Source organism: Mesotoga sp. H07pep.5.4 (assembly GCF_003664935.1).
Lineage (GTDB): Bacteria > Thermotogota > Thermotogae > Petrotogales > Kosmotogaceae > Mesotoga > Mesotoga prima.
Genome location: NZ_JFHM01000007.1, coordinates 115,343 through 173,013 on the forward strand (window position 1 = coordinate 115,343; position 57,671 = coordinate 173,013).

The window sequence follows — 57,671 nt, forward strand, 5'->3', positions numbered from 1 at the left end:
GGAACACGACATATTCGAGTTCATGGATTCTGCTCTTGCCAGTGGAAGGATCAGACACATAGGGTTTTCCTTTCATGATACTCTTGATGTCTTTAAGGAAATCATCGATTCTTACGGCTGGGAGTTCTGCCAGATTCAGTACAATTTCGTAGATACGGAGCACCAGGCCGGTCTAGAGGGTTTGAAATACGCTGCCGGTAAGGGAATCGGAGTAGCTGTTATGGAACCTCTTCGGGGTGGAAAGCTTGCCACGAATGTAAGAGATGACATTCTTTCGATTTGGAACTCCTCGGGAATCGATCGGACGCCGGCCGCCTGGGCGTTGAGATGGGTGTGGAACGACCCGGATGTAGGTGTTGTTCTGAGCGGGATGTCGACTATGGACCAGGTAAGGGAAAACATTGAGACAGCAAGAGAGGCAAGTCCGTATTCCATGAGCTCTTCTGAACTGACTATTGTTGATAAAGTCAGGGAGGAGTACAAAAAGAGGATAAAAGTGAGCTGTACGGGTTGCAGCTACTGCATGCCTTGTCCCACTGGAGTAGCGATCCCAACTTGTTTTGATTTCTTCAATGATGCGTACATGTTTGACAGCATAGAGGATCATAAAAAAGCTTACTTGAGATCTGTCAAGAAAGAGAACAGAGCTTCACTTTGTGTCGAGTGTGGACGGTGTGAAGAGCTTTGCCCCCAGAACATTCCTATAATTGAACAACTTAAGGAAGTCTCTTCACTATTTGAATAACTGCAAAAGGATCAGTGTTGTGTTTGTGTCTGTACTCTGCCTTTTTCAGCTCGAGTGCTATATAATAATGCCGTGAACGAAATGAAAAAAACCTGTCGGGGAGGTTGTACTGGATGACTGGAATAGTGCTGGCCGCTGGCCAGGGAAAGAGAATGAAATCAAGATTCCCGAAAGTGGTTCACAAGATTCTTGATCGGCCAATGGTAAACTGGGTCATTTCAGCGCTCAGACAGGCCGGTTCAGACAAAATCGTTGTGGTCACCGGTTTCGAGGCTGCTATGGTTGAAGCCGTTCTTGACAAGGATATCATTTCTGTTAGGCAGACCCCTCAACTCGGCACGGGGCACGCCGTAATGACGGCGCTCGATTATCTCGACGATGAAGACATCATTGTCATTGCTGGAGATGAGCCGCTTGTCCTACCATCGACATTGAAAAAGCTTGTTTCAAGAAGGATTGAAGGGGATTTCGATGTTGTCTTTCTTACTATGAAGCCTGCCGATCCGACGGGATATGGAAGAGTCGTTAAAGACGGCAAAAAGATAAAAATAGTGGAACACAGGGATGCCGATTCGGAAACAAGAATGATTAATGAAGTAAATTCCGCTATATATGCTTTTAAGGGGAGTTTTCTGAGTTCAGCAATCAAGAGTTTGTCCAACAATAACGATCAGAACGAGTACTATCTCACGGATACGATTTCGCTTGCCGGTAAAGCGGATACTATAGTTGTTGAAGATGCTCAGGAAGTTCTTGGTGTTAATGACAGAATTCAGCTGGCCCAGATAAATAAGATTGCTCAGAAGAGAATCAATGAAGAACATATGAGAAACGGGGTCACGATAGTCGATCCTGACACCTGTTACATTGGCCCAGAAGTTGAGATCGGTGCTGACACTGTTATTGAACCCATGGTTTTTCTTTCAGGAAAGACGCGAATCGGAAACTGCTGTTCTATTGGGCCGTTAACAAGAATTGATAGCTCAGTTATCGGAGACGATGTTGAGATATTGCGTTCTGAAGTATCGAATGCAGAGGTTCATTCTGGCGCAAGAGTCGGGCCTCTTTCTAGGTTAAGACCCGGAGCTGTAGTAATGAATGAAGCACATGTTGGCAACTTTGTGGAGCTGAAGAAGACGATTCTTGGCAGGGGATCAAAAGCACAGCATCTTACATATCTTGGTGATACTGATGTAGGTGAGGGTGTAAATATCGGTGCCGGAACGATAACGTGTAATTATGATGGGAAGAGGAAACACAGGACGGAGATCGGAGATGGGGCATTTATTGGCAGCAATACTTCGCTTGTCGCCCCGGTAAGAATTGGAAAAAACTCTGTGACTGCTGCCGGTTCAGCGATAACCGAGGATGTTCCGCCCGACTCACTCGCATTCGGTAGAGCGAGGCAAGTCGTCAAAGAGGGGAAGTATTCAAAAAATAGAGAGCAGGAGGAGAACAGCTGATGCCGTATCAGACTAACGAGATGAAAGTATTCGCTGGCTCTGCGAGTCTACCGCTGGCAGAGAAAATCTCAAATTACTTGGGAATCAGACTCGGAGACTGCAGGACAAAGAGATTTGCGGACGGAGAGATCAATCTGAAAATCGATGAGACTGTAAGGGGCCATGATGTATACATAATTCAATCCACATGCAGTCCTGCGAACGAGAATCTGATGGAGCTCCTAATAATGATAGATGCCTTCAGGAGAGCTTCCGCTCATTCTATTTCGGCCGTAATCCCCTACTATGGATATGCGAGACAAGATAGAAAGGCTAGAGGTCGGGATCCTATAACTGCTAAACTTGTGGCAAATCTTCTCACGACTTCAGGAGCAAGCCGTTTAATAACTATCGATTTGCATGCAGAACAGATACAGGGGTTCTTCGATATTCCCGTAGACAACCTCTGGTCTTTTCCTGCATTTCTGAAGTTCTTCAGTCAGAGTGCCTTTGATCGAAATGAGATGGCGGTGATTTCACCGGACATTGGTGGAGTAAAACGCGCAAGCAAATTTGCTGCAAAGCTGGGTGTACCGCTGGCAATTTTGGACAAGAGGAGACCCAAAGACAACGTTGCGGAAATGGTTCACATAATCGGCGATGTTGAGGGAAAGACAGCAATAATCTTTGATGATATAATTGACACCGGTCGTTCACTAGTCGAAGCGGCGAAGATGCTAAAATCCAACGGCGCCGATAAGATATTTGCGTGTGCGACTCATGGAGTTTTTTCCGGTGATGCTAAAAAGATCATTGCCGAGTCAACGATTGAGAAGGTCTTCATAACAGACACGATTTACCATGATGACCTTCCCGACAACATAATGATGTTATCCATCGCGCCGCTTCTGGCGGAGGCATTGACTCGTGTAAGAAAAAATCTTTCGGTGAGTATTTTGTTCAGATAGAGGAGGGAAACAAATGCACGAAATAAATCTCGTTGCTGAACTTCGCAACGGTGAAATGAAAGCAAGGAGCCTGCTGAACCAAGGGAAGATTCCCGCGGTAGTTTATGGTCCTGAACTGGAGACAGTTCCTGTTAGTCTGGATAGGGTAGAGATCTTGAGAATCATGAACAGGATTGCCGAGACTACCTCGGTGGTTATTTCTATCGATGGAAAGGAATATCATACCTTTCTCAAGGGTGTTCAGAGAGATAAAGTAACCGACTCGGTCATTCATCTAGACTTCTACGTTCCTTCCAGCGGTCACAAGATGGAACTCCGAATTCCGATAAGATTGAAGGGTACCCCGATAGGCGTTGAAAAAGGTGGAATAGTTGATCATATCATCAATGAACTACCCGTTTCGGTTCTCCCAAAGGATATTGTGGAAGAGATCATTGTTGATGTAAGTTCCTTTGATGTAGGCCATGTTCTGCGAGTTGGAGATCTTGAGATTCCCGAAGGAATAAAACCTTTGCTTGACGATGAAGACGCGATCATGCTCATAGCCCTTCCGAGAGCGGCAAAGGAAGTCGAAGAGGAAGAAGCCGAAGAGATTGAAGAAGGTGTTGAGCCCGAGGTAATAAACAAGGGTAAGAAGGAAGAGGAAGAAGAGGAGTAAGAGTGTTTCTCTTCGTTGGACTGGGAAATCCTGGCCCACGTTATGCGCTAACAAGACATAACGTGGGCTTTCTCTTCATAGATCAGATGGCTAAGCTTGGCCTAAGGAAGACAGTGCAAAAGAGACTGTATGAAGCACATCTTCTTGAGGGAGAAGGGAAAGTCTATATTGCAAAGCCACTTACTTTCATGAATTTGAGCGGAGTGGCCGTAAGACTTCTCATGAAAGACCTCAATTTCGAAAAGAAAGATACGCTGGTTCTAGTGTATGATGATGTATGGATACCTCTTGGTAGGATGAGGATAAGAGAAAGCGGTTCAGATGGCGGGCACAATGGTCTGAAATCAGTGATTTCGGAGATAGGAACTCAGAGCTTCCCCCGAATCAGAATCGGTGTGGGACCCCTTCCAGAGAACGGAGATATGGTAGATTATGTTCTCGGTAAATTTAGTGGTGATGAATACCAGAAAGTCAGCAAGGTAATCGGCTTAGCTGTCTCCGCTGCAAAGGAGCTTATCTCCGGTGATATTCGAAAGGTCATGACAGCTTACAATGGAACTGAAGTAGATTGATTTTCATCTGAAGCCTTCCAAAACTCCTTAAGTCGTTTTTTAGTCTAGGTTTAAGCGATACCCTTCCAAAGTCTTTAGCTTCAAAGGAATTATGACACTGAATTCATTTCTCGATCTGGGAGAAGTACGTTGAAGTTTGTCCTTCAAGATTTGCGAGATGAAAGAGCTTTGCAGATGAATAACCGCTTTATAAAACAGAAGCCCGCAAGCTTACAGTTGAATCCATACGGTTTTGAAGGGAGTAAATTGGAAGTGACTCAGTAGAGTGACAACTAAATGTTGGCTGATTTTCCAGGCGTTGCCTGTGTGAAAGAGATTCCTGATTCAGAAACATGAGTCAAATGAGATGCCCGAAATTCCCCAAATCGTCAAGGTGAGTCTGCACCACTTCCTTTGTGCGATATGAGATTATCAAGAACTCACCGCTACATTTGCAGGAGATGCGACAATTATAAAACTGAATCTGTTCAGCTGCGACTTATGGGTTGTCACCATTGAACTGTGGCAATCGGGATGCTTGTACCTGAGTTAAGAGCAGAACGAAGAAAGAGAGATACGCACAGCTAAAGGCAGAAAGATTAGATATTCTGTTTGCTCTTCTTGAGGCTGTACATTTCATCTCGCAGGATTGCAGCGTCTTCAAACCTCAACTCTCCGGCAGCTCTTATCATCTCTTCGTTGAGTAAGGCGATGTAATCCTCATAGTCTAGAGACTCTTTCAACGCCATCACTCCTTCAAGATAAGTGGCTCTTGCCTTATCTTCCCTCTCTTTGTCAAGATTCTCGCCAGCAAACTCCTCGAAGATGTTTCTATACAGAGGTTTAACGATGCTCTCGGGTGTTATATTGTGTTCTTTGTTAAATATCAGTTGTTTCAGCCTTCTCCTGTTTGTCTCATCAATTGCTCTTTTCATTGAACCGGTCATGGTGTCGGCATAAAGGATAACCTGACCGTTGACATTCCTCGCGGCTCTACCGATTGTCTGGATCAGTGTTGTCTCAGAACGAAGGAAACCCTCCTTGTCGGCATCCATTATTGCTACAAGTGAAACTTCTGGTAGGTCAAGACCTTCTCTGAGGAGGTTTACGCCAACGACAACTTCCACGGTTCCATCCCTGAGTTTTCTCAGTACTTCCACTCTCTCGATTGCGTCGAGTTCAGAGTGTAGATACTCCGATCTGATCCCCACTTCATTCAAGTAGTCGGAAAGCATTTCTGCAGCCTTCTTTGTAAGAACAGTTACCAATGCTCTTTCATTTCTCTTCTTTACTTCTCGCATCCTTTCAATGAAGTCATCTACCTGGCTTTCGGTTGGATGAACAATAACCTCGGGATCTACAAGACCGGTAGGCCTTATAACCTGATCTATAATTCTAGTCGAATGCTCAGCTTCGAAATTTCCCGGGGTTGCAGAGACGAAGACAATCTGGCCGACCGTGCTTAGAAATTCTTCGAATTTCAGCGGGCGATTGTCAAATGCCGCAGGCAGTCTGAATCCGTAATCCACAAGGTTTTTCTTCCTGGAATAATCTCCTCTGTACATCGCTCCCAGTTGTGGAACCCCAATGTGAGACTCATCGATAAACGTAATAAACTTTTCTCTGTCAAAGTAATCAAGCAATGTATATGGTTTCTCTCCAGGCATTCTCCCATCGAAGAATCTAGAGTAATTCTCTATTCCTGAGCAGTAACCGACACTGGAAAGCATTTCCATGTCGTAAGTAGTTCGCTGTCTAAGTCTTTGCGCCTCCAGGTACTTTCCTTCCCGTTCTAGCTGCTTTACCCTTTCTTCAAGCTCATTCTCAATGTTCCGCATAGCACCAAGAATCTTATCCTGAGTTGTGACGAATTCTTTAGCAGGGTAAACCGTTACCATGTCTAGCTCTTCAATCGTCTTTCTGTTGATAGGATCGAAGGACACAATCCGTTCTATTTCGTCATCAAAGAAGTACAGCCTAATCCCAAAGTCTTCGTATGGGGGGAAGATTTCAAAAATCTCTCCCTTCACATGAAAAACTCCACCTGCCGATACATCTTCGGAACGATTATACTGAATGTTAGCCAGCTTGAGCGCAAGCTCCTTGCGATTGATACTCTTCCCGCGTTCGAGGAAAATATTCATTGTTGCAAAATCCTTGGGATCGCCGCTGGCATATATCGCGGAGACGCTCGCAAGTACAACCGTATCGTTTCTGGTCAAAACGGACTTCAAAGCCGAAATTCTCATTCTCTCCAGTGTCTCATTGATCTCTGCCTCTTTTTCTATGAATAGGTCCTTTGAAGGTATATAAGACTCAGGCATATAATAATCGTAATAACTTATGAAAAGCTCGACTTTGTTCTTGGGAAAGAAGGTCTTGAATTCTCTGTACAACTGAGCCACGAGGGTCTTATTGGGTGAAATGACTATTGCAGGTCTCTGGAGAGTGCTTATAACGTTCGCCATTGTAAAAGTCTTCCCAGAACCAGTAACACCTAGAAGAGTCTGAAACCTATCCCCACTCTTGAGTCCGTCAATAAGCTTTTCGATTGCTTGCGGCTGATCGCCTTGCGGACTGTACGAGGAATCCATTTCGAAGAGCAAAAGATCAACTCCTTTCAATCTTACCGGCAAACAATTTTACACCATCAAAACCCATTGCTTCAATGATGCGATGACTTCTTGCCTGTCAACAAAAGGTCCCCCGTTCAAAAAACTGCTGGCGAATCATCCGGTAGAAATGGTTTTGGATTGTGTGGGCAACAAGAAAAATATAAGCAAATCTCCGGAGGGATATCTTCGATCATTCTTTTCTCTTTTGCTGTTGCAGTCTTTCAGTTTGATTGGCAAGGGGCAAATTTGTGTTTTCAAGAAGCATGTAAATGCTCGACTACTTACGGATCTCCTTCAGTGCTTTCTTTATAAGATCGTGAGTATCGATTTCCCTTTCAGCCTTCAGAATCTCTATAACTACTTTCCTCGACTGGTTTTCGTCGAAACCAAGGGATGTAAGTGCCGCAACAGCTTCTTCACCGTGCGACCTCTCAACACCCGGAATGGTTTGTTCGTCTGTAATTCCAGAAGTGTCTACCAACGAGGCGAGCTCAACGATCATTCTTTCCGCAGTTTTCTTTCCAATGCCGGGAAGGGAAGACAGCTCTGCCGCATTCTTGGTGGAAATAATATGCTTAATCCTTGAAGGAGAGGCCGAAGAGAGAATCTTCATGGCGGACTTAGGTCCTATCTTGCTTGCCCTCAACAGTATATTGAACAACTCTTTCTCTTCTTGATCGTAGAAGCCATACAGCTCAGGCGGCCTATCCTGTGAGTAGGCCATGAACGTAAGAAGATAAACGTCCTTTTCGACCGGAAGCTTGCTGATTGTGTTCGGTGTGCAGTTAACTTTAAAAAACAGACCTCCGACCTGTATGACAATTTCGGTCTCTCTTATTTCTCTTACGCGACCCTCAATACCTTCCAGCATGCTCACTCACTCCAGTTAAGAGATTTCTTATCTCGCTTACTAGATATAGAGACCCGCAAACAAGAAGCGAATCGGAGATTTCAAGCGCCTTGTTCATGGCAATCTCATGTTCTTCCACGAATTGAACAGATGAACAATACTTGCGCCAGACATCGGCGACCTTCTCGGGATGTATACTTCGATGGTTTGGAACCCTGCACACAACAACACTGTCGGCAATTTCTGAAAGCACTTTGATATTGGTTTCGTAGTCTTTGTCGTCTAGACTTCCGAAGAGAAGCGTAAGCCTTTCACCTGGAAAGTACTTCTCGACAGTCCTCCTGAGAACTCTGGCTGCATCGGGGTTATGCGCGCCGTCAAGTATAACTGACTTGGAATCTTGAGAAAAGACTTCAAATCTTCCCGGCCATGAGACAGATTTCAGCGCCATCCGCAGTTTCTCTTCATTCAAACCGCTTCGAATCTCTCCCATTGCAATCTCTGACGTCTTGATTGCCAAAGCTGCGTTTACAGTCTGATGTTCACCATTTAGATTGATCTGTAGGTTTTCAAAGTTATTACTTCCAGTGTAGTCAAATATATTGCGATTTAGCGCATACTCTCTTCCAGTCGCGTCGAAATCCCTTTTGTAGAAGAAGTATGGTGAATTCATGCTTCTTGCCTTTTCAGAAACAACTCTTCTTATTGCGGGTCTTGTTATACCTGAAACGACTGGACATTCGAGCTTGATAATGCCTGATTTCTCGATAGCAATTTTTTCTTCAGTATCCCCAAGAATTCCCGTATGGTCCAAACCTACGCTTGTAACAACAGATACGAGAGAAGAATCAATTACGTTGCTAGCATCAAATCTTCCACCAAGGCCGACTTCGAGAACGACTACATCGCAACTCTCTTCCTTGAAGTACTGAAATGCAATTGCCGTTACCACTTCGAAAAAACTCGGCGCGTATTCTTCGCCTTTTCTGTCCATCTTTTCTAGAGCCGGTTCTATGTTCTTCAGGATTCTACAGACATCACCTTCCGATATGTACTCGCCATCGACTTGAATCCTCTCCCTGAAAGTTGTAATGTGCGGAGAAATGTTCAGCCCCGTCTTCAGCCCATGAGAAGACATTATTGACCTCGTGATTGCCGCAACACTTCCCTTGCCATTTGTACCTGTAATATGAATGATCGGATACAACTTCTGAGGATTGCCAAGCCGTTCAAGCAGTTCTCTGATCCTGAACAGGCCATACTTGATCTTTCCATAGGGCCTTGAGTTGTAAAGATACTGAATTGCTTCCGAGTATGTTTTCATTTGAGATCTTCTATTATTTTCTCAATTCTGCGAATATTATCCTTGCTTGTCGCGAGCCTTTCTCTGTTTTCAGTAATCACCTCTTCGGGTGCATTTCGAATGAAGTCACCGTTTTCGAGCTTCGACAAAGTTCGGGCAAGATCGACCCTTTCCTTCTCTAACTTTCCCGTTAACCTCTCGATCTCAGCATCGGTATCGATCTCTCCCAGGACTACATACAACGTGTTCTCTGCATCTCCCCAGGCCGAGACGCTTCCGGAGGTCTTTTCTGCCCTTCTATCTATTTCGTTTGAATTGGAAAGATGTGAAACAAGTTCAACGACTTCCTGATTCAGGACTTCACCGATGTAGTAGACAGCGGTTTTCGAAGAGGGGGGTATGTTCATCTCTGCCTTGATGTTTCTTACTCCCCTAACCATGTCCATGATTCTCGAGTACTCCACTTCGGAAGGATTGTCAAAGCTTGATTCATCAAACTCTGGCCACCGAGCAGTTATCAACAATCCATCGGAACCGGGAAGGTTCTGCCAGAGCTCTTCAGTAATGTAAGGCATGAAGGGGTGGAGCATTCTTAGAGAAGCGTCAAGAGTTCTGACCAGAACATTCTGAGCAACGATTCTACTCCTGCCTTCTCTGTTCAATCTTGGCTTAGTACTCTCTATATACCAGTCACAGAATTCATTCCAGAAAAACGAGTAGATCATTTTTGAAGCACTGGGAAAATCATAGCCATCAATCGATTCTTCAACCGCTTTTACAGACTTCGCCAGTCTTGACAGAATCCAGCGGTCCTCAATGGCGAGCTCTTCCTCATCGAGATTAACCTTTTCAAAACCTTCCATATTAAGCAATGCAAACCTTGCAGCGTTCCAAATCTTGTTTGCGAATTTCTTGTAAATGTCGAAAAACCTAACGTCCAGTTTTATGTCGTGATTTTGAGCAGCCAGAATCGCAAGTGTGAATCGCATTGCGTCTGTCCCGTGCTCTCTGATAACGTCAAGTGGATCTATACCGTTACCCAGCGACTTCGACATTTTTCTGCCATTCTTGTCTCTTATTAAGCGTGTTATGTAGACATGATTGAAGGGTTTTTCTCCCATGAAGTGATATCCGGCCATTATCATCCGGGCAACCCAGAAAAATATTATGTCAAACGCGGTTACAAGAACACTTGTGGGATAAAAGCTCTCCAAATCTTCAGTTTTTTCCGGCCAACCTAGGGTAGTGAATGGCCAGAGCTGAGAAGAGAACCAGGTATCGAGAACGTCTTCGTCCTGTCTGATATTCTTTGAACCACATTTTGGACAGACCGACGGATCTTGCTCTTCAACGATTACTTCATTACAATCATCACAATACCAGACGGGAACTCTGTGGCCCCACCACAATTGACGAGAAATGCACCAGTCACGAATCTCGTTCATCCAGTTCAAGTACACTTTTTTCCAGGTTTCCGGAAAGAAGGTTACACTACCCTCTTCCACGGCTTCTATGGCTTTCTCTGCAAGCGGTCCAACTTTTACGTACCACTGGTCGGAAAGACAGGGTTCTACTACGGTCTCGCATCTATAACATCTGCCGACGGCGTGGACCATGGGTTCCACCTTGATCAAGAATCCCTGCTCTTCAAGGTCTTTAACTATCTGTTTTCTTGCTTCATATCTGTCAAGACCCTTGTACTTACCGCCATTTTCATTGATTCTTGCATCTTTGTCGAGGACTTCGATTACTTCAAGTCCATGCCTCAATCCAATCTGAAAATCATTTGGATCGTGTGCTGGGGTAACTTTTAGTGCACCGGTCCCAAACGACGGATCGACATATCTATCCTGAATAATGGGAATCTCCCTGTTCATTAGAGGTAGTATTACTGTTTTTCCGACTAAGCCTTCGTACCTATCATCTGAAGGGTAAACGGCCACAGCGGTATCTGCGAGCATAGTCTCAGGTCTTGTAGTTGCTATAATTACGTACTCATCGCTGTCTTTTATTGGGTATTTTATGTGGTAGAAGGCGCCTTTTTCGTCTTCATGTTCAACTTCCTCATCGGAGAGGACCGTTGAACACCTCGGACACCAATTTACAATATACTTCCCCCGATAAATCAGCCCTTCCTTGTATAGCATTACAAAAGCCTTCCTTACGGCTTCACTCAGGCCTTCGTCCATAGTGAACCTCTCTCTAGACCAGTCAACTGAGCAGCCCATGGCTTCTATCTGTTCGCGGATTCTCTGCCTATATTCCTTTGCCCAATTCCAGGTAGTCTCAAGAAATCTCTCGCGTCCGAGTTCTTTGCGGTTTGTTCCTTTTTTCGCCAGATCCTTTTCGACGGCATTTTGAGTTGCAATGCCTGCATGATCTTCGCCGGGAACCCACAGCGCCCTGTATCCTTTCATTCTCTTGAATCGAATTATTATGTCTTGAATAACCAGATTGAGTGCATGCCCCATATGAAGAGGGGCAGTGATGTTTGGCGGAGGAATCATTATTGTGAACGGCTCACCCGATCCCTTCGGTTCGAAAAAACCGCCTTCTTTCCAGCAGGAATACCACTTTTCTTCAAGATCAGAAGGATTGTACCTGGTGCTCAATTCCTTCATCTAAACTACCTCCTTACGGGTCTCAGGCATTTAAATCGAATTATATCACGAAGTAAAACCGCTTAATGGGAGATGGCGTTAAGATGTGGATTAGGAGTTAATGTAGTAGAATGATACTGGTGAGTTAGATGGTTGAAGAGGATCTGTCGGCCTATAAGAAAATATACAAAATGGTCAGGATGATTCCTGTTGGAAGAGTGGCGACCTATGGCCAAATTGCTTCCCTCGTGGGCAAGTGCTCTGCTAGAATGGTCGGCTACGCCATGGCGGGTATTTCAGACGAGACAATCCCGTGGCAGAGAGTTATCAACTCAAGAGGGAGAATAAGCATTAGGGATCCTAACGGGTACACACTGCAGAAGGCTATCCTTGAGAGAGAGGGTGTTCATTTCGACGAAAGCGATACGATCGACCTTTCTGTATTTGGTTGGGAAGGCCCCGAAGCCGAATCTGCGAAAGACTGGTGATTCTTTGCGAGTCTCATCCCCGCCAACTGTCTGCACCTAATAGCACAATGTAAGAAGTCTATGGTGGCCCCTGGTGCTTGCACTGCGTTATCTAGGAATCCTTCCCCGTAACGTGAACTGTCAGGGTGTGATACTTCTCTACCTCCTTTCCTTCAAACTCACCGAAAAACCTGAAGATGATCGGATAATCTCCAGTCTCGATCGGTGTCCACGTAAAGATGCAGTGGTCGTTTTTTACTTCGAGCGATCCCTGTGGAGATAGGAGCTCAACAGTACTTTCTGACTTCCAGATCCACGCATGGTCACCGAAAGACCACTTGTCAAAGCCTACATATGTCCACTCTGCAACTAAAGAGTTGATCCTGAATTCTACCTTGTCACCAACCATGGAGGTGATTTCTGGTACGGGAATGGTTCTCGAGAATTGCTCAAAGGAGTTTAGATAAAACATATCTTCCCAGAAGGGAACGATGTTTCTTCCGGCACTTTCATATGCCTTTTCAACTACACCGACGCACGAATAAAGATCTCTGTCGGTGAAGGGAAGATCCCAAAATCCCGACCAGGCAAAACCAACCGACCACAGAGCTCCTTTCTCTGCAGTCTCGTACATGAACCTCGAAATCTTCCTTCGGTCTTGCGGTGAAATTTCTCCCGGGAACCTTCTGGCTCCAGAAAAACTCGTTGCCCAGTATCTTAGCCAACGAGACTCATAAGTATCGTAGTTGAAAAGGTTGACATAAGAGTGATTTTCAATATCATTTGGAAAGATAAAAACCCCCTCCTCCACCAAATTGTACCCATGACTAAGAAAGGGATAAGATTCTCCGAAGGTCACCTCATTGTTGAAGCCAAGTTTCTCGTCGGTCATAGCCGTTTCATAATCAACTCCAAGATATACGGCAGAGTGAGATGGGATCCAGTTAGGCCCTATATGGTATAGGAGATCTCCTTCAAGTAGGAACTTGCCGGGAAGATGTTGGGCCGTGTAGAGTGCATCTGCCCTAGATATAAGAAGGCAATAAGGTAGTTTGGTGAACCTTACTACAGTCGAAAGAGAATCCTTAATGAATTGCGCTTCGTATCTCTCTTCGGTCGGTACATAAGAGGTTTGATTCAGGATTGGCTGTACTATCAAGACCTGATCTGCTTCAATTCCGAGAGCTTCGTGAGAGAGATGAAAGATCGGTCCTGGAGCGCTTGCGGTTCCTTCACGAAAGAGAACTAGCAAGGTTCTCTCCGATATGCGCTCTATTTCATAGGGAATTGAGACCTCTTTCTGGACGTTGCTGAAAGAAATCTTGACACCTCTTGTTAGCTCAAAACAATTCTCACCTGGGATAAGCTCGAGGTGTGAGTGTTCTGTTTCAAACCGGATCAGACCGGTACATCCCGAAATACTCAGGATGATGAAAATAATCAATACGGTAAACGAAATGCGGCTAAGCATCTTTATTCTTTAGTTTACCATTAAGAGAGCGAATGGGAGATCAAAGGTGTGGTAAATTATACTGTGAAGAACAGGAGGCGCGATGAAGAGACTACCTAGATCAACATCTGTTGCAGCGGGCACTATAGCGATTCTTACCTTTTCGATCATATCGAAGGGGATGGGTTTCTTCAGGGAGATGCTGGTTGCCGGACTATTCGGTACTTCAGCAAATCTGGATGCCGTTTTCGTTGCCATGACTCCGGCGACCACGCTTTCAGGTATAATCGCGGGTGCACTTGCCGCAATCTTTGTCCCCGTCTACCATTCCATAAGGAATGAAGACACTGAGAGATCAAAAAGATATGCAGGCGCGGTCCTTATCTCCGGTTCGCTGGTTTTTTTATCAATGGGGATAGTCTTTCTATTGATTCCCGATCTTGTGATTCGGCTCTTTGCTCCTGGTTTTTCGAGCGAGATAGTAGCATATGCTTCAAGGAAGCTAAGATACTTATCGATATATCCTCTTATAGGCGGACTTGAAAGCATATTGGGGGCAGTTCTTAAGTCAAATAGAAGGTTTGTGCAATACGGTTTGTCACAGCTCTTCTTCAACGTGATTGCAATTCCCGTAATACTATTGACTTCTCCCTTTCTTTCTGAAGCATCGTATATACTGGCTTGGTTGCTGGGTAATGCGATCACCGTACTGGTATATCTCATACAATCGAGAGATCTTTTTACCCTAAGGGTCGGCAAGGGAACGTCAATTGTCGAGACGCTTTATCTCAGTCTTCCGCTGATCTTTTCGGGAAGTCTTGGAGTGATAAACAACATGGTTGACAAAGCCTTCGTATCTCTTCTTCCACCCGGTCGGGTTGCCTCTTTACAGTACGCGCATACACTTCTCGGACTGATTACCTTTACGATTTCTGCCTTTCAGATGACGGCATATACAGAGCTATCGGAACTTATAGTATCAGGTGAAAGAAAGAGAGTTGAAGAGCGCCTGAGAAAGACCGTTACAACTTCTCTGAATATTTCCTTGCCGCTTACAGCGTGGATTATTATGATGGCCGAACCTCTTGTGAGAGTGATTTATCAACGTGGGGAATTCGATGCCGGTTCAACTAATCTCGTTAGCATGGCACTTATCGGTTACGGCGCACTAATAGTTCTATCACCTATAGCGCATACATGCTCCAGTTATTTCACGGCAAGAAAGAAACTGAAGTCCATCACATTAGTGGCGGTCTTCTCGATTTTCTTGAACGCACTCTTCGACTGGCTTATGCTAGAACCGTTTGGTCATGCTGGAATCGCGGCTAGTACTTCATTAGTGGTTTTGAATGCTACGTTGATATATGTTCTGCTGATTGCAAGGGAAGGCCTGAGATTCATGCCTTTGAAACGGATAGTGAGACTTCTCGGGTCGTCAGTTGCAATGTACCTGATTGTTCTGTTTCTCAGGAACAACGTAAGTACTTGGATTTGGCTTCTTGTAGGCAACGGACTTTTCTTATGCCTGTTCTTGGTTAGTGCAAAGAGCGAAATGAAAGCGATGATGTCAAGAATCTCTTTGTTCTTCAAGAGAGTATAGCCAAAAAGAACTATGCTCTGTTGTGTTCATATGTTTTCCATAGGTTTTCTAAGTGTGCGGAGGAATTATCATGAGAGAAGTGGTGATACTTGGAGCCGGACCAGCCGGCATCTTTGCAGCGATAAATTGCACAACAGAAGGAAGAAATGTGACGATCATTGAAAAGACGAGTTCCGCCGGAAAAAAACTGTTGATTTCTGGAGGCGGACAGTGTAACTTGACAAATGCGGAATCGCCATCTCTTATGCTGAAAAGATACTTTGGTGCTGGACGATTTCTTAAGCCTTCATTGATGGCTTTTGATTCTCAAAAGCTGATGGATTTCTTTGAGCATCGTGGACTCAGGCTTCACACAAGAGAAGACGGGAAAGTCTTCCCAGTTACCTATTCTGCGAGAGATGCACTTGAAGTGCTGCTCAAGGAATGTGACAGGCAGGGAATAAAAATAGTCTATAACTGCAGAGCCAAGGACGTTATTCAATTCCCCTCTGGCGGGTTCTTGGTAAAGACGGAATCAGATTCGATTAATGCAGATTATCTTCTTATTGCTACGGGAGGAAAGAGTTATCCGGAAACTGGGTCAACTGGTGACGGATTTGCTCTTGCTAAGAAACTTGGACACAGTCTATCAGAGCAGCGGCCGGCGTTGACTTCAGTCACAATTAGGAATTTTGGTTTCGGTGATCTGTCGGGAATCTCCCTCAGAAATGTTGAAGTATCTTTATGGAGAAATTTGAAGAAGGTTACGACCCGGGTTGAAGATCTGCTGTTTACTCATGACGGGTTTTCTGGACCTGTTATCTTACATCTCTCAAGAGAAGCCTCGCCTGGTGACATAATCAGATTGAACTTGAGCGGTCAGTTACGCGAGAAACTTGAAGCCAATCTCATCTCCCTCCTTTCAAAAGAAGGAAAGAAACTCGTGAAGAATGTCTTGGACGAGTATGGTCTACCTGAAAGATTGCTGTCGAAGATCATTGATCTTGCCGGAGTTGGTGAAAGAATATGCTCCGAAGTCAGAAAGGATGAAAGAAAATCGTTGGTTACTGGATTATGCGAGCTTGACTTCGAAATAGAACGGGTCGGAGACTTCACTAATGCTATGGTAACAAGAGGAGGAGTTTCGTTGTCTGAGGTCAATCCAAAGACAATGGAATCTAGAATTGTGAACAACCTCTTTTTTGCAGGTGAAGTTCTCGATTTTGATGGAGAGACGGGAGGTTACAACCTTCAAGCAGCCTTTTCAACCGGATATGTTGCCGGGAGGACAATAAACGCAAGAACATCTCGGGTAGAAAACAGATGAAATAGAGCATGCAATTTTCTACTCGAAGAAGAAAACGATATGTTAGTATGATGTCAGGTTGTTGGTTATGCTGTTAGGGCTTTTGTCTGGAGTTGTCTAGAAGACTTGAATTCTCGAAACGTAGTTCTCGTAATTCGAATTAGAGATTTGTTTACGTTCTCAATGTCTCGCTTTCGGAGGTGCATTTTGGAAGTAAAAAAGCCAAAATGGTTTGACAGCTGGATAGAGATCGATGAGAGTTATTTGAAAGTCGCGGGAACAAGCTGGAGACTGAAAGCTAATGCTCCAAAAAAAGTGAAGAGAGAATATCAGAGACTTTTGAAGCAAATTACTGGAAATAATGATTATCCTTATTCATGGAAACATGAGCGCTGAATCTTTAGAATCCGTAAGCTTTATTAACCGGATTTATGGCTCATTAGACAGATGGGAGGGTGTGATTTGAGCATTACTACTGGCACAGGAGATAAAGGTGAAACGAGTCTTTGGAGCGGGGAGAGAGTGAACAAAGACAGCTTACGTGTTGAAGCATACGGGACAGTGGATGAATTGAGCTCTTTTCTTGGTGAAGCCAAGCATTTCGTGTCGGAGGAAATCGGCCGCCACATCGTGTCTATCCAGCGATTTCTCTTTAAACTAGCCGGTCAACTTGCGTCGAGAGACATGCAATACGTCGAACCGATAGTCGAAAACGATATTGTTGCGATCACTGAACTTGTGCACGAGTTCGAGTCGGTGGTCAAACTTGACGGATTTGTTATTCCTGGAAGCACTATAGGTTCTTCAAAGATAGACATTTGCAGAACAGTCGCCAGAAGGGCTGAAAGACGCATCGTTGCGCTTTCTAGAGTAGAAACAATCGATACCACGCTGCTTAAGTACATTAACAGGCTCTCTGATCTTCTCTTCATCTTTGCGAGGTATGAAGAATACAAGGCGGGGAAGATTGTTTATAAGAAAGACATAAAGTGAGTTTATCGATAGCTTACCCTGGCAATACCATCCTTCATGCATGAACCAAAACCGTAGGCCACTGAGCTGGTGTCCATTCCAGGAAGATAAAAAACCGTTATCATTTCGTCAACGTCCTGACCGGAGGTCTCCCACAGTTTGCGGGTAATTTTCTGGAGCTCGGCTTCGCTTACAACTGATTTCTTCAGTTGAATTCTTGCGGTGCGCCTTCTCCAGGCCTTTCCAAAATCCCTCACGGTTACGACTGAATAAGCGTCTTCCAGATTAGACTTCAACTTTAAAGTCTCCCTCCGAATACGATGGAAATATTATACAACATGTTACAAAACAATTCCAACTAGTACAAATAATCTGGTCGGTAATTACTTCTATACAATTCGCATACTAAACTATTCGGCATCGCTTCACTGAACGATGGAAGAGAGGAGTAGCATTCCGAACGAGCTTCATTGCGTAATCGTAAGTAATGCTCTTAGGAACTCCACCAAAACAGCAGCCTTTGTAACAAAAAAAGATTGATGCTATATGGCGCTGAAGGTTCAAGCTTTCTTTGACATTAACAAGAGCTTCGGGAGCTCCCTAGCCGATATTGCTTCTTCAGACGCCGAGAACTTTCTTACAAACGGGGCAGAAATATACCACATTTTTGCTGAACTAAAAGCCTGGTCCCTTTGTTTTGTAGTAAAGCTCTGTGAGCTCTCCCTCGCAATATGGGCACTTCGGCGTCAGGTCGTCTCTTCTTAGCAGATTCATTTCTTTCAGCTCCTTTCAATTCGATCTAACTATCGCATGGCAACTGCAATTCCCAAAACAGTTACCTGGTCTGTAACACTAATCGATTATGAGTTTGAGATAGCCCTTTGTTCTGACGAGAATCTCTTGAACGATTTCTCTGAAGAGAATACCACTCGTAAGCGTTTCGGTCTTTACCAGTTTGCAAAGGGATATTTCGATTTCTCTGCATAGTTTAGTAGTTTCCGAAAGTTCCTCATAGCTCACGGAGCTTGAAAACATTAGATCTCTCATCGCCAAAATCCCAGTTGTTTTCGTCAGAGCGTCTCCCCAAAGAGAGAACTCAAATATCCAGGGTTCGATCTCACGGATCAGATCAGCGGGTAGCCTTTCGTTTAGCGCTTTTTCCGATTCTGAGATCTTTGTTGCTTCGCCCAAAAGGATTTCATAGACCTCAGGCCATCTGTTTTTCGATAAGAGTTTGCTCAAGTTACTTGTGAGTCCTGTAAGTCTCTCGGAGTGGGTAGTGTGTATGGTACTTCGAAGATTGTATTCACAGAAATGGATCATCTCTTCTTCACAACCCGGTGCAATCTCGGAGATTGCTCTCCTCCAGGATGAGTCAGAATCATAGTGATAAGGGTCTAGAAGGAATTCTGATGCCGAGAAAATTGCGATTTTCGAAGCTAAAGGTTGAATCATGGGGTTTAAAACTATACCCTCCGCGTGATTGACAATGTTCGGGTCTCTGCCTTCATAAGGACCTACATGAAGCTCTGGTACCATAGAAGCATCGTTGACAGGATAATTATCCCACAACAGGATCTTCCTTTGGAAGGCATTCTCGGCCAACTCTGCGTTATCTGGACTGAGAACATTAGAGCAAACGTCGGGCCCGGTCCAGAGGATTGAGATACTCCTGTCAAGTTCTCTTCCAAGTGTCTTCATATACTCGGTTGCTTCGCGACCGCAGTACTGAGTGGGACAGATCATAAACCGGGAAAGAGTCTTGAGCTTCTCGTTAATGCTTTTGAAAACTGAATTTGTGAAATATGCCTGTGCCGATGAGAGGGAAGAGAAAGTGTTCCGATCTTTTTCATAAATTAAGGTTTCCGGAATATCATCATAAAAAAGTCCAAAGGAACGGACACCCGCATCTGCCAACCTCATTAGCTTTTCTACCATGGTATTTACATCTGAATTGCTGGAATACGTTATATTCAACCCGGGACTCACCGCAAATACTATCGATATTCCACGGGATTCCGCTTCTTGAACCAGTATAGAGAACTCTTTGAAGAAGTTTTCGTCATATTGCTCACGCCAGCGCTTTCTGTGTAGCTCATCGTCCTTTGGAGCATAGATATACGTGTTGAAACCGTGATCTCCAAGATACTGAATAACTTCTCTTCTCATATCCATTGTCCACGGTTTGCCATAAAAGCCTTCAACTACTCCCCTGATCTCAAAAGCCATAATTGTTTTAGCTCCTCTCGTTCAAACTGCTTTGGCAACCCTTTCTACATTATCATTATTCCCTACCATTGGGGATAGCATCATCAATGTAACGCAAGAATATCCTTTGCGACATCTCGATTTCCACTGGATTTTGTATCTAATGGCAATAATTGTAGAATAGTTTAATGAAGGGGGTGGGTAGAATGAAAATAGGTTTGGTAACTGACAATACATGTAATCTGACTGCCGAAGAGATAAAGGAATACGATGTACGAATCGTTTCTCTGTACATAAACCGAAACGGTAACTATACTAAAGCTACAGAGCTTAATCTCGATGAATACTACGAAGAACTCGCCGCGGCTGCGGAATTGCCCAGGACGTCTCAGCCTTCACCTCAAGATTTCATTCCTGTCTTCAAGGAAGCCTTGGAGACATACGATGCGCTGATTGTGCCGGTGCTGTCTGGAAAGCTGAGCGGAACCAATGTTTCTGCCAACATTGCCGCCAAAGCCTTTGAGAAGCCCATCCATGTCATAGACTCACAGCTTATCGCCGATGGGACGGGAATGCTGGTGAAGAACCTTGGCGACATGATAAACTCTGGTGCCAACCTTGATGAACTAGTGGAATACGGAACGAATTTTCACGAAAAGACTAGAACGTTTTGTTCGACAGATGACTTGAGCTACCTTCAGAAGGGCGGAAGAATTGGAAAGGCGAAGGCACTAATGGGAAATCTTCTCAAGATGAAACCCGTGATTATTGTTGACGAAGGTGAGCTCAAACCCGTGGAAAATGTTAGAGGAAACAAGAAGCTTCTGGATGTTCTTGTGAGCCATGTGCTCAGTGAAATTCCACCTGAGAGATTGCGTAGAGCTAGGGTTCTGACTATATGGAGGAAGGAAGACGGCAAAACTTTAGAAAGGATGCTTCGCGAGAAAGCTCCCGGAGCTGAAGTAGAACTGAGAGTTATCGAAGCAATTATCGGGACTCATCTCGGTCCTCAAGGCATAGGAGTAATCAGTGAAATGAAGTGATAACGGCAGCTGAAGTTCACGATGACAAAATAAGGATACTGCAGAGGGATTTCTAAAGAGATCGGAGTGACTGGAGGAAAAAGAGTTTTGGATGCGCTGGAAAGAATAGAGACAAGGTATGGAAAAGTCTTTGACTTTCTACAAAGCATGTACAGGCTTACAAATGAAGAGAGGCTTACAAAACGGTTCTCTGAGCTTTCCCCGGGTTACGCTCCTGTAGGGAAAATCGTTGAATGGGTAAAGAGTAGCCGTGCAAATCGAAGAATAGGGATAATACTTTCAATAGATTTCTGAGTGTCAAATGGAACTAGCACTCTATTGGGATTGTCGAGAAAACAAAAAGCCCGGAAGATGTCCGGGCAGGGTGGTAGTAGAAGAAGCTTTTCACGATTTATATGACTTAAGGCTACTGAACTTTGTTCATCTATTGAATTCAAATGCGGAAAGCGCTTTGCAGGAATTTCGGCAGTTATTGATTTTACAATGCGTTTCTTTCGAAGTTAAAAGAGAAAGTTTACATCCCGCATACTACCTAGCAAGATTCTCACCGGGGGGTGAAGATATGGAATATCGCAGACTTGGGAAGACTGATCTTGAGGTATCTCTTCTGGGCTTGGGAGGGTTTCATCTTCTCGAGATAGAGCTTGAGACTGTGAAGGAGATCGTCGAAAGATACCTCGAAGCGGGCGGGAATTATTTTGAGACCGCAAGGTCTTACGGTGATGGAGTATCCGAGAGAAAACTCTCTCTAGTTCTACCTAAAGAAGGAATAATAGTTGCTTCAAAGACTGGAGGAAGAGACAGAAAGTCTTCCGAAAGAGATCTTTTGGCCACCTTGAAAGCTCTTGGGAGAGAGCACATAGACATACTCTTTCTCCACGCCGTTACAAAGAATAGCGACTGGGAAGAGATATCCTCCTCAGATGGTGCACTGAGGACTATAGAATGGGCCAAGAGGGAAGGACTTATTAGTTACGTGGGAATAACCAGTCATGGTTATGGTGGAACACTCTTGAGAGCGCTCAAGGAATATCCTTTCGATCTCTTCATGACACAGATGAACTACTATGACAGATTCAATTTCCCTGAGATAGAAACAAAGGTGATACCCTTTGCAGTCTCTAACAACATAGGGATAGTTGCGATGAAACCACTTGCCGACGGCTATTTATGGAAGAGCACTGAAAACGCTTTCAGGTATACTTTGACAGTTCCCGTCTCGTGTATCGTAAGTGGGATAAATTCTATTGAGCAGCTTGAAGAAGATCTTCGCCTCATTGAGAAGGAACCATTTTCTTCTGAAGAACTTGACGAATTGCTTCTAACCGCTCCTGAACTCGGTAACTATGTTTGCAGGCAGTGCATGAAGTGTCTCCCATGTCCACAAGGGATAAATATTCCCGGATTCTTTCTCGCAGAAGGTCGCTATGACAGGCAGATGCTCGACGGAAAAGTAAGGGATGCTGCAGATTATGCCTTGAGGGACAGACTGGCTCACTGGTTTGGAAGTGAAGAGCAGGGTCTTTCAGAGTACAGTACCATGTCTCCCGGCGTAGATAGTTGCTATGATTGCGGTGTATGTAATGAACGGTGCCCGTACGAAATCGACATTCCCAGAAAATTGAGAATCGTCAAATCGAAGTTCACGGAAGGATATATTTGGTAGTGTGTGGAGATGTCGGTGAGAAAGACCAGTTTTCTTAGTTGTGAAGTAGTAGGCTTCTCTTTCGTATTTATTGTCGGTACCTTGCTTCACATGGCCTATGACTGGAGCGGGGACAATACTATAGCAGGTATTTTTACACCAGTAAATGGAACTGTCTGGAAGCACTTGAAAATGGTTTTTACGCCGGGACTGATACACCTTTTTCTAGAACCGCTGTTTTGCAGAGAGGTGCCAACCGCTTCTTTTCTCTTTGGAAAGGCAGTTGGAATCTAGGTATGTGCGTAACAATTCATGGAGGTTTGTATTCCTATTTTCTTGTCATTCACCACGGTCTCATTCTTGATGTACTTCTCATGGTAATGGCAGTTGCGCTGGGGCAGCTAGTGGCGCTCAAGATCTCATCCAGGATTGCTGCAGAGAAGACTGCAGGCATTACTTGTAATGTTGGTCTTGCTTGATGTCACCTTCGTAGTGTTCACCTTTCTGCCGCCCCATTGGGAGCCCTTTAGAGAATCAATAGCGGGAGCTTTCGGGATCTAGCATAGTCGAAAGCAGCTGGTCTTTTGATTACAGGAATAATGACTCATCAGAATAAAAGGAGGTAATGTCTTGCTTTCTTCAGAAGAGATTTTCAAATCTATGGAAATCAAGCTGGAAGATACTTTGCCACCGGATCCAGAATTCAAGCCGGGAATCCGGAGAGCACCGAAGAGAGAACTAAATCTCTCTAAAAAGGAGATAGAGCTTGCTCTAGTGAATGCACTGCGTTACATACCTGTAAGGCTTCATGATAAACTTGCCCCAGAATTCCTAGATGAACTTCTAACGATGGGCAGGATCTACGGATATAGATATAGGCCTCGGGGTGAAATAAAGGGCAGGCCTATCGAAATGTATAAAGGGAAGTGCATTGAAGGTAAAGCATTTCAAGTAATGATAGATAACAATCTTGACTTCGATGTTGCTCTTTACCCTTATGAACTCGTCACTTACGGTGAGACGGGACAGGTCTGTCAGAACTGGATGCAGTACAGGCTTATCAAAAGGTACCTTGAGGAACTGACTGATGATCAAACTCTGGTTGTAATGTCTGGACACCCGCTCGGATTATTCAGTTCAAACAAATCTAGTCCAAGAGTAATCATAACGAACGCCCTTATGGTAGGAATGTTTGATAATCAGGAACAGTGGATAAGGGCACAGGCGCTTGGAGTTGCTAATTATGGCCAGATGACCGCGGGTGGCTGGATGTACATAGGGCCTCAAGGAATTGTCCATGGAACCTTCAACACGATTCTCAATGCAGGAAGACTGAAACTCGGCATTGGTGACGAAGGCGATCTTGCTGGCCATCTCTTTGTCTCATCGGGACTGGGAGGAATGAGCGGAGCTCAGGGAAAGGCTGTAAAGATAGCGGGCGGTGTCGGCATAATTGCCGAAGTTGACCGATCAAGAATCGAGACGCGACTCGAACAGGGATGGGTTGACGAGGTGATCGAAGATCCTTCTGAAGCATTCGCTCTCGCGGTCAAGAAGATGGAAAAAAGAGAAAGCCAAGCTATTGCCTTTCACGGGAACATAGTGGATCTTCTGGAATATGCCGTCGGCAATGATGTTCACATTGAGTTGTTGTCGGATCAAACGTCCTGTCATGCTCCCTATGATGGAGGTTACTGTCCTCAGGGTTTGACTTTCGATGAGAGAACCGAGCTACTGAGAAGTGACAGGAAAAGATTTATAGAACTGGTAGATAAATCACTCGTGAGGCATTTCAGCCTGATTAGAATGCTTGTTGACAAGGGAACCTATTTCTTCGACTACGGTAATTCCTTCATGAAAGCGGTCTTCGATGCCGGTGCAAAAGAAATTGCGAAGAATGGAACGGATACTTCGGAAGGATTCATTTTTCCCTCTTATGTAGAAGATATAATGGGTCCAATGCTTTTCGATTTCGGGTACGGACCGTTCAGATGGGTGTGCCTGAGCGGCAAAAAGGAGGACTTGTTGAAAACCGATGCCGCAGCAATGAGTCTTATTGATCCAGATCGACGAGGCCAGGACAGGGACAATTACATCTGGATTAGGGACGCCGATAAGAACCGGCTTGTAGTTGGCACGCAGGCGAGAATACTTTATCAGGATGCTGCTGGAAGACGCGATATCGCTCTGAAATTCAACGAGATGGTGAGATGCGGAGAGATAGGGCCGGTAATGATTGGGAGAGATCATCACGACACCGGCGGTACCGATTCGCCTTTCAGGGAGACATCGAATATAAAAGATGGAAGCAATATTATGGCAGACATGGCAACCCAGTGCTTCGCTGGCAATGCTGGAAGAGGCATGAGCATGGTCTCGCTCCACAACGGTGGAGGCGTTGGAATAGGCAAGGCAATAAACGGTGGCTTTGGTCTTGTACTGGATGGAAGCGAGAGAGTGGATGCGATTATCAGAACATCAATATCTTGGGACGTCATGAGTGGTGTGGCCAGAAGAGCCTGGGCGAGAAACGAAAACGCCCTGTCCGTTGCATCTGAATTCAACAGGCAAAAGAGGGGGAGCGAGCAGATAACGCTTCCTTATCTGGTGGATGAAGGAATCATCAGCAAAGCGATTAAAGAAGCTGAAATCGAAAAGGAGAAATGAAGCAATGACGATATACTTTTCAAAGAGTGACGAAGAAACAACTAAAACACTCCTTGAGAGAATATTTGAAAGGGCCGAGGAGAAGAAGATCGATAAAGTGATCTTGCCTTCTACGAGTGGTGCAGTTGCAAGAATGGCTTTTGATCTTGTCCCTGATTCAGTCCGGTTGATAATCGTCACTCATAGTGTTGGCTTTCGAGAACCAGATGAAGATGAATTCGACCCTAAAGTTAGGAAGCTCTATTCTGGAAGTCGACATTCACTACTTACAGTGACCCATCTCTTCAGAGGAATAGAAGTAGCTTTTGCCAAAGCGAATGGCGGCATGTATCCTTTACAGATTTTCGCGACAGCCCTGCGCCTCTTTGGCCAGGGAACGAAAGTAGCCGTTGAGATAGCCATAATGGCAGCCGATGCAGGAATTGTAAGAACTGATCAGTGGGTGATTTCGGCAGGCGGAACAAACCACGGGATAGATACTGCTTTTGTCCTAAAGCCATGTCATTCAACTGATTTGAGTATCTTCAAATTCGGGGAGCTAATAGGTATTCCGTCTAGTCTCTAATCTGCATATGATTGAATTCCTTGTTGATTCAGGCTATAATCAATTTTATGTGGGGCCGTAGCACAGCTGGGAGCGCGCCGCCTTCGCAAGGCGGAGGCCGGGGGTTCGAATCCCCTCGGCTCCACCAGGGGGAGTTATCTCCCCTTTTTTGTTTCTGTTTGGATCAATTACTCTCTATTTTTTTGCTTCAACTGTTTTAAATGCCTTCAAAGGATGAATTATCATGTGAGAAAACTCTACTTATCGGGAAAGATTGATTCATCAAATATTCTTTGTCTCCCCTCGATCTTCTAAAGATCCTTTACCAGTTGTTGCACAGCATGAAAGTAATTTGAAAAGATTGCTGCTGGCCGATTTCTATAGTAAGCGTGCTCTATAATCACAATGCACTGCGGACTAGACTGTTTTTAGAGACTGGATTAGAGTGTATCTTCACTTCAGTGGAAGAGACTCTAACTGATATCATCGTTGTTGAGGTGAGAAGGTGCAAGATAAAGAATCGAGACTGTTCGAAAATGTCCGGAACATCGCAGATAGGGTGGAGAAATCTGTACTTGCCTTCGAAGACGCCTGTGAGAAAGTTCGTGACGGTGTTGTCATTAACGATGATTTCTCGGCTTCTCAGCACTTGATCTCTCAGCTTAACGAACCCAAGAAGCTTGAGAAATTATCTCTTCGTCAAAGCAATCTAGTAAGAATTCTTTCTGCAATCAGGATGGGTGAGGTTCTTAGCTATGAGGCATTAGAAGCAAAGCTTAGGGGGTGGGAGAATGACATTCTTTTGTCCACATCGTTGTTCAGAGGAGTACAACGTAGTGGAAGAAAACTTGCATTTAAAGATTTGCTGACTGTTATTGGAAAGTCCGAAGAGATCGATTCACTTCTCTCAAGAGTAATCCGCTATGATTCTTCCGATCTAGTTGCTGCAAAAAAGCATGCTTCAGTCCTTCTCGAGTCAGCGGTACTTGACGGAAGAGATGGCTTCGATCCGGAAACCCTGCTAGATCTATGGAAAGAGAATGAAAAGGTCCGCCCTCTTCTGCTCTTGCTATCAGGTGAGAGAAGACCGTTAATTAGGGAAATGATAGGTAAGTCTTTCGGAGATGATCTTTCACTTCACCTCGGTATTATCTTGAAAGCGGTGAGGTATGGAATCAATCTTCCCGATAATCACCCGGTCTTAACTGCTGATCCTTGTTTAAGAAAGATTTACTCTTTGCTTATAGATCTGAGAGATCAGATTCGTGTGAACTCAGTTCTTGTTCAGTTCAGTTTCTATGGTGATCCTCTGAAGACAGGAAAGGGTTCCAGTGGTGGAATGGGAACGTTTCTCAGAACACTCGGAAATGAACTGACTCAGAACTTACCGGGTGTTGTTACAATCGTTCCACTCGAAATGAGGGAAATATCGAGAATCGACCGATTGTGGAGAACGGAAAGAGAACATCACTACTTCATGTACGTTCCTTTTCTAGATTTCGAAAAGATGATTACGAACAACTTTCTTAAAGATAGAACTACTGTAATTTCGAACGTTACAGACGTACTTTCAATTGCGGGAATTAGCCCGGGACAATTTCATTTGAGGTTTTCGGATTTCGCTTCTCAAGCGATGCTCGATCTATCGAAAAAGACTGGGGTCCGGTCCTTTTTTACGGTAACACCCGATCCCCAGCGGCGCTTCGTAGATCAGAAAGGGTCTCTTATCAAACTGGATGCTGTTGATGCACTAAGAGAGACTTCAAAAGTCGAAGTATCGTGGAAGATGCTTAGGGACTGCGACAGGCTTTTCGGAATAGGAAGTGAGGAGAGCAGGAATCAGCTACTTGCATACTATCCGCCACTTCTCGACGAAAGTATCTCAAAGAAACTCACGATGATGCCGGAAGGTATATCATTACGGAATGAGTGCCCGATTTTTGTGAATGGGCCTCTCTATTCGATGCTATTCGAGAAAGATAAGGAATTCTACCTCGAAAGATCTTTCAGAAGCAATCCTCTGCTTCTTACGGTTGGAAGACTTGATCCTGCAAAGGGCCAGGTGAAACTACTAAAGGCCTGGGGAAACTCTGGTCTCTGGAATTCGTTTAATTTAGTTATAGTCGGGGGAGATCTGGATCATCCAAATAGAATCGAAGCAAACGAACTTGAGGAGATCAGAAAATACGTGAGACAAAACAAAGAACTCCACGGGAGATTCTGCCACTTACCTGCGATGAACAACGATGAGATTAGATGTCTTGAAAATAGTATTTCGCGAGTAAAAGCCACTCCGTGGCCTCCGACGTATGTTGCTCCTTCCTTCAAAGAGGAGTTTGGAATAGCCATACTTGAAGCCATGGCTGCAGGCTTTGTGGCTATCGCGCCAAAGCGCGGGGGAGTGAAGAGTTATATACGTGACGGATACAATGGTTTTCTCATTGATACAACCGACGAGGCTTCGATCGAAAAGGAGCTAAGGAGACTGCTGATAGATGCAAGACCCTCCGCAAGAAGAATGAAGATGATTGCCGAGAACGGGAGCAAAACTATTTATAGGAGGTACTCCATCTCCGTAGTGGCAAAGCAGTTTTCATCTTATTATTCTTCTTGAAGGGGTTTTCCAACTGGTTTGTGTAAGAAGGTAATTGATGTATAAGAGTAACTTCATTTTCAAGTAAACAGACACTGTCTTCAGTGGTAGGTAACTTTATCAGAAGATCTTGAGTCTAGTTGAGAAGACCTTGTGTTGGCAAGACAGGATGGACCGATGGACTTTTAAGATTGGCGCTGTGTGATAGAATTATTTATGAAGGACTGCGGGATAAACCAGGTTTCGGTCACCAACAGATTACTACTCTTTCCAACGTTAGCAAATCTTTGTCTTAGAAAGACGTTTAGTGAACGAAGCCGGTTAACTCAGCAGAAAAAAAATCAGCGACTCGTTGGGCGATAATTTTTCCTGCAGGAATCGATTTACAAAGAAATAATTTTCAGAGTGTTGAGCATCGTTAGAGAAAGGAAGTGGAGATATGAGAGTTTTGATGGTTTATCCAGAGTATCCAGAGACGTTCTGGAGTTTCAAACATGCCTTGAAATTCGTCTCCAAAAAGGCTGCATATCCACCGCTGGGGCTCATGACCGTTGCCGCTATGTTGCCTAAAGAATGGGAGAAGAAACTTATCGATATGAACACAGATACTCTATGCGATGAAGATATAGAGAAATCGGATTACGTAATGATTAGCTCAATGGATATTCAGTTCGACTCGGCAAAGAAGGTTATTCAGAAGTGTAAAGATTTAGGCGTCAAGACTATAGCGGGCGGGCCGCTTTTTACAACAAGACCCGAGGAGTTCAGTGAGGTCGATCACCTTGTCCTCGGCGAAGCAGAGAAGACTTTGGAGCCATTTCTCCTTGATTTGGAGAAACGGCAGGCCAAGCACATCTACAAATCCGATGATTTTCCGGATATTGAAAGTAGTCCCATTCCAGACTGGAGTCTTTTGGACATGAGAAAGTACTCTTCAATGAACATCCAGTACTCTAGAGGCTGCCCTTACAACTGTGAGTTCTGTGACATCGTTCTGCTCAACGGGCACATTCCCAGGACAAAGAGCGCTGAAAAGCTTGTCGCTGAAATGGAAGCTTTATATAAAGCCGGCTGGCGTGGAGGAGTATTCATAGTTGACGATAACTTCATCGGCAATAAGGTAAAACTGAAGAGAGAGATTCTTCCAGCCATTGCAGAATGGATGAAAAAAAGGAACTATCCGTTCGTGCTGAATACAGAAACCTCAATCGATCTTTCAGATGACGACGAACTCATGAGACTCATGGTAGATGCAAGTTTTGGAACCGTATTCGTTGGGATAGAGACTACCGAAGAGGAAAGTCTAGTTGAGTGCGGTAAGTTCCAGAATCGAAACAGGGACTTGCTTTCATCTGTGAGAAAGATGCAGGAGTTCGGACTTCAGGTTCAGGGAGGATTCATTGTGGGTTTCGATCATGACAAACCCTCGGTATTTAGCAACATGATCGATTTCATTCAGAAGAGCGGTATAGTGACGGCGATGGTCGGTGTTCTTACTGCACCAACGGGAACGAGACTTTTCCAGAGACTGAAAAAAGAAAACAGGATCGTATCGGAGTTCTCCGGCAACAACACCAGCACTATGACTAACATAGTTCCCAAGATGGGAATGAAGAATCTGGTAGACGGATACTACAGAATTCTCAAGAGCATCTACGCGCCGAAGCCTTACACCCAGAGAGTAATTACCTTTCTTAAGAACTACAAACCTAATTCAGTTAAACACGTTAGGCCTTTCACCGATAGTATCAAGGCTTTTTTGAAGTCCCTATGGGTACTTGGAATTAAGGATAAAGGCAGAATGAACTACTGGTCGTTGCTCTTGTGGACGATTTTCTTCAAGCCGTCGCTTTTCCCTTTGTCAGTCGAATTTGCAATATACGGCTATCACTTCAGAAAGTCCCTTTCATTTGGGTTGCAAGCGGAAAACGAAGCTCAACCGCCGAGCAGTTAGAAGGGATTCTTGTCAGGCTGGTACTGGCAGCGGAAAGAGTAATTATGATGAACGATAAACTCTCTGTTCTCAAGAGGTTATAATTGAATCTCTTCTAACATTCCTGACTAAATAAGGATAATGGTGGTGTCAGCGATTTTCGATGGCGGGAGTGAGGGCATAGTTAATGTCAAGAAAGAGTGTTAGATTCGGGAGCTTTCTCAGAAATCACATAGATGACAGAGATAGGTTCAAGAAATGGCTTCAGCTCGGCATGGCATTTGAGAACTTCAGAAGAAAGCATTTTCCAGACAGAGATCGACCGCGATTTGTCAATACGGTCAATCATTTGGCTCTGGAAGAGGTCTATCATGCAGTGAAGGGTGAGAAGACCGCGTGGGTAAATCTGATGAACCCTTCAGAACTACTTCTTTCGGGGGGGCTTAGACCCGTTTCGGCCGAAGGCATTTCAGGCGCACTTTCGTCTATGCATCTTGAGGACACGGCAATCTCTGTTTCTTCGCAGGCTGGAATAAGCGACTCTCTGTGCACTTTTCATAGGGCTTCTCTCGGTGTTTCTTTGAGAAAGCTACTTCCTCCGCCGAAACTGGTGATGACCACAAGCATTCTATGCGACGGAAACCTCCCGACCTTCAAAAGAATAGCTGGAGAGTATGACGTGCCTTTTATTTTGATCGATGTGCCCAGAGGTCGGAAGCAGGAAGCGGTAGGGTACGTCGTGTCTCAACTGAAAGATGTAATTGTCACAATTCAAGAGATCACCGGGAAGCCTTTCAAGATGGATGAGTTGTCGTTGAGATTATCTTATGAAAGAGAACTGATAAATAACCTCGAAAAGGCTAGGCTCAGAGCGCACGGCTCGTATCTTCCTCAGCATCTCTACGAACATATGAACTCGCTGTATGTCCTTCATACTCTTGCCGGTGATCCTCGAATTGCATTGGGCTCCAGAAACATCGCGGAGAGCCTTAAAGTAATCCCCGAAAACGCAAAGAGGATACTATGGCTACACATACCACCTTATTACGACAATGAGTTATTCGAGTTATTTTCACCTAATAGTGAAAATCTAGTTGTAGGTAACGAACTTATGTGGGACTGGATATATCCAGTAGATCCCGACCGACCGCTAGAAAGCCTTGCAAAAAAGCTTGTTTTCAATCCGCTTTGCGGTAGCGTCGTTGATCGGGGCGAGTTCTGTTTGGGCCTCGCCAGAGATTTCAATGTCGATGGGGTTATTCACTTCTCTCATTGGGGTTGCAGGCAGTCTTCCGGAGGCGTGCCTTTCCTCAAGAGGTTGTTTGAAAGTGAGAAGATTCCATTTCTAGAGTTAACGGGAGACTGTGTCGATCATTCATCACAAGGTGCGGGGCAGCTTCGAACAAGAGTGGAAGCCTTCCTCGAAATACTGGAGAACAGAAGATGATCTACTACACATGTAGCTATTTACCTTTGGAAGTACTTATGGGTAGTGATATTGCTTTCCAGAGGCTGATGACATCTTCTCCGACCTTAAGTCATGAACTGGGATGCAACCTTTGCGGATATGCAAAGACAGTCTATCAGAAGGGCATGGAGCTTGACTCGAATGATTGTCTCTTGATAGTCGATTCCTGCGATGCAATGCGTAGAGTTGGAGACCTTCTCGATGAACTCTCCTTGGCAAACGTATTCATCCTCAGATTACCCTGGAAAAGGGATAGAGAAGCAGTAAGATTCTTGGCAGCCGAGATTCAAAGGTTAGTTTACTTCCTCGAGAGCTCAGGTATTTCCACCGATCTTCGAGAAGGCATTCGTAGATTCAACGAACTTGTCGATTTTGTGCAAGCGAATGAAAAGAGATTGGCAGCAGAAGACCTTACGAACCTATATTTTCAGGCACTTAATGGCATGCAGGCAACTTACACTTCGAAATACGGAGCAACTGCAGGCAAGAGCCGGCTTGCAATAACCGGCGGGATGACTGACATTGGAGCTTTAGATGCAGCAGTTGAAAAGACGGGAGGCATGATCGTTGCTAACGACACCTGTTTGGGAGGTAGACCATTTTCAGAGAGAACTCAAGAGAAACCCGATCCGCTTCATGCAGTTGCAGAGAGACTTCTTAAGTGGAGATCGCCGTGCGCTCGATTCTCGGAAGGAGAATTTCTTTCAAATGGGGAAGTTGATGCGACGGTCTTTGTGGCTCCGAAGTTCTGTGATTTCTATGATTTTGTGCGTCCTACGGATGACAAAAGTGTCTACAGAATAGAACTTGATTATCCTATCAATTCCCAAGGGCAGTTGTCAACGAGAATAGGAGCATTAATGGAGAAGAATAGCGTAAGATCAGTGTCACCTTCCAAGGAGGGAATGAAGATGCTTTTTGCCGGGGTTGATTCCGGTTCTACCACGACTAACGGAGTTCTGATAGACAAAGAAGGAAGAATCATTTTCTCGAAGACATTGAAGACCGGTGTAAGAGCTTCAAATACGGCCGAAGCTCTAATTGCGGAGATGACTGAAGTGGCTTCGAAGGAAGGCAAACGCATAGGAAAATGTGTTTCCACTGGTTACGGAAGGTTGCTGGTTTCATCTGCAAGTGACAGGATTACGGAAATCTCATGCCACGCCAGGGGAGTCTTCGCACTCTTTCCAGAGGCAAGGGGGATAATCGACATCGGTGGTCAGGACAGCAAGGTAATTCGACTATCCCCGGATGGTAATGTCGATGACTTCGCCATGAATGACAAATGCGCAGCTGGAACGGGAAGGTTTCTGGAAGTTACGGCGTCTGCACTTGAACTTGAAATAGATGAGATGGCCCTTATGGCTAGGAAACGGAATAAAGATGTTTCTATAAGTTCTGTCTGCACAGTTTTCGCAGAGTCCGAAGTCGTTTCCTTGATCGGAATGGGAGAGAGGATAGAGAACATCTCGTCTGGTCTGTTTAGGGCCATTGCCAAGAGAGTTGGAGCAATGTATTCGAGACTTGGATCTCCCGTTCCCCTTGTTTTCACCGGGGGCGTCGCGAGAAACTCTGGAGTTGTTGATGCTTTGAAGGAACTTTTCGGAACAGAGATCATAGTTCCTGAAGCTCCGGAGATAGTAGGGGCCTTTGGAGCTGCGCTGATCGCAAGAGACTCGGTTGTTGAAGATTAGCTTTGATGAGCTTGTGAGCTTCACTCAATACTGCTTCTTCATAAAACTTGGGAAGTGTGTTAATGGATTTTGATGATTGACTGAAGAAAGTTCCAGAGATCAGAGAAGGTTTATTGAGGATATTTCTCATGTGAAACCCCACGAGGACAAATGGCTAGTCGACCATGAAAGTGAAGCGAAGGTGATTCGTTTGTTCGAAGAGAAGGTCGATGCAGTTAAGGCGGCCTCAGAGATGGCCAGGAACACCCCGATAGAAGACTTGTGATTCAAGAATCAAATGGAAACGTGGAAAAACAAAACCGTGTGAATTGATAAGTCTCTTCAAGAATGCTTTGGGGCTACGAGAGCGTTTATTCCTGTGGCACTTCATAATAGATTGTCCAGACACTGAAAGATTTCGTAACATCTGTTGTTTTGGAAGAAAGAAGTAAACTGCGCTATGAGGCCACGCTATCTTGTCAAAGCAAAGTTCAATCTATTTGAAAAACGAGTATGGAAGTCCAGGAGTCAACAGAACCAAGCAGTCTCAAGATGCCAGGCGTTAATCTTAGAACACCAAAACATTACCTGAACAACTAAACAAGATCATATCTTGCCTGGTTGGAATTACAAATGCGTCTCAGAGGAAAATAGACCCGTGGGTGGAAGCGATGAGTAAAAACGAGATAAGAGTAGTCGTTTTATACTCCATGAGATCTCTTAAACAAAGCGGTTTTCACTTCTGCCCTAATAGGTTTCAATGGAACATTTGCAACTGAGTCACCTTTTATCTATTTTGAATACCCACTGTGCAAAGACTCCTGATTCAACGATCACAGTATGTGCTACGCCGGCTGGAATGAGAAGAGATTCGCCAATTTGAAGCGTATGTTCTTCATCCACTATCATTTCGTCGCTTCTGTACTCTCCTTCAGAAATCTCATCCGCCTTGCCTGTGAGTTCACCGGTCTTGACCTTTGCCTTTCCCGAGATTACAACATAAAGATCGTGCTGATTCCTGTGTGCTTCTGGTCTTCCTGAAAACGGAGCTTTGATTTCTACTGCCTTTGCCGAGAAGCCAGCCACTCTTTGCGCGAAATCAAGACTGTTTGCCGAGTATTTGATCGCCTTTTCTGCCATCTTAGTCCTCCTTTTAATATCAAACATAATTATGGTCGTTGAACACTATTGGTTATTAATTTCCAAACTGTCCTGCTACAGACGTCGAAAGATAGTTTCCCTCTCAGATAAGTGGGATGAACGAGTTGCTCTCTTAAGGCTGGACGTTCAAATTGCCGCCGAGCAAGCTCTGAAGTTTTTCAACCTGCTCATGCTCACCAAGTACCATGAGACTGTCTCCTGGCTTTACAATAGTTGACGCGCTTGGGTTGAATTTGTTCACACCGTCGCAGACCGTTGCGATCACAATCAACCCAATCCTTTGAGGAATTTTCAAAGCTTCCAGCGTCATGCCCTCTGCTCTGAAATTGCCTGGCACTTTCACTTCTTCGAAGCGAAGCTGAAGCGAACCCGACTGAGATATACTGTCAAGAAAGCCGATTACAGTTGGATTAAGCATCATCGTAACCATTCGATGCGCACCGATTTCTTGAATGGGAATCACTTTATCGGCCCCGGCATAGTTCAGCTTGTTGATGTTCTCGCGATGGGCAACTTTTGAGATTATCTTCATGCTCTTGTTCATTCCCCTGGCGGTGAGAACAACAAAAATGTTGTCCACGTCGTCCGGTAAACATGACATCAAACCTTGAGCCTTCTCTACTCCCGCGCTTTTTAGCGTTTCTTCTTCAGTGGCGTCTCCAGAAACATAGATCAGCTTTCCTCCCTCTCTTGCAGTCAAATCTTTGAGCCTCTCTTCGCTCTTCTCAACAATCACCACATCGTTATTTCTCTTTGACATCTCTTGAGCGATAGTCGACCCCAGATCACCACCGCCGATTACTATAAAATGATTCTCAAGCTTCTCTATGGTTTTCAAAATTCTTCTCCTCCTGATCATTTTGTTTACCCTACCTTCAACGAGAAAGGCAGTTATGTTGGATACAGCGTAAACAACTATGGTGATGCTGGCAAGAACCGCTAAGCTCGTAAAGATTTTTCCTGCCTGAGAAAGTTCGGTAATCGTCCCATAACCGACAGTAGAGATCGTTATCATTATCATAAATATTGAATCGATCGGACTGTACCCTTCGATTATCGAGTACCCGATAATTCCAATCAGAAACACTGCTGCCAGTAGAATGAGAGAGACTACGATCTGTTTTGCACCGCCGGTTTCGTTCGTCATGATTTCCTCCAGGTGGAAAGAGTCAAAGTGAAGCCACTTCGCCCTTATGGTAAAATCTTATCAGAAGGGGGCCGCTGTCGTCGATGAAGAAATATACTCTCAAAAGTTCAGAAATTCCCGGATTTTTAACTGAAGGACTTGACGAAGAGCAGTTGAAGGCTGTCATTGAATCAAGCGGCCGTTCTTTAATAGTTGCGGGACCGGGTTCTGGAAAGACAAGAGTGATAACTTACAAAATCGCTCATCTTGTCTCAAATTCAATAAACCCGCAAAACATTCTTCTGGTGACTTTTACCAGGGCGGCTTCCAGAGAAATGATCGATCGCGCAAGACGTGTTAGTGGATCGAATCTTAAGGGAATGCTTTCGGGTACTTTTCACCATGTCTGCAATTATTTCTTGAGAAAGTATGCTAAGGCCGCTGGCTTGGCGGAAAACTTCACGATTCTTGACAGAGAAGATGCCAAAGACCTCATAAAACACTGTAGAACAGAATTACTGGAAGAGAGAAAGGGTATCAACAGTTCGACTCTTCCCTCAGCGGGCGTGCTGCAGAGCATCTACTCGTATTCGGTTAACGTTCTTTCATCTCTCAGAGAGTCTACGGTGAGAAAGAACAGGAAGTTTCTCGGTTCTTATGATGAGATTGAAGAGATCTGGAAACGGTACGTTCAGGAGAAGACTGTACAGAACTGTGTCGACTACGACGATCTTCTCCTCAAAGCACTCAAGCTCTTCAACGACAATCCATCGATCTTGAACAAAGAGGCCGAGAGGTTCAGATGGGTTCTAGTCGATGAGTTTCAAGATACGAACGTTCTTCAGTTCAGACTCGTTGAAATGCTTTCCTCGGTCCATGGGAACCTTATTGTCGTAGGTGATGACGCTCAGTCCATCTACTCTTTCCGTGGAGCAAGGTTTGAGAATGTCTATGATTTTCTTTCGGCTAAAGATGCCAGGATCTACAAGATACAGACGAACTACCGTTCAACTCCTCAAATAGTCGAACTGATAAATTCGATAGTTCCTCAGGATTCAATTGAAAAACAGCTGAGAGCCGTTCGTATGAATGGGCCGATCCCGGTTGTTGCCGAGACCTGGGACAATCTTGAGGAGGCATCTTTCGTTGCCCAGAGAATTCAAGAACATATAGATGACGGGGTAGATCCCGAAAACATCGCCGTCCTGTATCGTTCGCACTATCACTCCCTTGAGCTACAGATGGAGATGGACAAGCGAAAAATGAATTTCACTCTCTACTCGGGTCCCAGATTTACAGAGACGGCCCACGTGAAGGATATTCTCGCGTTGCTCAAAGTAATAGAGAATCCTCTTGATCAAGTTTCCTGGGGTAGGATTTTGAGGCTATTTCCCGGCGTGGGAAATGCGACCTCCCTCAGGATAATTCAGGGTATCTCAGCAGCTGCCAACGACGGTCACAGAGCTGAGGAGGTAGTAAACTCCCATGTGAGCAAACGAATAAAACTCGATAAACTCGTGAGTATTTTGGGTGCAACGAATGAAGAGGAGCCTCCAACGGAAATCGTTAGAAGGTTTTATGCCGATTTTTACGGTGACTATCTCGACGAGAAGTTTCCGGATGCTAGAGAGAGAAGAATGGATGTTGAAAGACTTATAGAGATCGCGGGCCGCTACATTTCCATATCCGATCTGCTTGAGGATCTGGCTGTCAGCGAAAAGATAGACATTGAGCGCGAGTCGGCTGAAAAACAGCCGTCGGTTGTACTTTCCACTGTGCATCAGGCGAAGGGTCTTGAATGGGAGGTCGTGTTTATTCTAGCGGCCAATCCCGGCGATTTCCCAAATTCAATGGCAATATTAGAAGGTTCTCTCAGCGAAGAAGAACGAATATTCTATGTTGCCGTTACTAGGGCGAAAGATTATCTTTACATACTCAGGCAGAAGGGCGGGAGATCGAGACCTATGATAGGGAACAGATACGTCTTTAGAAGCGGGCATGATTTCGTAGAGAAGCTCCCTAAAAACTGCTTCGAAAGATGGGATGTCAGCTGGGATTCCTAATGGAGACAATTGTTCCAATATAGTAGCAAAGTAGGAGGGAGAAGAAATGAACTCACTGTACTTACCACTTTTAGCAGGGATCATATCTACCATCTTTGCTTTCGTCATGTTGCGGAGAACTCTTGGGTTTTCGCAGGGTAACGACAGGATGAAAGAGCTATCTAAGTACGTTCAAGAAGGTGCCTCTGCTTTTTTGGAGGAAGAAGCAAAAAAGATATTCCTTGTTGCGGTAATTCTTGCAGCCGTTCTGGGAATAATCTTTCAGTCTTTCAAGTACCCGATTGTCCTTCTCTTTGGAGCCCTTGTTTCTGAGGCCGCAGGAGTAATCGGAATGTATGCGGCCACGAGAGCGAATGCAAGGGTAGCAGCCGGGGCAGAGAGCGGATTGTCAAGTGCTTTCAAAGTTGCTTTTTCAAGCGGATCCGTTATGGGGCTCGCCGTCGCCGGTTTCTCCTTAACGGGTTTGGCAGTTGTAATGCTGGTTTTTAAGAGCTCCTTTGTTTTTGAAGGCATTACCGATCTTTCGAAAGCCTTCGGAAGGATCTCTTACATAGACGGTGTAATGATACTCAGCTCTTATTCACTCGGAGCCAGTCTCATTGCGCTGTTCGACAGGGTAGGCGGAGGTATGTACACTAAGGCGGCTGACATGAGTGCCGACCTTGTGGGAAAGATCGAAGAGCATATCGAAGAGGACGACCCAAGAAATCCCGCAACAATAGCCGATAACGTAGGTGACAACGTTGGCGACGTTGCAGGTTTGGGGGCGGACATTCTCGAGTCTTATGTGGCTTCGATCGTCTCTGCAATAGTTCTTGCTATTTTCATGAAGTTTGCTGATCATGGAACTATGACCGAGTCCCAATATTATGGGCTGATATTGCTTCCGGTCCTGATAGCCGGCGCCGGTGTTCTTTCTTCACTGATTGGTGTTCTTGTAGTTGCAAGCTTGAAGTCTAAGGATGCCCGCAAGAGTCTCAGTTTTGGGAATCTATTTACCGGCGGTCTTGTCCTGGCATCGGTAGCGATAGTTATAGGGATCGCAGCGCCCGATTATCCATTCAAAGATGCATTCTTAATCAATCCCGAATTCGTTTCACGGTGGAGACTTTTCTTTGCAATTGCTTCCGGCTTGATTGCAGGAATAATCATCTCAAAGCTCAGCGAGTATTACACGTCCGATGACTACAAACCTACAAGAAAACTCGCGAAAGACACTCAAAGTGGAGTCGCGATAAACATCACCGGCGGTCTCGCTCTTGGAATGGGCAGCACTCTATGGCCAGTGATAACCTTAGCTATTGCCATACTTGCGGCATATTTGTCTGCAGGGGTCTACGGAATAGCCATAGCGGCCCTTGGAATGCTTTCCTTTGTCGGATATATCGTTTCTGTTGACTCTTACGGCCCAGTTGCGGACAACGCGGGCGGTATTGCTCAGATGGCAAATCTGGATCCGAAGGTAAGGAAGCTCACAGACCGACTAGATTCTGTAGGCAACACTACTGCAGCCATAGGGAAGGGCTTTGCAATAGGCTCTGCAGCTTTTGCTGCTCTTTCACTAATAGTATCTTACATATGGGGTTCGGCTGGGACAGCGGAAGAAATCATAAACAATCCAGTAATTAATCTGGTAGAGCCCTATACACTTATCGGAATTCTTTTAGGAGGAATGCTTCCCTTCTTCTTCACGTCACTTTTGATCAAGGGAGTGGCCGATACAGCAAATCTAATGATAGTTGAGATTAGAAGGCAGTTCAAGGAAACTCCTGGGATCAGGACTGGAGAAGCTGTGCCTGACTACAGGAGATGCATTGAAATTACGACAAAGGGTGCGGTTAGCAGAATGCTTACTCCCGGAGTTGTGGCGATCGCCTCACCGTTCATTGTTGGATTCCTTTTTGGTAGGTCGGCAGTTGCCGGTTTGCTGGTTGGCGGACTCTCCAGCGCAATCATGATAGCTATATTCAGTGCAAACTCCGGAGGAGCCTGGGACAATGCGAAGAAATTCATTGAAACCGGTGAGTATGGAGGAAAGGGTACGCCGACTCACGAAGCTGCAGTCGTAGGAGATACAGTGGGAGATCCGCTGAAGGACACCGTTGGTCCTTCTATGGATATTCTTATCAAGTTGATGTCTGTAGTTTCTCTGGTCTTTGGCTCTCTCTTCCCGGTAACACCATTCTTTATGTAAAATAGTTATATGGTTGGCGCGGTCTTCAAGACCGCGCTTTTTTCTTCTTGAAGTACCTCTGTCAAAGTTGCAATACCTCGTGTTAGAATTCTCTCATGGACACAAAGAAAGCTTTTAGCCTGATTTCATCTTATGGTTTCTTTCTCTTTGGGTTTACATCAATAATACTTGGAAGCGCATTGCCGGCTATCGAGAAGAGCTTTGGCTTAGACCATCAGATCGCAGGCGTTTTGCTTTCGCTTCCTACGCTTGCCTTTATGGCTTCGGCTATTGTCGTTAGTTCTCTCTCTAATCGATTTGGACCCTTTAATTTGCTTGCCGCAGGCATTGTGTGCATTGCTGCAGGATTGACCGTCCTCTCTGTTGGTCGGTCATTCTGGCTTTTGTTAGTAGGAAGCATGACAGTGAGCTTCGGGACGGGAAGTATGGAAACTTCAATTGGAATAGCAGTCTCAGGACTGAACTACAAAAAGCCAGGGGGAGCTTTGAACCTCATGCATTCTTTCTTTGCGATAGGTTCAATTATCTCGCCTCTTATCGTGGCGGCCTTTCTTGTTGACTACACGTCATGGTGGAAGCCGTTTCTCATAGCTCTCTTTGTATCGCTTCTGCTGTTATCATTCATTCCGTTTCTTTACGGAATACCCTTTGTAGGAAGTGATGAGAAGGCTACTCACTTCAGAAAGGAGATTTTTTCCAAGAAGATCTTCTGGCTTATTATGGTGGGTGTTCTTCTTTATGTGGGCTACGAGATTGGTTTCACTTCATGGCTTTCGAGCTTCATGTTTGAATCGAAGGGTATTGAGATGAGATACGCGAGCATCTTTCCGGCGCTTCTCTGGGCAGGGATATTCGTCGGGAGATTACTGGCCGGGATCTTCGTCGATAAACTTGGATACGAGCTGTCGCTTTTGATGATGGTGATAATAGCTTTTGTTTCGTTTGGAGCAGCGTTGCTTCTCCAATCCGCTATTGCGATTGCGTTAGCGGTAGTATTTGCTGGTTTTGGCTTTTCTGGAACTTTTCCCACGCTTCAAGCCATCCTCATATCCTCCATGAAAAATGGAATCGGGTTCGCAATTGGAATGTTCACAGTTGCTGCATCAATTGGCGGCGCAATGTCTAATTTCCTCGTAGGGCTTCTTGGCCATCACTTCGGTATGATGGCCGGTGTTATCTTCATCTTGTTTCTCATCTTTCTTGAGATGGTCGTTGTGCTTTTAATAATGAGAGTCAGGAAGGTGAGAGTCGATGCACAGTAAGGTAATAGTTGTTGGAGCCGGTCCCGCTGGACTCGCCGCCTCAAGAATCTTTGCCCGTGACGGAATAGATTTCCTTCTTCTTGATTCTAAAAGCTTCCCACGAGAAAAGGGCTGCGGAGGGGGTTTGACGCCAAGATCTTTGAAGAGGGTCCACGAGATATTTCCCGAAGTGGATATCGAGGGCTTCGACTGTCACGAGTTAAGCATAAACAGGTTAATCGACGGACAGATGAAGCATCTTACTACTCTGATGTCAAAGAAGACAATATTCAAAACTGTTGACAGGAAGGAATTTGATAATGCTCTTCTCAAATCCATAGTTGAGAGAGGCGGTAGATTCCTTTCTTCAAGAGTGAGAGAGATCGTGAAAGAGGAACAAGGTTTTGTCGTTAAGACAGATGAAAGAGAGTTGACCTCTGACTATGTAATCGTTTCGGCCGGCGTTTTTGGGGCAAAACTCCTTGGACATGAACCACCCTCTTTTGGAGTTGCATATTATGGTTACAGCTCTCCCACGGGAAGTGCTTCCGTCACCTTTATCCCCAATGGTTACCTTTGGAGTTTCCCTGGTGAGTCTTTCAACTCTGTTGGAGGTGGGATTTACCCCGATTCGGAGAAGACTCCCTCTTATGAAGAGATGAGTACCTTGATAAAGAGATCTTTCGGTGAAGAGATTGATTTGCGGGGGACACCAATCCCTACTTTCAATACCGATGTAGTTCTTAGTTTGAACAACATATACACGAATTTGCTGGTTGCAGGAGACAGCGCGGGACTTGTTGATAACTGGACGGGCGCCGGTATCGATTTCGCTCTCGATTCTGGCAGACAGGCTGCACTTTCGATCATTGAGGATGGTTACAAAGGCAAGACTGTTAACGAAAGATATCTTGAAAGGCTCTTCCCGGCCGCCAGGCATCTGCAAATCGCAGACGCCTTCAGAAAAAGGTTCAACAGAAATTTAGAAGAACATTTAGATCTTCTCAAGGGAAGAATGACTGGAAAACTTCTTTCTAACTATCTGAGCTACTATGTTAAGGGTCCTTACAGACTCGCATTCAAAAGCCTGTTCACTCGCGGAATTTCAAATCGCCAACTACACTGCTGAAGTCACCCGAGGAACGATATTTCTCATCCCGTCATTAACCACTTCACCTTCTATCAGTCTCATCAGCCTTTCTCCATAAGAATTAGCGATATCCATATTGTGTGTGATCATGATTATCGTAATGTCATATTCTCTGTTTATTCTTTCAGTCAACTCCATGACTCTGGAAGCGCTGTCAGGGTCTAGAGAAGCAGTGTGTTCGTCGAGAAGGAGAAGCCGCGGTTTCGACAAGATCGCCATCACCATGGCCAGAGACTGTTTCTGCCCACCTGAAAGCTCGCCTGCCTTGGTATTCAGTCTGTCTTCGAGCCCCAGTCCCAGATCCCTTAGCAACGATATTGCCTCTTCTTTGACGGAACTGAACTTGAAAGGCCTATTTCCCTTCTTTGAAGCTATTATCAGATTTTCGGCAATGGTGAGGGCCGGAAATATGCCTGTGTTCGGATCCTGGTAAACCCTACCGATGAACTCCGCAAGTTTGTGTGGCTTCATGTAATTCATTGTCTTACCGTCGATCATGTAGAGACCGGATGTCGGCTGAACCTCACCGAGTATCACCTTAAGAAGGGTGGATTTTCCCGCACCGTTTGGCCCCACGATTGTCACGAACTGCCCCTCTAGAACTGTGAGACTCACATTTTTCAGTGCCACCCTTTCGTTTTCCATCCCTGGATTGTATGTAACAGTCAGATCTTTGAATTCGACCATAACCTCTTCACCTCCTGCTTCACCTTTCGTTTACCTCCACTTGAAGAAAGCTGACGCAATCCAATAACCGTAATAATAAAAACTGCTGTGAGTAGTTTCATGTCGCTTGCAAGAAAGCCGATCCTATATCCGTATCTCATCGCTAGGGAGAGAAGTGCCTGATATATCACTCCACCCACTATTGGAGAAAGCAGGCCGTAGAAAAGCTTTACTCTCCCGAGAAGTATCTCGCCCATTATTACCGAAGCCAGTCCCGTTACAACCATTCCCTGCCCAATCGTTGCGTCAGAGAACCCACTGTAGAGGGCGAAAAGTCCGCCACTCAACCCTATAACGCAGTTGGCAATGGTAAGCCCCGCAATGGCAAGAACATCCTGGGATATTCCGAAAGACACCACCCCCGAGGGATTACTGCCAAATGCTCTCAGTGTCATTCCCGGGTCAGATTTCAATGCAACCGATAGAACTACAACCACAGCAGAAATTAAGACAACTATTAGTAACAAGTCAGAACCATCGAGCTGGTTATTAAAGATATTCTTGGCAACTACCGTTGTTCTTGATTGGCGCTTCTCAGTGTTGATCTCAAGCTCTTCGAAAAGGTTATCTAGACCAGTACCGCCGCTCATCTCCTCGAAGCTTTGAGTTGTCCCCTCTGGAACGACTCTTGGAACTGGGAGATTGGGGCCGCCCATTACCCTGAGATTGACTGAGTAAAGCATTGTCATGACCAAAATTCCGGCAAGAAGAACGTTGATCTTGAGCTTTCTATGAATAGTCCCCGTAATGCTTCCGGCAATGGCTCCCGTTAAGGCGGCTAGCATTATCGCAATCCAGGCGGGAAGACCGGAGACAAGTGCTTTTACGGCAACGGCTGCTCCGAGGGCAAAGGAACCGTCCGTCGTAAGATCGGGAAGATCAACAATTCTGAATGATATGTAGACTCCCAGGGCCATCAGGCCGATTATCAATCCCTGTTCCAGAATCGCCATGAACTTACCTTTCCGTCTCTACACCATCGGTTACTATCAGATTAGCCAGATCTAGGACCGATTGTGGAATCTCTACGCCGATTTCTTCTGCGATGTCTGTGTTGACGAAAAGAATCAAGGAATCCTGTCCCAGTATCTTAGTTTCGAGTTCCGAAGGAGGAGTACCCTTAAGAATTTCAACAACCAGTTCTCCGGTGGCTCTACCGACCTGATAGTAATTAAATCCAAAACCGATCAGACCGCCAGATCTTGCAATATCTATATCTCCCGCGACAATTGCGACCTTTTCTCTCAAGGCAACCGTAGAAATCGATTCTATGCTTGAGGCAGCAGTGTTATCTGTACCGATGTAGATTGCGTCTACATCTTTTATCTGGGCATTTAGAGAGGCGACCATTTCGGCGGTCGTAGAACCTGTGATATCTATTAGTTCTAGTCCAAGAGCGTCACAGGCTTCTTTGGCAAACTCCCTTATTGTCACGGAGTTGGCCTCTCCGGAATTGTAAATCACTCCCACCCTTTCGACATCCGGAAGAGTAAGTTTCAGCAGCTGAAGCTGGGTTTTTACAGGTGTCATGTCGCTTATCCCAACCACGTTTCCGGGGTTCTTTCCAAATGCCGGTACAAGGCTTGCGCTGACCGGATCGGTTACTGCGCTGAAAACCACGGGAATTGTCTTTGAAGCATTTACAAGCGCCTGAGCCGACGGGGTTGCTATTCCGACCATTACAGCTGCTTTTAATGATACGAACTGCTTTGCAATGGCTACCGCAGTGGAAACCGATCCCTGAGCATTCTGGAAGTCAATAACAATGTTGTCCCCATCCTTGAAGCCACTCTCTTCAAGAACATCGATAATTCCTTCCCTCACTGCATCAAGAGCCGGGTGCTCTACTATCGCTGTAATCCCAACTGTTTGAACAGACAAACCAAGAATCCCTACCAGTAGTAATAGACACACAAGAACCTGCTTCATTCTACATCCCTCCTGATATAAAAAAAGAGAGAGGACGCTTCTCAACGTCCTCTCTCTTTTCACTCTCTAGTGTATTTTAACTCAAGCACACACTGGAGGAGTCCGAAGAAAGGACGTTCCTCCTAAACCAATAAGCGTATGCAAAGCTTATGAATGTTGCTCGAGTCATCACATTTACCTCCGAATTTCTTTGATAAGAAGTTTATACCACAAATAAATGTTACGGATCAACGGTAAAGACGAACGTTTTGTTTCCTTTATGTTCTCTCTTCCCTCGAGTAAGGCACACCCGATGAAGCGGGAGCCCCAACCTTGCGCTTCAAAGTGTCTGTTGAAGTAAAGAAGAGAACGACAATCGTCAGCAAATAAGGAAGCATCTTCAGAAAGTCGGGCGAAATATGAGCGCCGACGGCCTGCAATCGTAGTCCTAGGGCGGTTATCCCCCCAAAGAGATACGCACCGATCAAAGCTTTAACGGGATCCCAGGTGGCGAACAGAACCAAGGCTATCGCTATCCACCCTCTGCCCGCAGTCATGTTTTCTATCCACATGGAGTTGTAGGCAAGCGAGAGATAGGCGCCTCCAATGGCCGTTATCGATCCGCCGAGAACCGTGTAAAAATACCTCACCGCGAAGACATTTATTCCTTTAGCATCGGCAGCCTCGGGGGATTCTCCCACCGCTCTGAGAGTAAGACCTGGCTTTGTTTTATAAATGAAGAACCACATAATCGGGACAAGCACAAAACTAATATAAACGAGTACGTCATGATTGAAAAGAACCTGACCGATGTAAGGAATGTCCGAGAGGAAGGGAATCTTAATTGGCTCGAAACGCCTTGCAATTACACCGATATAGTCTTTCCCCCAGAGGCCGCTTATGCCGGTACCGAGCATAGTAATGGCCAGACCGCTGACAATCTGGTTGACTCTCAGTGTAACTGTGAAGAAGGCATGAACAAGACCAAGGATTGCACCTGCAAGCATTGCCAAAAGTAAAGCCGCGAGAAGGTTCGATGTTTGATATGAGGCGACGAACCCACCAATGGCACCGACAAGCATAAGACCTTCCAGTCCAAGATTCATAACTCCAGATCGCTCGGTGAATATTGTGCCTAGAACGGCAAAGAGCAGTGGTGTTCCAGCCCTAATGGTGGCGTTGAGAGTCGACAGAATAAACGATTCGATATTATTCAATGTGAGCCGCCTCCTCTTTGACGATTCTCAGCCTGTATCTGGAGATTGTTTCTCCTCCGAGAAGAGAGAAGAGAACCAGCCCTTGAAAAACCGAGATCAGAGCCATGGGAAGCTTATAAAACATCTGAAGCTGATCGTTGCCCACCAGCAACCCGCCGAAGAGAAAGGAAACGAGTAGAATCGCAATCGGATTGAGTTTGGCCAGCCATGCCACTATGATCGCCGTGTAGCCGTATCCGGGAGAAAAGCCATGCTGAAGTCTATGCTGAACGCCCATCATCTGTACAGCCCCTCCGAGTCCGGCGATCGCTCCACTTACTACGAGAGCAATAATCGTGTACCTGACAATGCTTATTCCAGAATATCTTGCGGCCTGTGCGTTATCCCCGACGATTTTGGAATTCATTCCCCAACTCGTCTTCCTATAGACGTAAAACAGAACAACTGCAATAGCAACAGCGATGAAGAAGCCAACGTGAAACTCACCTTTGAAGAGAGTTGGAAGCCTAGCTTGATCCGGAAACGGAGCCGTTCCTGGGAATCCATAACCTTTCGGGTCTTTCCAGGGGCCATAGACAAGATAATCCACCCAGAAGATCGCGACGTAGTTGAGCATCAGAGTGACCACAATCTCATCTGTCTTTGCGAGGGCTTTCATCAGGGCGGGAATCAAGGCCCACAGGCCACCGGCAACTGCACCCGTGATTGATAGAAGCAGTATCATTGCCAGAGGAGAGGAGACATCTTTGAAAAGAAAGAGAGCTCCCCACGTCGCGGCCAGGGCACCCATATAGAGCTGACCCTCTCCGCCAATGTTCCAGATCTTCATCCTGTATGCAAATGACAGTCCCAACCCCACGAAGGCTAGCGGTACCATTCTCATCAGCGTGCTGAAGATCCCATACTTATTTGCAAAAGGCCATGTAAGCATTTCCTTGTATGCATCAAACGTCTCACGAAAGGCAAGTGAAAAAGACCCTAGTCTTCCGTAGAAAAACACCATCAAGATTATCCCCATTAAGACCAGTGCGGCTACCACAGAAAGAATTGGCACGAGAATCGACGAATACTTCGGAATAACCAGCCTCTTCTCTATCTTCACTCTCATGATATCTCGCCCCGCTTTGAGCCGGCCATCATAAACCCTATTTCCTCTGTGAAAGACGGGTCGGGAGGTGTATATCCCATAATTTCGCCCTCGTAAATCACCGCTACTCTGTCTGAAAGTCTGAAGATTTCATATAGCTCTCCTGCAAGAAGAAGAATAGCAGCTCCCCTTTCTTTGTGAGCCAAGAGAGTTTTGTAGACGAATTCCATGGCTCCAATGTCAAGCCCTCTTGTAGGATGCTCCGCGATTATGAGACAGGGCTTTGTTGAAAGTTCCCTGGCGAGAACGAGCTTCTGCAGATTTCCCCCCGAAAGAAACCTAGCCTGGGTTTTCGTTGAAGGAGTCGATATTGAATAATCTGAGATCAACTCTTTGGTTGCTCTCTGCATTGCCCTCGTGTTCAGATTAAAGGGCGATTGAGGGAGATACATGGAGTACGAGTTCTTCATGAACACGTTTTCTGTAATAGATAATGAAGGGCAAGTTGCAACGGCTCTCCTGTCCTGAGGAATGAAAGCTACACCACCCTTTATTCTTTGGGCGACGTCAGTGTGACGAAGTACCTTGTCGTTTAACACCACTTTGCCCTGGACAGGCTTTCTAAGACCGTAAATTGCCTCTGCAAGTTCTCTCTGACCGTTTCCGGCGACCCCTGCAATACCCAATATTTCGCCAGATTTTATGCTCAGACTGAGATTTTTTACTGCTTCAAGATTCTTGTCATTCTTAACGGTGAGATTCTCTACCTGAAGTACTGTTTTTCCAGGTTCGGTCTTGGGTTTGTCGAAATCTAGCAACACATCTCTTCCCACCATCATTCTGACTAGGGAGCGTCTGTCTACTGAATCCCTTACCTCTGTTCCAACAACTTTTCCGCCCCTCAGAACGGTGACTCTGTCGCTAATCTCAAGAACCTCGTCCAGCTTGTGACTTATAAAAATCACCGATGAGCCCTCACTCACTAGCTTCCTCATAGCCTTGAACAGTATCTCCGTTTCCTGGGGAGTTAAGACGGCAGTCGGCTCATCAAGGATTATCACTTTAGCTCCAGTGTAAAGAAGTTTAAGAATTTCTATTCTCTGTTTCTCTCCCACCGAAAGAGTCCAGACCCGTGCCCTGGGATTGACTGGAAGATCATAGCTTTTGCCCAACTTTTCGATGCTTGATTCGACCGTTTTGGTTTTTATAAAGAAGCCCATTCCCTTAAGACCAAGTACAATGTTTTCGGCGACCGTGAACGACGGTACTACCGTGAAGTGCTGCTGAACCATACCTATCCCGTATTTCAGAGCATTGTGAGGAGAAGAGATGGAAATCTGCTTGCCCTCCATGAATATCTCTCCCTCATCGGCCTTGTATATACCGAACAGAATATTCATGAGTGTGGTCTTTCCGGCTCCATTTTCTCCAAGAAGAGCATGAACTTCGCCTTTTTTTAGGTCAAGAGAGATATTTTCATTTGCTATTACACCGGGAAAGGCTTTGGTGATGTTTCTCATTTCTAGGATCGGAAGATCGGCCAAGTAATATCACTCCAAAGAAAGAAATCGAGGGGCCTGGCGGCCCCCCAAAACTATCACTGAATCTTTCCAACTACATTGTTTACGAACCAGTCCATGCTAAGAAGCTCTGCGTCAGTTGGTCTTTCGCCTTCAGCATACCTTAGAGCTCCTGACTGATCGTAGACTGGACCGTCAAACGGGTGGAACAGACCCTGAACTATTGCTTCTCTCATGGTCATCACGAGTTTTGCCACACCATATGGAACAAGATCGGATACGAAGATGTCGACAACACCTTCTTTGATCCCTCCCCAGTACTGTTCATTGGTCCAGGTTCCGTCCATGACATTTCTGACTACATATTCATAAAATGGACCCCAGTCCCAAACGGGGGCTGCGAGGAAAGCATTTGGCGCGAAGGCACTCATGTCACTGTTGTATCCTATTGAAAAGACACCTCTATCTTCTGCTGCCTGCTGGGGAGCCGGTGAATCCTGATGCTGTGTTATCAAGTCTGCACCAATATCCAGAAGTGATTCCGCTGCCTCTTTCTCTCTTGCCGGATCAAACCAGGTGTTGGACCAGACTACATGGACCTTTGCCTCGGGGTTAACGTACTGGACACCCATCGCAAAGGCGTTAATTCCACGTATTACCTCAGGTATTGGATAGGCGGCGACGTAACCAATAATGTTGGTTTTCGTCATTGCTCCTGCGATCAGACCGCTAAGGAATCTCGGCTCATACATTCTTCCAAAATAGGTGCCGAGATTATCGGTGGTCATGTAACCGGAACAATGCATAAACGTTGAATTCGGGAAGGCCTGTGATACCTTTACCATACTGTCCATGTAGCCGAAGCTGGTCCCGAAGATGAGGTCGTATCCTCTTTGGGCATAACCTCTAAATACAACTTCCGCCTCAGCTCCTTCAGGTACGCTCTCAATGAAATCAGTAACGATTTGATCGCCGAAGACTCTTTCCAGGTGTAGTCTACCCTCGTTATGCATTGTGCTCCAGCCACCATCGCCCACCGGTGCAACGTAAACGAAGGCTACTTTTAGTGGTGCTGCCAGAAGAGCTGCAGCAATCAGAATCATTGAGAAAAACAGGAAGATCTTCCTCACTGTCATTACCCCCTTTGTAGTGGAATAGGTTATCCTGACGTAGAAATTATACATTTATGAGCTTGCCAATCCAAATTGAAAGAGACGACCAAACTAGAAAACGACTGGGTGTATAAACTCATTAGAACAGCTTTTGGCAACATTTGAGCCATCCTTCTTATTAAGTTAATTTTAGAGTTCGCTGCATAGTGGTAAAATATCATGAAAGAAGTGTTGATATTGATACAGCTGAAGGAGGGTAACTATGATTACAGCTAGAATGGAAAAGGAAATCAATAACCAGATAAAGGCGGAATTCGAATCTGCATTTATCTACATGAGCATGGCTGCCTGGTCTCACAAGAATGGATACTTTGGGGCCGAGAACTTCATGTGGAAGCAGGCAAAAGAGGAAGAAGAGCACGCGATGAAGTTTATACAGTATCTTAAAGACGTCGATGCAACTGCGGAGATCCCGGGCATTGAAAAACCAAACGGAGAATACGAGTCTTTGCTGGACGTTTTTGAAAAGGGGTTGGAGCATGAGAAGTACATTACTTCCAGGATCCACAACCTTGCGAAAATCTCCGAAGAAGAGGGGGATTACGCAACGAACGACTTCATCCAGTGGTATGTTACCGAGCAAGTCGAAGAGGAAAGGAATTTTAGAGATGTTGTGAAAAGACTGAAGATGGTTGGAAATCAAGCCAACGGGATCTTCATGATTGATTCTCAACTTGGCGAAAGATAATCTTGTGCGGGATGACCTGTCATCCCGCTTTCCTTTCTGTCGAGATTCTTGTTCTCGGACCTGAGAGGGTGATTTAGATGAGAAAGCTTCTTGCTTTGGTACTTACCGTTTCCGTTCTGACAATGGCTATGGCTTCTTATTTTCACCTTACGATTCTCCACACCTCCTTTGTTCCCGCTAATACTGCTCCCTTTGATTATTCCTCTGGGAAGAGCGAAGACGTCTTTCCGGCAAGACTGGCTGCTTTTGTCAATCAGATGAGACTTTTCAATCCAAACACGTTGTTTATAGATACTGGAAATTTGATTCGGGGAACGCCTCTCTCTTACTATTCGGCTAAAATAGATTACTGCAATTTGAATCCATTCGTTGAGACGATGAACGCTATCGGTCTCAACGCATCACTCATCGGGAGTGAAGAGTTCATTTATGGACCAGGTTTCCTTGAAGAAGCTATTTCGGCTTCTGAGTTCCCTCTTCTCTCGGCAAATATCGTCTTTAAATCTTCAGGAGAACCGGTTTTCTCGCCCTTTGAAGTCGTCGAGATAGAAGACGATGGCGAGAAGCTAAGAGTTGGCATCGTTGGTCTCGTGACGGAAGTTATTCCGCCCTGGCAAGAGGCCGAGTTTTTTGCCGGTCTATCCTTCGTTGATCCTGTCGATGCGGCTGGTGATTATCTCGGCAAGCTTAGAGAAGAGGTAGACGTTTTGGTTCTGGCATATCGAGGGAGTAATGAAGAAGGTTATGAGAAAAGGTCTCTTGATAAGACCTCTTCAGACGAAGATTATTGTTCTGGGATCATGAAGGCTACTGAAGGCATAGATGTATTTTTGAAAGGCCCACAACTTACAACTAAATCGGCAATCGTTGATGGAGTTGTGATCTCTGGGCCCGGATATATAGACGAATCCGTGAGTAAGATCGATATCTATCTAGAAAAGACGGGTGAAGGCTGGAAGATTTATGTTAGATCGGTTGATGAGATTTCGATGTCTGGTTTCCCTCCTGACGAATGCGTTGTTGAGATCTTTAGAGGTTATAATGATCAAATCCAGAAGCTTCTGGATACAAGAGTTGGTTTTGCAGTCGGTGATTTCTATGTTGAAGATGCTCTTGAAGCGAGACTTCGAGACAACCCTCTTGCCGAGTTCATTAACAGAGTCCAGATGGAAGTAACGGGAGCCGAGATTTCATGTACCTCAGTTTTCGATTATGCGACAACCGGTTGGAAGACCGGACCGATAACCATCGGCGAGATCTACGAGGTTTATCCTCTTCCAAGTACGCTCAAAGTTCTTGAGCTTACCGGCGGAGACATCAAAGAGGCCCTTGAATTCAGTGCAGAACGCTTCGTTACCGATGATGGATTGCTTACTTTGGACGATTGGTCTATTGATGATTATTCGAATTACGATATGTGGGAGGGAATTGAATACATAATCGCCGTAGACAGGCCGGTCGGCGAAAGAGTCCTCAGTGTCAGGCACAATGGTAAACCGCTTGATATGGCAGAGACTTATGAAGTCTCTATGAGCAGTTTTCGTGCGGGAGGCGGCGGTTACAGCATGTTCGAGAATAAGCCGGTTGTAAGGGATGTGAAACTTCAGATCTTTGAGATAATTACGGATTTCGTTCAGAAGAGATTTGCCATTAGTCCCCAGGTTGACAACAACTGGTCGGTAGGGACAGGGTTCATTCACACGGTTGGATGGAACGAAACATTGAGATCAATTTCAGAGATGTATGGGATCGAGGATTCTGAAATCATGAAATACAATCCCGATCTAGTAGGGCTTAAAAGCATTCCCGCAGGTTCGGAATTGATAGTTTACAGACCCTTTATTCAAGACAAGTAAAATACCGGGCACTTCGATGCCTGATTCTGATATTCACTAACAAAACTGTTTATCTAAGATCTCGATTCGACACCTTTGAGAAACCTACGAACGGCCTCGATGTATTCCTCGGCTTTCTCAAGATGGTGTTCGTGAGATGCGCCTTCGAAGATCTTCATAGTTACATTTGGAAATTTGCTGCTGTAGTATCTGGTCGTTTCCGGTGTAGCTTCATCGAATTCACCGCAAGTCAATAGGACGGGTACGGTAATGTTTTCGAGATGAGGTGTACAGTCGAAGTCTTTCAAAACGCCTGTTACTGTGAATTCGCTTGGCCCGTACATGTAGTTGTAGACCTCTTCCCCCATGCCGGCAACTGCTTCGTTCATACATTGAGGCCATGGCTCCACTCGACATACATATTTCCCATAGAACTCCGAAATTGCCGAGTGATAACTCTCTCCATTGAAGTTACCGATTGATTCGGCCCTTTTGATAGCGGATTGTGAATGATCAGACAAGGTCTCAACCAGTTTTCTAGCATCGCTTTCAAATCTCGTGATGCTCATTGCCGGTCCCGACAGAACAAGACTTTCGACGAAACTGGGGTACTTGAAGGAATATTCGCAGGCGAGAATAGTTCCCCAGGACTGGCCGAGAAGATGAATTGTCGAAAACCCTAACTCTTTTCTCAGACACTCGATTTCTTCCACGAAGCGATCAACTCTCCAGAGCGACCTATCCGATGGACGCTCTGATCTACCGCAACCCAGTTGGTCGTAGAAGACAACGGGCCTCTCATCTGAAAGCGCACTTATCGTCTCAAGGTAGTTGTGCGGAACACCCGGGCCACCATGAATCGTTATAACAGGTTTCATCTTACTGTATCTACCTTGCACTTCATACCAGATTCGTCCGCCAGGAACGGTTACATATCCTTCCACACCTTCGCCTCCTTGAAAGAAAAGTTCAGAACATTGCTCAGGATCAAACGCCAGTCGCGATTATTTGGTAATCCAGTACTCTCGAACTACAAAAGCACAACAAGCAGTGCTAAACACCGACATACAAGCCTATACTTCATGCATTCAATTTTCAAAAGAAGTATATCATCTGAGAGAAATCAATCTTCGAACTGAAGCGAAAAAGAAAAACGCTGAATAATTTCTTGCCGAAAACAAATAATATCTTCAGAAACAGTTCGAAATAACCAGAAAGAGAGACAATGAAACCAAAATTCGACTGAAGTCTTCCATAATCGTCTCAAGTCAAATGTGATGAGTCTATAATGGAATTTATCTGCAGCCCATGGAACTGTATAATTGTTTTGGTTTTCGATTCAGATTTCGCAACTCAGATTCAAAAAAGGGAGGAAGAACTATGAGACATGTAAGGCGTTCGGTTATGCTTCTGGTCATTCTTGCTATTGTCCTGGGAGGAGAAGCTCTTCTTGCAGGATTGACGTATGGTTATGTAACACCGGGACCGGACACTTGGTACCGGAAAGATGTTGAAGGCTTCGAGTATGCAGCAAGTCTAGTAGGCGCGCAGGTTGTTGTACTAAACTCCGACTACGATACAGAGAAAGAGATTACCAATATAAACACACTCATCAATATGGGTGTCGATGGAATGTGTGTTTTCTCTTTCAATCCTAACGGAGCTTTCATTGCTGCCAGGGAAGCCGCGAGAGCAGGAATACCTCTAGTTGTGACTGATAATGTGGGTCAGGTCCTCCAGTCAGATGATGATATTGTTGCGTGTATTGACTTCGACTGGGAAGGAATGGGAGTGAACATTGCAAACTACATTGCTGAGAATTACCCGGGCGAGAATATTGCGTGCATAATGGGTCTCTTCGAACACGTTCCGGTGCAAATGTTCAGAAACACTTTTGAAGCAAGGGTAAAAGAACTTGGCAAGAATGAAATCGTTGCAATCAGGGACGGGCAGTACACTCCAACGGTTGCAGTCGATCAGGCTCAGGATTTGATCGAGTCCGGCTATGAATTCTCTAACCTCTTTATCTTCAACGAGGAAATGGCCGCGGCAGTAGTTAGAATGCTAAAGACAAGAGGCCTTCTCAACAACCCGATCAGAGTAATAACCTCAAACGGGGCTCCGTACGGAATCGAGCTGATCAAAGAAGGAAGCATCGATTACTCGATCTCGACTTCACCGGGATGGGAAGGATTTGTTTCATTTCTCGCACTTCATGCATATACGCAGGGAGTGATAACGGATCTGAACCAGCAGATTCTCCTTCCAAATACGCCGATAACCCCCGAGACTATCGATGACAAGACAAAGGTAGTTCCATGGGATATCGACCCAGTCTGGATCGATCTGACAAGAGAGTATTTCCCGCAGTACAATTCACTCTATTAATTACGAAGATCAATAAGAGGGGATGAGAGTGGGAGCTCTTCATCCCCTTTCTGTTAATTCCATGGTAAAGGTGAGAAAATATGCAGAGTGAAGCGTTAGTGGAAATGGAAGATGTCACGAAAGTATACGGGATGCACAGAGCGCTTGATGAAGTGTCATTCGATCTCTTCCCGGGAGAAGTCCATTGCCTTGTCGGAGAAAACGGTGCCGGGAAATCAACATTGATTAAAATCCTCTCAGGAGCAATCTCGCCAGAGGCAGGCATCATCAAAATCGACGGCAAGGTAGTTGAAGAGCTAAACCCGCGTCAATCTATAGAAATGGGAATTGCTACAATATATCAGGATGCCGAACTTGTAGACTCCCTGACCGTTGCTGATAACGTCTATCTCGGTAATGAAATCACCGGAAGAATGCCTTTTGTAATCGACAGTAAAAGTCAGATGAAAAAAGTAAACGAGATCATAGCGGCGTTGAAAATGCATCTGCCAACTGGCGCTCTTGTTGAAGAACTCTCCGCCTCTCAGAAGCAGATGCTTCAAATAGTTAAGGCCCTGTATAGAGATGCAAGGGTTTTAATAATGGACGAACCAACCAGTTCCCTGGGAATGGATGAAACCAAGGCCCTAATGAATATTGTAAGGAATCTGAGAGAACGGGGAATCGGGATAATCTATATATCTCATTACCTTGAAGAGATCTTCGAAATCGGCGATAGAGTAACAGTTCTCAAGGATGGAAAGAGCATGGGAACCTCCTCGCTAGAAAGCGTAACTGTGGAAGAGATTATTAGAAAAATGGTTGGAAGGGACGCGTCGCTTTTCTATACTAGAAGAAAAGTCGATATTGGAGAAGTTTCACTAGAAGTTAAGAACATCAGCAGATGGGGAATCGTCAATGATGTGAGCTTCGATGTGCGAAAAGGAGAGGTATTCGGTATAGGTGGCCTTGTGGGATCGGGAAGAAGTGAACTCGTTAACATTCTTTTTGGAGCGGACAAAGCAGACTCAGGGGAGATTCTACTTAACGGGAAGAAGCTCAGAATCAGGTCTCCACAAGATGCTATAAGACAGGGAATCGCTCTCATAACTGAAGACAGGAAGAAGTTGGCAATGCTTGGAGGAAGGGATGTTGTGGAGAACACAGCCTTGGTGCATAGTGAGAATTTCAGAGGCTTCCTTCTCAATTTGAAGGAGGAGGAAGATGTAACGGATGAGATTGTCAACAAGCTTTCGGTTGCAGTCCAAGACAGATCGCAGAAGATTGAAGAGCTTTCGGGTGGAAATCAGCAGAAGGTGATTATTGGTCGCTGGTTGATAGACGATTCGGATGTCTACATATTTGATGAACCAACTAAGGGCGTTGATATTGGAGCAAGAGAGCAGATTTATGAATTGATTGTTGAGCTTGCAGAACGGGGCAAATGCATTATCATGATCTCCTCCGATATGCCCGAACTTCTGTCGATGAGTGACAGAATAGGTGTAATGAGAAACGGAAGAATGGTAGAGATCGTAAAGAACGATAATATTGAAGAAGAAGATATGATAAGGCGCTTCATAGGAGTTTAGATCTCGCAGGAGGAATAAAAAGAATGAGTAATAGCGACGTTTCATTTGAGGGAAGAAAGACTCTTACGAGAAAGAGAACCTCAATTCTGAAAAGCCAGTGGTTTTATCTTTTGGTTGCAGAAATTGTTATTGCTGTCATTACTGGATTGGTTAATCCAAGGTTTTTCTCAACGAGTAACATAATGAATGTTCTCGAACAGATAGCAGTTCTTGGCGTTGTTTCATCGGGAATGACGCTTCTGATAATCTCAGGGGAAATTGATATCTCCGTTGGAGCCAACATAGGGTTATCATCTGTAGTTATGGCAATGATTATAAAAGCCGGTCAGCCATATCTGATTGCCATAATTGCGGGCATTGCGCTAGCAGTTTTCAATAGCCTTTTGGTGGGAATAACTGCGAGAGCTTTCAAAGCGCCATCTTTTATTACTTCTCTTGCATTTATAAGCGTCTTCCAAGGAGTAGCTCTTGCAATAACCAAAGGTACCTTCCAGACAATCTATGGAAAATTCGAGTTCATTGGGACGTACAGGCTCTGGGAAATAGTTCCGTTGAGTTTTCTAATCAGTATAGCCGCCTACATCGTCATGCATTTCTTGCTTTCATACACAAAACTTGGAAGGCGCACTTATGCGGTTGGAAGCAATCCTTCAGCGGCATATCTTTCAGGTATTTCCGTCAACAAAGCCAAACTCAGCGCCTTTGCGTTGAATGGCTTGTTCATTGGAGTTGCTGCGATGGTTTTGCTTTCAAGAATTGGGGCGGCCCAACCTTCAACCGGCAGCGGTATTGAACTAAAGGCGATCGGCGCCGTTGTAATTGGGGGCACACCACTCGCAGGAGGTAAAGGTAGAATAATTGGAACGTTCTTCGGTGTGCTTCTCATGGGTATCATTTCGAACTCTTTGAATATGCTACGCGTTAACCCTTACTTCCAGACTGTGACTTTTGGCCTACTGATCATCGCATCGCTTGCGGTAAGCGTTCTGAGTTCTTACAGGAAGAAGGAAAAGATAAAACCTCATTCCCCTAAGGAGGAGAACCGATGAAGCCGCAAAACTTCATTGTGATTAATCGAGAAATCGAAAGACGCTTTGTTGAAGAAAAGAAGAAGAACCCCGATAGGTTCGAACGCAAGCTCTCACTCTCTTGGAGCATCTGGATGTTCGGCACCGAGCCGATTGAAGACTCTCTCAGGAGACTACAGAATAATGGTTTGGAGTATGTAGAGATAAAGGGTGATACATCAGTTCCTCGAGAGAGAATGAAACATGCCCTTGTGAGCTTCGGACTAAAAGTCTCTGGTGCATGCGGGATGTTTTCCCCTGAAAGGGATCTTTCAAG

49 protein-coding genes and 1 tRNA gene (2 of these 50 running past the window's edge) are annotated in these 57,671 nt (G+C 45.1%); 33 read left to right on the plus strand and 17 right to left on the minus strand.

Annotation, left to right across the window (positions count from 1 at the left end; translation table 11 throughout):
* The 5 genes from Y696_RS05075 to pth form a co-directional block, all read left to right on the plus strand.
* A protein-coding gene (locus tag Y696_RS05075; protein ID WP_099772173.1) for an aldo/keto reductase crosses the window boundary here: on the plus strand, positions 1-745 show its 3' portion. The gene continues 383 nt to the left of window position 1, outside the view; 745 of the gene's 1,128 nt are visible here — the last part of the coding sequence; the start codon falls outside the window, past its left edge; it ends in the stop codon at positions 743-745.
* A gap of 113 nt (positions 746-858) precedes the next feature.
* Positions 859-2,208, plus strand: a complete 1,350-nt coding sequence (gene glmU / locus Y696_RS05080) for a bifunctional UDP-N-acetylglucosamine diphosphorylase/glucosamine-1-phosphate N-acetyltransferase GlmU (protein WP_099772174.1) — start codon at positions 859-861, stop codon at positions 2,206-2,208.
* Positions 2,208-3,155, plus strand: coding sequence for a ribose-phosphate pyrophosphokinase (locus Y696_RS05085; RefSeq protein ID WP_099772175.1), 948 nt, complete (start codon positions 2,208-2,210; stop codon positions 3,153-3,155). The genes glmU and Y696_RS05085 overlap by 1 nt, the downstream gene beginning before the upstream one ends.
* A gap of 13 nt (positions 3,156-3,168) precedes the next feature.
* Positions 3,169-3,813: a 50S ribosomal protein L25 gene (locus Y696_RS05090; RefSeq protein WP_099772176.1), complete on the plus strand. Its 645-nt coding sequence runs from the start codon at positions 3,169-3,171 to the stop codon at positions 3,811-3,813.
* Positions 3,814-3,815: 2 nt separating this feature from the next.
* Positions 3,816-4,385: an aminoacyl-tRNA hydrolase gene (gene pth, locus Y696_RS05095; protein ID WP_099772177.1), complete on the plus strand. Its 570-nt coding sequence runs from the start codon at positions 3,816-3,818 to the stop codon at positions 4,383-4,385.
* A gap of 578 nt (positions 4,386-4,963) precedes the next feature.
* On the opposite strand, the gene uvrB is transcribed toward pth, so the two are convergent.
* The 4 genes from uvrB to Y696_RS05115 form a co-directional block, all read right to left on the minus strand.
* A complete protein-coding gene (gene uvrB / locus Y696_RS05100; RefSeq protein ID WP_180274850.1) occupies positions 4,964-6,958 on the minus strand; it encodes an excinuclease ABC subunit UvrB in 1,995 nt (664 codons plus the stop codon).
* A 298-nt stretch (positions 6,959-7,256) separates the two neighbouring features.
* Positions 7,257-7,850: a Holliday junction branch migration protein RuvA gene (ruvA, locus tag Y696_RS05105; RefSeq protein WP_099772179.1), complete on the minus strand. Its 594-nt coding sequence runs from the start codon at positions 7,848-7,850 to the stop codon at positions 7,257-7,259.
* Positions 7,834-9,153, minus strand: coding sequence for a folylpolyglutamate synthase/dihydrofolate synthase family protein (locus Y696_RS05110; protein ID WP_099772180.1), 1,320 nt, complete (start codon positions 9,151-9,153; stop codon positions 7,834-7,836). The genes ruvA and Y696_RS05110 overlap by 17 nt, the downstream gene beginning before the upstream one ends.
* A complete protein-coding gene (locus Y696_RS05115) occupies positions 9,150-11,753 on the minus strand; it encodes a valine--tRNA ligase (RefSeq protein ID WP_099772181.1) in 2,604 nt (867 codons plus the stop codon). Before Y696_RS05115 ends, Y696_RS05110 begins: the two co-directional genes overlap by 4 nt.
* Before the next feature lie 128 nt (positions 11,754-11,881).
* Between Y696_RS05115 and Y696_RS05120 the strand changes: the two genes are divergently transcribed.
* Positions 11,882-12,220 (plus strand): MGMT family protein, encoded by a 339-nt coding sequence (locus Y696_RS05120; protein ID WP_099772182.1) that lies wholly within the window; start codon positions 11,882-11,884, stop codon positions 12,218-12,220.
* A gap of 91 nt (positions 12,221-12,311) precedes the next feature.
* On the opposite strand, the gene Y696_RS05125 is transcribed toward Y696_RS05120, so the two are convergent.
* The gene (locus tag Y696_RS05125; RefSeq protein WP_257211986.1) at positions 12,312-13,451 is read right to left on the minus strand and encodes a hypothetical protein; all 1,140 of its coding nucleotides are present in this window, start codon (positions 13,449-13,451) and stop codon (positions 12,312-12,314) included.
* Positions 13,452-13,752: 301 nt separating this feature from the next.
* Between Y696_RS05125 and murJ the strand changes: the two genes are divergently transcribed.
* The 4 genes from murJ to Y696_RS05145 all read left to right on the plus strand — a co-directional run bounded on the left by murJ (position 13,753) and on the right by Y696_RS05145 (position 17,527).
* A complete protein-coding gene (gene murJ, locus Y696_RS05130; RefSeq protein WP_099772184.1) occupies positions 13,753-15,249 on the plus strand; it encodes a murein biosynthesis integral membrane protein MurJ in 1,497 nt (498 codons plus the stop codon).
* A 70-nt stretch (positions 15,250-15,319) separates the two neighbouring features.
* Positions 15,320-16,555, plus strand: coding sequence for an NAD(P)/FAD-dependent oxidoreductase (locus tag Y696_RS05135; RefSeq protein WP_099772185.1), 1,236 nt, complete (start codon positions 15,320-15,322; stop codon positions 16,553-16,555).
* A gap of 186 nt (positions 16,556-16,741) precedes the next feature.
* Positions 16,742-16,930, plus strand: coding sequence for a hypothetical protein (locus tag Y696_RS05140; RefSeq protein WP_014730711.1), 189 nt, complete (start codon positions 16,742-16,744; stop codon positions 16,928-16,930).
* Between the two features lie 66 nt (positions 16,931-16,996).
* Positions 16,997-17,527, plus strand: a complete 531-nt coding sequence (locus Y696_RS05145) for a cob(I)yrinic acid a,c-diamide adenosyltransferase (RefSeq protein WP_099772186.1) — start codon at positions 16,997-16,999, stop codon at positions 17,525-17,527.
* Positions 17,528-17,529: 2 nt separating this feature from the next.
* On the opposite strand, the gene Y696_RS05150 is transcribed toward Y696_RS05145, so the two are convergent.
* Positions 17,530-17,802 carry a hypothetical protein gene (locus Y696_RS05150; protein ID WP_039883013.1) on the minus strand — a complete coding sequence of 91 codons (273 nt, stop codon included), beginning with the start codon at positions 17,800-17,802 and terminating at the stop codon, positions 17,530-17,532.
* 556 nt (positions 17,803-18,358) lie between these two features.
* Positions 18,359-19,735 (minus strand): protein O-GlcNAcase, encoded by a 1,377-nt coding sequence (locus Y696_RS05160; protein WP_099772187.1) that lies wholly within the window; start codon positions 19,733-19,735, stop codon positions 18,359-18,361.
* A gap of 185 nt (positions 19,736-19,920) precedes the next feature.
* Between Y696_RS05160 and Y696_RS05165 the strand changes: the two genes are divergently transcribed.
* The 13 genes from Y696_RS05165 to Y696_RS05220 all read left to right on the plus strand — a co-directional run bounded on the left by Y696_RS05165 (position 19,921) and on the right by Y696_RS05220 (position 33,566).
* Positions 19,921-20,757, plus strand: coding sequence for a DegV family protein (locus Y696_RS05165; RefSeq protein WP_099772188.1), 837 nt, complete (start codon positions 19,921-19,923; stop codon positions 20,755-20,757).
* A gap of 66 nt (positions 20,758-20,823) precedes the next feature.
* Positions 20,824-21,051 carry a hypothetical protein gene (locus Y696_RS05170; protein ID WP_257211987.1) on the plus strand — a complete coding sequence of 76 codons (228 nt, stop codon included), beginning with the start codon at positions 20,824-20,826 and terminating at the stop codon, positions 21,049-21,051.
* Between the two features lie 268 nt (positions 21,052-21,319).
* Complete coding sequence (locus Y696_RS05175) at positions 21,320-22,423, plus strand: aldo/keto reductase (protein ID WP_099772190.1); 1,104 nt, start codon at positions 21,320-21,322, stop codon at positions 22,421-22,423.
* A 15-nt stretch (positions 22,424-22,438) separates the two neighbouring features.
* On the plus strand, positions 22,439-22,696 hold the full coding sequence (locus Y696_RS14245; protein WP_257211988.1) for a DUF6512 family protein: 258 nt from the start codon (positions 22,439-22,441) through the stop codon (positions 22,694-22,696).
* A gap of 26 nt (positions 22,697-22,722) precedes the next feature.
* Complete coding sequence (locus Y696_RS14250) at positions 22,723-22,881, plus strand: hypothetical protein (RefSeq protein WP_257211989.1); 159 nt, start codon at positions 22,723-22,725, stop codon at positions 22,879-22,881.
* A gap of 181 nt (positions 22,882-23,062) precedes the next feature.
* Positions 23,063-25,069 carry a urocanate hydratase gene (locus Y696_RS05185; RefSeq protein WP_409071680.1) on the plus strand — a complete coding sequence of 669 codons (2,007 nt, stop codon included), beginning with the start codon at positions 23,063-23,065 and terminating at the stop codon, positions 25,067-25,069.
* Positions 25,070-25,073: 4 nt separating this feature from the next.
* Positions 25,074-25,634 carry a pyruvate kinase alpha/beta domain-containing protein gene (locus Y696_RS05190; protein ID WP_121509828.1) on the plus strand — a complete coding sequence of 187 codons (561 nt, stop codon included), beginning with the start codon at positions 25,074-25,076 and terminating at the stop codon, positions 25,632-25,634.
* A gap of 51 nt (positions 25,635-25,685) precedes the next feature.
* Positions 25,686-25,761 (plus strand) — tRNA-Ala (locus Y696_RS05195).
* A gap of 357 nt (positions 25,762-26,118) precedes the next feature.
* Positions 26,119-28,227 (plus strand): glycosyltransferase family 4 protein, encoded by a 2,109-nt coding sequence (locus Y696_RS05200; protein WP_259459851.1) that lies wholly within the window; start codon positions 26,119-26,121, stop codon positions 28,225-28,227.
* Between the two features lie 418 nt (positions 28,228-28,645).
* The gene (locus Y696_RS05205; protein ID WP_121509829.1) at positions 28,646-30,160 is read left to right on the plus strand and encodes a B12-binding domain-containing radical SAM protein; all 1,515 of its coding nucleotides are present in this window, start codon (positions 28,646-28,648) and stop codon (positions 30,158-30,160) included.
* Between the two features lie 166 nt (positions 30,161-30,326).
* Positions 30,327-31,586: a 2-hydroxyacyl-CoA dehydratase subunit D gene (locus Y696_RS05210; protein WP_121509830.1), complete on the plus strand. Its 1,260-nt coding sequence runs from the start codon at positions 30,327-30,329 to the stop codon at positions 31,584-31,586.
* Positions 31,583-33,301 (plus strand): acyl-CoA dehydratase activase, encoded by a 1,719-nt coding sequence (locus tag Y696_RS05215; protein WP_121509831.1) that lies wholly within the window; start codon positions 31,583-31,585, stop codon positions 33,299-33,301. The genes Y696_RS05210 and Y696_RS05215 overlap by 4 nt, the downstream gene beginning before the upstream one ends.
* Positions 33,302-33,377: 76 nt before the next feature.
* The gene (locus Y696_RS05220) at positions 33,378-33,566 is read left to right on the plus strand and encodes a DUF2188 domain-containing protein (RefSeq protein ID WP_121509832.1); all 189 of its coding nucleotides are present in this window, start codon (positions 33,378-33,380) and stop codon (positions 33,564-33,566) included.
* A 494-nt stretch (positions 33,567-34,060) separates the two neighbouring features.
* Here the strand turns inward: Y696_RS05220 and Y696_RS05225 are convergent, their stop codons facing one another.
* Positions 34,061-34,420, minus strand: a complete 360-nt coding sequence (locus Y696_RS05225; protein WP_121509833.1) for a cupin domain-containing protein — start codon at positions 34,418-34,420, stop codon at positions 34,061-34,063.
* Positions 34,421-34,553: 133 nt separating this feature from the next.
* Entirely contained in the window at positions 34,554-35,588 is a 1,035-nt protein-coding gene (locus Y696_RS05230; RefSeq protein WP_259459852.1) for a TrkA family potassium uptake protein, read from the minus strand.
* A gap of 83 nt (positions 35,589-35,671) precedes the next feature.
* Between Y696_RS05230 and Y696_RS05235 the strand changes: the two genes are divergently transcribed.
* From Y696_RS05235 to Y696_RS05250, 4 genes are all read left to right on the plus strand, one after another.
* Complete coding sequence (locus Y696_RS05235; RefSeq protein WP_121509834.1) at positions 35,672-37,630, plus strand: ATP-dependent helicase; 1,959 nt, start codon at positions 35,672-35,674, stop codon at positions 37,628-37,630.
* A 46-nt stretch (positions 37,631-37,676) separates the two neighbouring features.
* Positions 37,677-39,824, plus strand: a complete 2,148-nt coding sequence (locus tag Y696_RS05240; protein WP_099772198.1) for a sodium-translocating pyrophosphatase — start codon at positions 37,677-37,679, stop codon at positions 39,822-39,824.
* A 95-nt stretch (positions 39,825-39,919) separates the two neighbouring features.
* Positions 39,920-41,086, plus strand: a complete 1,167-nt coding sequence (locus Y696_RS05245; protein ID WP_121509835.1) for a sugar MFS transporter — start codon at positions 39,920-39,922, stop codon at positions 41,084-41,086.
* A complete protein-coding gene (locus Y696_RS05250; protein WP_099772199.1) occupies positions 41,076-42,194 on the plus strand; it encodes an NAD(P)/FAD-dependent oxidoreductase in 1,119 nt (372 codons plus the stop codon). The genes Y696_RS05245 and Y696_RS05250 overlap by 11 nt, the downstream gene beginning before the upstream one ends.
* Here Y696_RS05250 and Y696_RS05255 read toward each other — a convergent pair.
* The 7 genes from Y696_RS05255 to Y696_RS05285 form a co-directional block, all read right to left on the minus strand.
* Entirely contained in the window at positions 42,183-42,902 is a 720-nt protein-coding gene (locus tag Y696_RS05255) for an ABC transporter ATP-binding protein (protein WP_099772200.1), read from the minus strand. The two genes, Y696_RS05250 and Y696_RS05255, sit on opposite strands and share 12 nt — an antisense overlap.
* Positions 42,881-43,894, minus strand: a complete 1,014-nt coding sequence (locus Y696_RS05260) for an ABC transporter permease (protein WP_014730729.1) — start codon at positions 43,892-43,894, stop codon at positions 42,881-42,883. Before Y696_RS05260 ends, Y696_RS05255 begins: the two co-directional genes overlap by 22 nt.
* 4 nt (positions 43,895-43,898) lie before the next feature.
* Positions 43,899-44,870 (minus strand): ABC transporter substrate-binding protein, encoded by a 972-nt coding sequence (locus Y696_RS05265; RefSeq protein ID WP_121509836.1) that lies wholly within the window; start codon positions 44,868-44,870, stop codon positions 43,899-43,901.
* Between the two features lie 257 nt (positions 44,871-45,127).
* Positions 45,128-46,066: an ABC transporter permease gene (locus Y696_RS05270; RefSeq protein ID WP_006492756.1), complete on the minus strand. Its 939-nt coding sequence runs from the start codon at positions 46,064-46,066 to the stop codon at positions 45,128-45,130.
* Positions 46,059-47,174 (minus strand): ABC transporter permease, encoded by a 1,116-nt coding sequence (locus Y696_RS05275; RefSeq protein WP_121509837.1) that lies wholly within the window; start codon positions 47,172-47,174, stop codon positions 46,059-46,061. The genes Y696_RS05270 and Y696_RS05275 overlap by 8 nt, the downstream gene beginning before the upstream one ends.
* Positions 47,171-48,697 (minus strand): ABC transporter ATP-binding protein, encoded by a 1,527-nt coding sequence (locus Y696_RS05280; RefSeq protein WP_121509838.1) that lies wholly within the window; start codon positions 48,695-48,697, stop codon positions 47,171-47,173. Before Y696_RS05280 ends, Y696_RS05275 begins: the two co-directional genes overlap by 4 nt.
* Before the next feature lie 53 nt (positions 48,698-48,750).
* Positions 48,751-49,803, minus strand: a complete 1,053-nt coding sequence (locus tag Y696_RS05285; protein ID WP_409071679.1) for a BMP family ABC transporter substrate-binding protein — start codon at positions 49,801-49,803, stop codon at positions 48,751-48,753.
* A gap of 244 nt (positions 49,804-50,047) precedes the next feature.
* On the opposite strand from Y696_RS05285, the gene Y696_RS05290 reads away from it, so the two are divergent.
* Complete coding sequence (locus tag Y696_RS05290) at positions 50,048-50,533, plus strand: ferritin (protein ID WP_121509840.1); 486 nt, start codon at positions 50,048-50,050, stop codon at positions 50,531-50,533.
* A 77-nt stretch (positions 50,534-50,610) separates the two neighbouring features.
* Positions 50,611-52,389, plus strand: a complete 1,779-nt coding sequence (locus Y696_RS05295) for a 5'-nucleotidase C-terminal domain-containing protein (RefSeq protein WP_121509841.1) — start codon at positions 50,611-50,613, stop codon at positions 52,387-52,389.
* Positions 52,390-52,442: 53 nt separating this feature from the next.
* Here Y696_RS05295 and Y696_RS05300 read toward each other — a convergent pair whose 3' ends face one another.
* Positions 52,443-53,312, minus strand: coding sequence for a proline iminopeptidase-family hydrolase (locus Y696_RS05300; RefSeq protein ID WP_121509842.1), 870 nt, complete (start codon positions 53,310-53,312; stop codon positions 52,443-52,445).
* Positions 53,313-53,748: 436 nt separating this feature from the next.
* Between Y696_RS05300 and Y696_RS05305 the strand changes: the two genes are divergently transcribed.
* From Y696_RS05305 to Y696_RS05320, 4 genes are all read left to right on the plus strand, one after another.
* Complete coding sequence (locus Y696_RS05305) at positions 53,749-54,756, plus strand: sugar ABC transporter substrate-binding protein (protein ID WP_121509843.1); 1,008 nt, start codon at positions 53,749-53,751, stop codon at positions 54,754-54,756.
* A gap of 80 nt (positions 54,757-54,836) precedes the next feature.
* The gene (locus Y696_RS05310; protein ID WP_121509844.1) at positions 54,837-56,327 is read left to right on the plus strand and encodes a sugar ABC transporter ATP-binding protein; all 1,491 of its coding nucleotides are present in this window, start codon (positions 54,837-54,839) and stop codon (positions 56,325-56,327) included.
* A gap of 23 nt (positions 56,328-56,350) precedes the next feature.
* Positions 56,351-57,376 carry an ABC transporter permease gene (locus tag Y696_RS05315; RefSeq protein WP_099772210.1) on the plus strand — a complete coding sequence of 342 codons (1,026 nt, stop codon included), beginning with the start codon at positions 56,351-56,353 and terminating at the stop codon, positions 57,374-57,376.
* Positions 57,373-57,671, plus strand: partial view of a sugar phosphate isomerase/epimerase gene (locus Y696_RS05320; protein WP_121509845.1) — the 5' end (the start) only. It continues 634 nt past the right edge of the window; only the first 299 of its 933 coding nucleotides appear in the window; it begins with the start codon at positions 57,373-57,375; its stop codon lies off the right edge, out of view. The genes Y696_RS05315 and Y696_RS05320 overlap by 4 nt, the downstream gene beginning before the upstream one ends.

Excerpts from the sequence above, each read along its gene's own strand:
- glmU (WP_099772174.1), top strand. The coding sequence starts at position 859 with ATGACTGGAATAGTGCTGGCCGCTGGCCAGGGAAAGAGAATGAAATCA.
- Y696_RS05085 (WP_099772175.1), top strand. The coding sequence starts at position 2,208 with ATGCCGTATCAGACTAACGAGATGAAAGTATTCGCTGGCTCTGCGAGT.
- Y696_RS05090 (WP_099772176.1), top strand. The coding sequence starts at position 3,169 with ATGCACGAAATAAATCTCGTTGCTGAACTTCGCAACGGTGAAATGAAA.
- uvrB (WP_180274850.1), bottom strand. The coding sequence starts at position 6,958 with ATGGATTCCTCGTACAGTCCGCAAGGCGATCAGCCGCAAGCAATCGAA.
- ruvA (WP_099772179.1), bottom strand. The coding sequence starts at position 7,850 with ATGCTGGAAGGTATTGAGGGTCGCGTAAGAGAAATAAGAGAGACCGAA.
- Y696_RS05110 (WP_099772180.1), bottom strand. The coding sequence starts at position 9,153 with ATGAAAACATACTCGGAAGCAATTCAGTATCTTTACAACTCAAGGCCC.
- Y696_RS05115 (WP_099772181.1), bottom strand. The coding sequence starts at position 11,753 with ATGAAGGAATTGAGCACCAGGTACAATCCTTCTGATCTTGAAGAAAAG.
- Y696_RS05120 (WP_099772182.1), top strand. The coding sequence starts at position 11,882 with ATGGTTGAAGAGGATCTGTCGGCCTATAAGAAAATATACAAAATGGTC.
- murJ (WP_099772184.1), top strand. The coding sequence starts at position 13,753 with ATGAAGAGACTACCTAGATCAACATCTGTTGCAGCGGGCACTATAGCG.
- Y696_RS05135 (WP_099772185.1), top strand. The coding sequence starts at position 15,320 with ATGAGAGAAGTGGTGATACTTGGAGCCGGACCAGCCGGCATCTTTGCA.
- Y696_RS05160 (WP_099772187.1), bottom strand. The coding sequence starts at position 19,735 with ATGGCTTTTGAGATCAGGGGAGTAGTTGAAGGCTTTTATGGCAAACCG.
- Y696_RS05165 (WP_099772188.1), top strand. The coding sequence starts at position 19,921 with ATGAAAATAGGTTTGGTAACTGACAATACATGTAATCTGACTGCCGAA.
- Y696_RS05175 (WP_099772190.1), top strand. The coding sequence starts at position 21,320 with ATGGAATATCGCAGACTTGGGAAGACTGATCTTGAGGTATCTCTTCTG.
- Y696_RS05185 (WP_409071680.1), top strand. The coding sequence starts at position 23,063 with ATGGAAATCAAGCTGGAAGATACTTTGCCACCGGATCCAGAATTCAAG.
- Y696_RS05190 (WP_121509828.1), top strand. The coding sequence starts at position 25,074 with ATGACGATATACTTTTCAAAGAGTGACGAAGAAACAACTAAAACACTC.
- Y696_RS05205 (WP_121509829.1), top strand. The coding sequence starts at position 28,646 with ATGAGAGTTTTGATGGTTTATCCAGAGTATCCAGAGACGTTCTGGAGT.
- Y696_RS05210 (WP_121509830.1), top strand. The coding sequence starts at position 30,327 with ATGTCAAGAAAGAGTGTTAGATTCGGGAGCTTTCTCAGAAATCACATA.
- Y696_RS05215 (WP_121509831.1), top strand. The coding sequence starts at position 31,583 with ATGATCTACTACACATGTAGCTATTTACCTTTGGAAGTACTTATGGGT.
- Y696_RS05225 (WP_121509833.1), bottom strand. The coding sequence starts at position 34,420 with ATGGCAGAAAAGGCGATCAAATACTCGGCAAACAGTCTTGATTTCGCG.
- Y696_RS05230 (WP_259459852.1), bottom strand. The coding sequence starts at position 35,588 with ATGACGAACGAAACCGGCGGTGCAAAACAGATCGTAGTCTCTCTCATT.
- Y696_RS05235 (WP_121509834.1), top strand. The coding sequence starts at position 35,672 with ATGAAGAAATATACTCTCAAAAGTTCAGAAATTCCCGGATTTTTAACT.
- Y696_RS05240 (WP_099772198.1), top strand. The coding sequence starts at position 37,677 with ATGAACTCACTGTACTTACCACTTTTAGCAGGGATCATATCTACCATC.
- Y696_RS05245 (WP_121509835.1), top strand. The coding sequence starts at position 39,920 with ATGGACACAAAGAAAGCTTTTAGCCTGATTTCATCTTATGGTTTCTTT.
- Y696_RS05250 (WP_099772199.1), top strand. The coding sequence starts at position 41,076 with ATGCACAGTAAGGTAATAGTTGTTGGAGCCGGTCCCGCTGGACTCGCC.
- Y696_RS05255 (WP_099772200.1), bottom strand. The coding sequence starts at position 42,902 with ATGGTCGAATTCAAAGATCTGACTGTTACATACAATCCAGGGATGGAA.
- Y696_RS05260 (WP_014730729.1), bottom strand. The coding sequence starts at position 43,894 with ATGGCGATTCTGGAACAGGGATTGATAATCGGCCTGATGGCCCTGGGA.
- Y696_RS05265 (WP_121509836.1), bottom strand. The coding sequence starts at position 44,870 with ATGAAGCAGGTTCTTGTGTGTCTATTACTACTGGTAGGGATTCTTGGT.
- Y696_RS05275 (WP_121509837.1), bottom strand. The coding sequence starts at position 47,174 with ATGAGAGTGAAGATAGAGAAGAGGCTGGTTATTCCGAAGTATTCGTCG.
- Y696_RS05290 (WP_121509840.1), top strand. The coding sequence starts at position 50,048 with ATGATTACAGCTAGAATGGAAAAGGAAATCAATAACCAGATAAAGGCG.
- Y696_RS05295 (WP_121509841.1), top strand. The coding sequence starts at position 50,611 with ATGAGAAAGCTTCTTGCTTTGGTACTTACCGTTTCCGTTCTGACAATG.
- Y696_RS05305 (WP_121509843.1), top strand. The coding sequence starts at position 53,749 with ATGAGACATGTAAGGCGTTCGGTTATGCTTCTGGTCATTCTTGCTATT.
- Y696_RS05310 (WP_121509844.1), top strand. The coding sequence starts at position 54,837 with ATGCAGAGTGAAGCGTTAGTGGAAATGGAAGATGTCACGAAAGTATAC.
- Y696_RS05315 (WP_099772210.1), top strand. The coding sequence starts at position 56,351 with ATGAGTAATAGCGACGTTTCATTTGAGGGAAGAAAGACTCTTACGAGA.